At 66.7% G+C, this 42,792-nt stretch carries 41 protein-coding genes and 1 tRNA gene (1 of these 42 cut by a window edge); 32 read left to right on the plus strand and 10 right to left on the minus strand.

Features of this window, described 5'->3' with window-relative positions; translation table 11 throughout:
- Both AAFP35_RS22925 and AAFP35_RS22930 read left to right on the plus strand, forming a co-directional pair.
- A protein-coding gene (locus AAFP35_RS22925) for a fatty acid synthase subunit beta domain-containing protein (protein WP_419223970.1) crosses the window boundary here: on the plus strand, window positions 1–4,643 show its 3' portion. It extends 4,630 nt beyond the left edge of the window; 4,643 of the gene's 9,273 nt are visible here — the last part of the coding sequence; its start codon lies beyond the left edge, outside the window; the stop codon is at window positions 4,641–4,643.
- Between the two features lie 20 nt (window positions 4,644–4,663).
- On the plus strand, window positions 4,664–5,056 hold the full coding sequence (locus tag AAFP35_RS22930) for a holo-ACP synthase (RefSeq protein ID WP_419223971.1): 393 nt from the start codon (window positions 4,664–4,666) through the stop codon (window positions 5,054–5,056).
- Window positions 5,057–5,215: 159 nt separating this feature from the next.
- Here the strand turns inward: AAFP35_RS22930 and AAFP35_RS22935 are convergent, their stop codons facing one another.
- The gene (locus AAFP35_RS22935) at window positions 5,216–5,869 is read right to left on the minus strand and encodes a TetR/AcrR family transcriptional regulator (protein ID WP_419223972.1); all 654 of its coding nucleotides are present in this window, start codon (window positions 5,867–5,869) and stop codon (window positions 5,216–5,218) included.
- Between the two features lie 77 nt (window positions 5,870–5,946).
- On the opposite strand from AAFP35_RS22935, the gene AAFP35_RS22940 reads away from it, so the two are divergent.
- On the plus strand, window positions 5,947–6,843 hold the full coding sequence (locus AAFP35_RS22940; protein WP_419223973.1) for an alpha/beta hydrolase family esterase: 897 nt from the start codon (window positions 5,947–5,949) through the stop codon (window positions 6,841–6,843).
- Window positions 6,844–6,853: 10 nt separating this feature from the next.
- Here AAFP35_RS22940 and AAFP35_RS22945 read toward each other — a convergent pair whose 3' ends face one another.
- Both AAFP35_RS22945 and bcp read right to left on the minus strand, forming a co-directional pair.
- Window positions 6,854–7,483: a TetR family transcriptional regulator gene (locus AAFP35_RS22945; protein ID WP_419223974.1), complete on the minus strand. Its 630-nt coding sequence runs from the start codon at window positions 7,481–7,483 to the stop codon at window positions 6,854–6,856.
- 25 nt (window positions 7,484–7,508) lie between these two features.
- A complete protein-coding gene (bcp, locus tag AAFP35_RS22950; RefSeq protein ID WP_419223975.1) occupies window positions 7,509–7,982 on the minus strand; it encodes a thioredoxin-dependent thiol peroxidase in 474 nt (157 codons plus the stop codon).
- A gap of 230 nt (window positions 7,983–8,212) precedes the next feature.
- On the opposite strand from bcp, the gene AAFP35_RS22955 reads away from it, so the two are divergent.
- The 5 genes from AAFP35_RS22955 to AAFP35_RS22975 all read left to right on the plus strand — a co-directional run bounded on the left by AAFP35_RS22955 (window position 8,213) and on the right by AAFP35_RS22975 (window position 12,637).
- Complete coding sequence (locus AAFP35_RS22955; protein WP_419223976.1) at window positions 8,213–8,434, plus strand: DUF3618 domain-containing protein; 222 nt, start codon at window positions 8,213–8,215, stop codon at window positions 8,432–8,434.
- Between the two features lie 89 nt (window positions 8,435–8,523).
- A complete protein-coding gene (locus AAFP35_RS22960) occupies window positions 8,524–9,663 on the plus strand; it encodes a L,D-transpeptidase (RefSeq protein ID WP_419224012.1) in 1,140 nt (379 codons plus the stop codon).
- An 83-nt stretch (window positions 9,664–9,746) separates the two neighbouring features.
- Window positions 9,747–9,822 (plus strand) — tRNA-Lys (locus AAFP35_RS22965).
- Between the two features lie 174 nt (window positions 9,823–9,996).
- Window positions 9,997–11,211: a L,D-transpeptidase gene (locus AAFP35_RS22970; RefSeq protein ID WP_419223977.1), complete on the plus strand. Its 1,215-nt coding sequence runs from the start codon at window positions 9,997–9,999 to the stop codon at window positions 11,209–11,211.
- A 283-nt stretch (window positions 11,212–11,494) separates the two neighbouring features.
- The gene (locus tag AAFP35_RS22975; RefSeq protein WP_419223978.1) at window positions 11,495–12,637 is read left to right on the plus strand and encodes an acyl-CoA dehydrogenase family protein; all 1,143 of its coding nucleotides are present in this window, start codon (window positions 11,495–11,497) and stop codon (window positions 12,635–12,637) included.
- Between the two features lie 57 nt (window positions 12,638–12,694).
- On the opposite strand, the gene AAFP35_RS22980 is transcribed toward AAFP35_RS22975, so the two are convergent.
- From AAFP35_RS22980 to AAFP35_RS22990, 3 genes are read right to left on the minus strand one after another with little or no spacing between them, the layout of a single operon-like run.
- Complete coding sequence (locus AAFP35_RS22980) at window positions 12,695–14,740, minus strand: neutral/alkaline ceramidase (RefSeq protein WP_419223979.1); 2,046 nt, start codon at window positions 14,738–14,740, stop codon at window positions 12,695–12,697.
- A gap of 47 nt (window positions 14,741–14,787) precedes the next feature.
- A complete protein-coding gene (locus AAFP35_RS22985; RefSeq protein ID WP_419223980.1) occupies window positions 14,788–15,411 on the minus strand; it encodes a TetR/AcrR family transcriptional regulator in 624 nt (207 codons plus the stop codon).
- 43 nt (window positions 15,412–15,454) lie between these two features.
- Window positions 15,455–16,933, minus strand: a complete 1,479-nt coding sequence (locus AAFP35_RS22990; protein ID WP_419223981.1) for a flavin monoamine oxidase family protein — start codon at window positions 16,931–16,933, stop codon at window positions 15,455–15,457.
- Window positions 16,934–17,325: 392 nt separating this feature from the next.
- Between AAFP35_RS22990 and AAFP35_RS22995 the strand changes: the two genes are divergently transcribed.
- Window positions 17,326–18,474, plus strand: coding sequence for an FAD-dependent monooxygenase (locus AAFP35_RS22995; RefSeq protein WP_419223982.1), 1,149 nt, complete (start codon window positions 17,326–17,328; stop codon window positions 18,472–18,474).
- Window positions 18,475–18,646: 172 nt separating this feature from the next.
- Here the strand turns inward: AAFP35_RS22995 and AAFP35_RS23000 are convergent, their stop codons facing one another.
- Complete coding sequence (locus AAFP35_RS23000; RefSeq protein WP_419223983.1) at window positions 18,647–19,639, minus strand: XdhC family protein; 993 nt, start codon at window positions 19,637–19,639, stop codon at window positions 18,647–18,649.
- A gap of 192 nt (window positions 19,640–19,831) precedes the next feature.
- Between AAFP35_RS23000 and AAFP35_RS23005 the strand changes: the two genes are divergently transcribed.
- From AAFP35_RS23005 to AAFP35_RS23115, 23 genes are all read left to right on the plus strand, one after another.
- Window positions 19,832–20,380, plus strand: coding sequence for a MarR family winged helix-turn-helix transcriptional regulator (locus AAFP35_RS23005; RefSeq protein ID WP_419223984.1), 549 nt, complete (start codon window positions 19,832–19,834; stop codon window positions 20,378–20,380).
- A 294-nt stretch (window positions 20,381–20,674) separates the two neighbouring features.
- On the plus strand, window positions 20,675–21,652 hold the full coding sequence (locus AAFP35_RS23010) for an ABC transporter substrate-binding protein (RefSeq protein ID WP_419223985.1): 978 nt from the start codon (window positions 20,675–20,677) through the stop codon (window positions 21,650–21,652).
- A gap of 6 nt (window positions 21,653–21,658) precedes the next feature.
- Window positions 21,659–22,450, plus strand: coding sequence for an ABC transporter permease (locus tag AAFP35_RS23015; RefSeq protein ID WP_419223986.1), 792 nt, complete (start codon window positions 21,659–21,661; stop codon window positions 22,448–22,450).
- Window positions 22,451–22,461: 11 nt separating this feature from the next.
- Entirely contained in the window at window positions 22,462–23,331 is an 870-nt protein-coding gene (locus tag AAFP35_RS23020; RefSeq protein ID WP_419223987.1) for an ABC transporter permease, read from the plus strand.
- Window positions 23,324–24,127, plus strand: coding sequence for an ABC transporter ATP-binding protein (locus tag AAFP35_RS23025; RefSeq protein ID WP_419223988.1), 804 nt, complete (start codon window positions 23,324–23,326; stop codon window positions 24,125–24,127). Before AAFP35_RS23020 ends, AAFP35_RS23025 begins: the two co-directional genes overlap by 8 nt.
- Window positions 24,127–24,942 carry an FAD binding domain-containing protein gene (locus AAFP35_RS23030; RefSeq protein WP_419223989.1) on the plus strand — a complete coding sequence of 272 codons (816 nt, stop codon included), beginning with the start codon at window positions 24,127–24,129 and terminating at the stop codon, window positions 24,940–24,942. Before AAFP35_RS23025 ends, AAFP35_RS23030 begins: the two co-directional genes overlap by 1 nt.
- A complete protein-coding gene (locus AAFP35_RS23035; RefSeq protein ID WP_419223990.1) occupies window positions 24,939–25,535 on the plus strand; it encodes a (2Fe-2S)-binding protein in 597 nt (198 codons plus the stop codon). The genes AAFP35_RS23030 and AAFP35_RS23035 overlap by 4 nt, the downstream gene beginning before the upstream one ends.
- On the plus strand, window positions 25,532–27,916 hold the full coding sequence (locus AAFP35_RS23040) for a xanthine dehydrogenase family protein molybdopterin-binding subunit (RefSeq protein WP_419223991.1): 2,385 nt from the start codon (window positions 25,532–25,534) through the stop codon (window positions 27,914–27,916). The genes AAFP35_RS23035 and AAFP35_RS23040 overlap by 4 nt, the downstream gene beginning before the upstream one ends.
- On the plus strand, window positions 27,916–28,737 hold the full coding sequence (locus tag AAFP35_RS23045) for an aspartate dehydrogenase domain-containing protein (RefSeq protein WP_419223992.1): 822 nt from the start codon (window positions 27,916–27,918) through the stop codon (window positions 28,735–28,737). The genes AAFP35_RS23040 and AAFP35_RS23045 overlap by 1 nt, the downstream gene beginning before the upstream one ends.
- A gap of 121 nt (window positions 28,738–28,858) precedes the next feature.
- The gene (locus AAFP35_RS23050) at window positions 28,859–30,403 is read left to right on the plus strand and encodes an aldehyde dehydrogenase (protein WP_419223993.1); all 1,545 of its coding nucleotides are present in this window, start codon (window positions 28,859–28,861) and stop codon (window positions 30,401–30,403) included.
- A gap of 26 nt (window positions 30,404–30,429) precedes the next feature.
- Entirely contained in the window at window positions 30,430–30,780 is a 351-nt protein-coding gene (locus tag AAFP35_RS23055; RefSeq protein WP_419223994.1) for a RidA family protein, read from the plus strand.
- 41 nt (window positions 30,781–30,821) lie between these two features.
- The gene (locus AAFP35_RS23060; protein ID WP_419223995.1) at window positions 30,822–31,337 is read left to right on the plus strand and encodes a cupin domain-containing protein; all 516 of its coding nucleotides are present in this window, start codon (window positions 30,822–30,824) and stop codon (window positions 31,335–31,337) included.
- 32 nt (window positions 31,338–31,369) lie between these two features.
- Window positions 31,370–32,323, plus strand: coding sequence for a PDR/VanB family oxidoreductase (locus AAFP35_RS23065; RefSeq protein WP_419223996.1), 954 nt, complete (start codon window positions 31,370–31,372; stop codon window positions 32,321–32,323).
- A 15-nt stretch (window positions 32,324–32,338) separates the two neighbouring features.
- Complete coding sequence (locus AAFP35_RS23070) at window positions 32,339–33,340, plus strand: VOC family protein (protein WP_419223997.1); 1,002 nt, start codon at window positions 32,339–32,341, stop codon at window positions 33,338–33,340.
- A 6-nt stretch (window positions 33,341–33,346) separates the two neighbouring features.
- Entirely contained in the window at window positions 33,347–34,150 is an 804-nt protein-coding gene (locus AAFP35_RS23075; RefSeq protein WP_419223998.1) for an alpha/beta fold hydrolase, read from the plus strand.
- Window positions 34,147–34,887 (plus strand): SDR family oxidoreductase, encoded by a 741-nt coding sequence (locus AAFP35_RS23080; protein WP_419223999.1) that lies wholly within the window; start codon window positions 34,147–34,149, stop codon window positions 34,885–34,887. The genes AAFP35_RS23075 and AAFP35_RS23080 overlap by 4 nt, the downstream gene beginning before the upstream one ends.
- Before the next feature lie 21 nt (window positions 34,888–34,908).
- Entirely contained in the window at window positions 34,909–35,697 is a 789-nt protein-coding gene (locus AAFP35_RS23085; RefSeq protein WP_419224000.1) for an SDR family oxidoreductase, read from the plus strand.
- 29 nt (window positions 35,698–35,726) lie between these two features.
- Window positions 35,727–37,394: a thiamine pyrophosphate-binding protein gene (locus AAFP35_RS23090; protein ID WP_419224001.1), complete on the plus strand. Its 1,668-nt coding sequence runs from the start codon at window positions 35,727–35,729 to the stop codon at window positions 37,392–37,394.
- Between the two features lie 3 nt (window positions 37,395–37,397).
- Complete coding sequence (locus tag AAFP35_RS23095) at window positions 37,398–37,982, plus strand: alpha/beta fold hydrolase (RefSeq protein ID WP_419224002.1); 585 nt, start codon at window positions 37,398–37,400, stop codon at window positions 37,980–37,982.
- Entirely contained in the window at window positions 37,975–38,202 is a 228-nt protein-coding gene (locus tag AAFP35_RS23100; RefSeq protein ID WP_419224003.1) for a recombinase-like helix-turn-helix domain-containing protein, read from the plus strand. The genes AAFP35_RS23095 and AAFP35_RS23100 overlap by 8 nt, the downstream gene beginning before the upstream one ends.
- A 1-nt stretch (window position 38,203) precedes the next feature.
- Window positions 38,204–39,295, plus strand: coding sequence for a Rieske 2Fe-2S domain-containing protein (locus tag AAFP35_RS23105; protein ID WP_419224004.1), 1,092 nt, complete (start codon window positions 38,204–38,206; stop codon window positions 39,293–39,295).
- A gap of 14 nt (window positions 39,296–39,309) precedes the next feature.
- The gene (locus tag AAFP35_RS23110) at window positions 39,310–39,636 is read left to right on the plus strand and encodes a hypothetical protein (protein WP_419224013.1); all 327 of its coding nucleotides are present in this window, start codon (window positions 39,310–39,312) and stop codon (window positions 39,634–39,636) included.
- Window positions 39,633–40,028 (plus strand): RidA family protein, encoded by a 396-nt coding sequence (locus tag AAFP35_RS23115; protein ID WP_419224005.1) that lies wholly within the window; start codon window positions 39,633–39,635, stop codon window positions 40,026–40,028. The genes AAFP35_RS23110 and AAFP35_RS23115 overlap by 4 nt, the downstream gene beginning before the upstream one ends.
- Before the next feature lie 81 nt (window positions 40,029–40,109).
- Here AAFP35_RS23115 and AAFP35_RS23120 read toward each other — a convergent pair whose 3' ends face one another.
- The 3 genes from AAFP35_RS23120 to AAFP35_RS23130 all read right to left on the minus strand — a co-directional run bounded on the left by AAFP35_RS23120 (window position 40,110) and on the right by AAFP35_RS23130 (window position 42,626).
- Complete coding sequence (locus tag AAFP35_RS23120) at window positions 40,110–40,799, minus strand: DUF4352 domain-containing protein (RefSeq protein ID WP_419224006.1); 690 nt, start codon at window positions 40,797–40,799, stop codon at window positions 40,110–40,112.
- A gap of 183 nt (window positions 40,800–40,982) precedes the next feature.
- Window positions 40,983–42,278 (minus strand): RNA polymerase sigma factor, encoded by a 1,296-nt coding sequence (locus AAFP35_RS23125; protein ID WP_419224007.1) that lies wholly within the window; start codon window positions 42,276–42,278, stop codon window positions 40,983–40,985.
- Between the two features lie 3 nt (window positions 42,279–42,281).
- Window positions 42,282–42,626 carry a YciI family protein gene (locus AAFP35_RS23130; protein WP_419224008.1) on the minus strand — a complete coding sequence of 115 codons (345 nt, stop codon included), beginning with the start codon at window positions 42,624–42,626 and terminating at the stop codon, window positions 42,282–42,284.
- Window positions 42,627–42,792: the final 166 nt, after the last annotated feature.

A 42,792-nucleotide genomic window follows, 5' to 3' on the forward strand; every position in this document is an offset into this window, starting at 1 on the left:
GCACCGTCCGCGGCCTCGAACACCTCGAAGCCGAGATCGAGCGGCGCCGCATCGAATTCGGTGGAAAGCGCTCGTTCATCCTGGTGCCGGGCATCGACGTGCCGTTCCACTCGACGGTGCTGCGGGCCGGCGTGCCCGAGTTCCGCGAAAAGCTCGAGGACCTGTTGCCCGAGCACATCGACCCGGAAATCCTTGTCGGGCACTACATCCCGAATCTCGTGCCGAGACTGTTCACGCTGGACCGGTCGTTCGTCGAGGAGATCGCCGAACTCGTCCCCTCCGACCCGCTGAATGCGGTCCTGGCCGATTGGGATTCGTGGGCTGCCACACCGGGCCAGTTGGTGCGGGTGGTTCTGATCGAACTGCTGGCGTGGCAGTTCGCCAGCCCGGTTCGCTGGATCGAGACGCAGGAGCTGCTCTTCGCGGGCGCCGAGCGCAGTGGCCTCGGGGTCCAGCGGTTCGTCGAGATCGGGTTGAAGGGCGCTCCCACGCTGTCCGGACTCGCGTCCAACACGCTGAAGCTCGACGACTACGCCTCGGCGACCACCGAGGTGGCCAACGTGGAGCGCGACTCGGAGCTGATCCTGGCCAAGGACTCCGGCCCCGAACCCGAAGACGAGATCGACGAGCCCACCGACACCCCGGCAGCCGAATCGCCTGCCGCAGCCGCGCCGTCGGCGCCTGCCGCAGCGGCACCGGCGCCCGCGGCCGCTGCCGGTCCCCGGCCCGACGACATCGCCTTCGGCCCGGCCGACGCGGTGAAGTCCGTGATCGCGTTGTGGACCAAGATGCGTACCGATCAGATCGGTTCGGCCGACACCATCGAGGCGCTGTGCGACGGTGTCTCGTCGCGGCGTAACCAACTTCTGCTCGACATCGGTGGTGAGCTGGGGCTCGGTGCCATCGACGGTGCCGCCGAGGCGGACATGGTGGCGTTGTCGTCGACGGTGGACACCCTTGCTCGCGGCTACAAGCCGCTGGGGCCGGTCCTCACCGATGCCGTCGGTGACCAGATCCGCAAGGTGCTCGGCCCGCTCGGCAAGCGTCAGTCCTACATCACCGACCGCGTGTCGAACGTCTGGCAGCTCGGACCCGGCTGGGGCGTGCACACCACGGTTGCCGTGGCGTTGGGCTCACGCGACGGTGCGAGTGTGCGTGGTGAGGACCTCGGCAATCTCCTCGACGGTCCGCTGGCCGGTGCCGATGCGCTCGACGCGCTGATCGACCGCGCCGTCACCTCGGTGGGTGCGGCTCGCGGAGTCACGGTCACGTTGCCCGCAGCCGAAGGCGGTGGCGGCGCAACGGTCGACGCGGCCGCTCTGGGTGAGTTCACCGAGCAGATCACGGGGCGTTCCGGGGCCTTGGCCTCGGCCGCCTACACCGTGCTGGCCAAGCTCGGCCTCGCCGACGAGGCGCACACGGCCGAGGCCGTCGACGATCCCAATGCGGCTGTCGCCGAACGGGTCAGCGCAGAACTCGGCTCCGACTGGGCGCGCACGGTGGCACCTGCGTTCGACTCGGCCAAGGTCGTCCTCGTCGACGATCGCTGGGCCACCAGCCGCGAAGACCTGGTACACGTCTGGCTCGCCGACGAGCATGCGCTCGACATCGACCACGAACAGGTCGTGAGCAGGTTCGAGGGCGCGGGTCACACGGTGGCACAGCACGCCACGTGGTGGCAGGGCAAGGCACTCGCCGCCGGCAACTCCGTCCACGCACGGATCTTCGAGGCGATCGCGCACGCCGCCGAGGTCCCCGGTACCGGCCAGTGGTCGCAGGACATCGCCGTGGTGACCGGCGCGGGCAAGGGGTCGATCGCCTCGGGTGTGGTGGCCGGTCTGCTCGCCGGTGGCGCCACGGTGATCGCCACGACCTCGCGACTCGATTCCGACAAGCTGGCCTTCTACAAGAAGCTCTATCGCGAGAACGCGCGATTCGGCGCGGCTCTGTGGGTGGCGCCGGCGAACATGGCGTCCTACACCGACGTCGATGATCTGGCCGAGTGGATCGGTGCCGAGCAGACCGAGAATCTCGGTGGCACCACCGCGGTGGTCAAGCCGGCCATGAAGCCGACGCTGCTGTTCCCGTTCGCGGCACCCCGTGTCGCCGGTGACCTCACCGAAGCCGGTGGGCGCGCCGAACTGGAGATGAAGGTGCTGCTGTGGTCGGTCGAGCGGCTCATCGCCGGGCTCGCCGAGATCCACGCCGACCATGACATCGCCGCACGTGTGCACGTGGTGTTGCCGGGTTCACCGAACCGCGGGATGTTCGGCGGTGACGGTGCGTACGGCGAGAGCAAGGCCGCACTCGATGCGCTGGTCACCCGCTGGTCTGCCGAGGAGTCGTGGAATCACAAGACGACCCTTGCGCACGCCCTGATCGGATGGGTGCGCGGTACCGGGCTGATGGGCCACAACGACGGCATGGTCGACGCCGTGGAGGCCGCCGGGGTCCGGACCTGGAGTACGGCCGAGATGGCCGCGAACCTCCTCGGGCTGTGCACCGCCGCGCACCGGGAACACGCGCGATCCGAGCCGATCGTGGCCGACTTCACCGGTGGGCTCGACCCGTCGGTCGACCTGAAAGCACTCGCGGCCTCGGCTGCCGAGGCCGCGGCGCAGGAGGATGCGCAAGCGCAGGAGGCCGTCTCGACGGTGGCCGCACTGCCCCCGCCGGCGCGTGCTCCCAAGGGCGACAACGTTCCCGAGTGGCCTGCGATCGACACGCGTCCGGAGGATCTGGTCGTCATCGTGGGTGCCGGCGAGCTCGGGCCATACGGATCTGCCCGCACCCGGTTCGAGATGGAGGTCGACGAGAAGCTCTCGGCGGCAGGCGTCGTGGAGCTGGCCTGGAACACCGGCCTCATCCAGTGGGACACCGCACCCAAGCCGGGGTGGTACGACACCGAATCCGGTGATCCGGTGGCGGAGAGCGAGATCGCCGAGCGCTACCACGACGAGGTCGTGGCCCGCTGCGGTATCCGCCGCTACCAGGACGAGGGCGCGATGGTGGACAACACCTCGCCGCTGCTCACCTCGGTCTTCCTCGACGAGGACCTCACCTTCACGGTGAGTTCCGAGGCCGAGGCACGGGCGTTCGCCGCGGCGAACCCGGACAAGACCCGGGTCGTGGAGAACGGTGAGACGGGTGACTGGCAGGTCACCCGACTGGCCGGGACCGAAATCCGTGTACCGCGGCAGTTCTCGCTGTCCCGGACGGTCGGGGGCCAGATCCCGACGGGATTCGATCCCACCCGCTGGGGTGTGTCACCGGACATGGCCGAATCGGTCGACCGGGTGGCGCTGTGGAACCTGGTGGCCACCGTCGACGCGTTCTTGTCGTCGGGTTTCACGCCCGCCGAACTGATGCGCTGGGTGCACCCGGGTCTGGTGGCCAACACGCAGGGCACGGGTATGGGCGGCATGACCTCGATGCGCGAGCTCTACATCAACACGCTGCTCGGGGAGTCCAAGGCCAACGACATCCTGCAGGAGGCCCTGCCCAACATCGTTGCCGCCCATGTGGTCCAGAGCTACGTGGGTAGCTATGGCGCGATGATCCACCCGGTTGCGGCGTGCGCCACGGCGGCGGTGTCGGTCGAAGAGGGTGCCGACAAGATCCGTCTGGGCAAGGCGTTGTTCGCGGTCGCCGGTGGTTTCGACGATCTCGGCATCGAGGGCATCGTCGGTTTCGGTGACATGTCCGCGACCGCGGAGTCGGCGAAGATGTCCGCACGGGGGATCGACGAGCGTCGCTTCTCGCGGGCCAACGATCGCCGTCGCGGCGGATTCGTCGAATCCGCAGGCGGTGGAACGATTCTCCTGGCTCGTGGCGACGTCGCGGCCGACATGGGGCTGCCGGTCCTCGGTGTGGTCGCCTGGGCGCAGAGCTTCGGCGACGGCGTGCACACCTCCATCCCTGCCCCCGGGCTCGGTGCACTGGGTGCCGCGCGTGGTACCGAGACGTCGCCGCTGGCGAACGCGCTCAACGCGCTCGGCGTCAGTGCCGACGACGTGGCGGTGATCTCCAAGCACGACACATCGACCAAGGCGAACGACCCGAACGAGTCCGAACTCCACGAGCGGCTGGCCGCCGCGATCGGTCGAGGCGATGGTGCCCCGCTGTTCGTGGTGTCGCAGAAATCGTTGACCGGCCACGCCAAGGGCGGTGCAGCGGCCTTCCAGCTGATCGGCCTGTGCCAACTTCTTCGCGACGGTGTGATCCCACCGAACCGCAGCCTGGACTGCGTCGACGAGAAGATGAAGGAGTACCCGCATCTGGTCTGGCCGCGCGAGACCCTGCGGCTGGGGGAGCGGTTCCCGCTCAAGGCAGGTCTGCTGACCAGCCTCGGCTTCGGCCACGTATCCGGACTCATCGCAGTCGTGCACCCGGAAGCGTTTGTGGCAACACTGGATTCGGATCAGGCGAAGGAGTACCGCCGCCGGTCGGCGGAGCGGGCCCGCAACGGCAACCAGCGTTTGCTGGAGGCGATGTGCGGCGTCGAACCCGCCTACCAGCGACCGCCGAACCGTCGTCTGGACGCATCCGTCGACGAGCACGACGCCGAGGCCGCACTGTTGCTCGATCCATCGGTGCGGTTGTCCTCCGGCGATCGCTATGCCCGTCCCGTCGGGGCGGAGTGACCGCCGCAGCGGATCCGCCCATGACTGTGCTCGGAGTGGGGATCGACCTCGTGTCGATTCCCGAGTTCGGCGAACAGCTCAAGCAGCCCGGCACGACGTTCGCGGACCGGTTCACGGTTCGCGAACGTCGTGACGCCGCGGCGGGCACCGGCGACGAGGCCCGCCATCTGGCCGCGCGGTGGGCTGCGAAAGAGGCGGTGGTGAAAGCGTGGTCGGTGAGCCGATTCTCGCGATCGCCCCTGCTGCCGCTGATCCGGCACAGCGACATCGAGGTCGTCACCGACACCTGGGGTCGCCCGGCGATCCGTCTGGCCGGTGAGATCGGTGAACTGCTCGAGGGCACCCGGCTGCACATCTCGCTGACCCACGACGGTGACATGGCAGCCGCGGTCGCCGTCCTGGAGGGAACCTAGTGTCCCGCGCCCGAAGTTCGCTACATATTTCGGCGGCCCAGGCGGCACCTCGCTGCGTTGGCGTCGTCGCAGGTACATCGAGTACCGGCCTCCTCCGCCGCCTTGCGATGCATCCACCTGACCCGGCGAACTACAGAAACGAACTTCGGGCGCGGGACACTAGGCCGACCCGCGATCGGTCGCCTCACCCGTGGGGACCGGTGTCGCCAACGCCGAGATGATGTCGACGAAATGTTGTCGGACCGTGTCGAGGTCCATGTCCAGCAGCAGCTGGTAGATGACGCCGTCGTAGATGGTGACCACGGCGCGCGCGAGATCCGCGGGTGTGGTGAACGGCGCGGGCAGATCCATCCCGTCGTCGGCGATCAGCGCGGCGATCCGCTTCTGGGCCGCGTCCCGCAGGGCGGCCCGCGAACCACGCAGTCCCTCGGCGGCTTGCGGTCGTCGCGCGGCATACAGGACGAAATCGATGTTCACGAGCAGCCATTCCCGTGAGACGTCGAGAGCGTGGATCCAATCGGAGGCCAACGTGACGAGGTCGCGTTCTGCGCCGTGTAGCGCCACCTCGACGAGGCGATCGGTGGCGTCGGCCGACTGCTGACGATAGAGGTCGAAGAACAGCTCCTCGAGCGAGGAGAAGTTCGAGTAGAACGCGCCCTTGGTGTAACCGGACGCCCGGCAGACGTCGTCGATGCGCGTGGCCCCGAACCCCTTCTCCGCGAACACCCGGAACGAGGCGTCGATCAGGCGTTGCCGGGTGTGTTCTCGTCGCCGCGTGGGTGTCGATCCCGGACGTGATGCTGGCCCTGCCATGGCAGTCAGTGTGGCATGCCCGTTGACATCCGATACCGTTTGGTATTCGATACCTTTTAGTATCGGAGGAGGGCGATGTGGGTATTCGCATGACCGTGGGGGTCGTGGCGCTGGTGGTCGGCGTGATGGTCGGGCAGTCTGCACCGGCGATCGCGGATCCGGCGGCGGGTGCATCGATGGTCACCAGAACGTATGTCTCCGAACATGGTTCGCGTGACTACCAGGTGTTCACCCCGCATCGGGACATGCGCGGGCGGCCGCTGATCGTCTGGCTCCACGGCGCAACCGAAGTCGCACATGGTGATTCGCGAACGCTTCGCGCGGACAACTCGCTCGTGCGACTGGCGGATCGATACGGATACGCCGTCGTGGCGCCGAATCAATCGCTTCGTGCGAATCCACAGGGTGCCTGGAACATCTTCGACCCGGCCGGCATGGTGCGAGGCGGTGGTGAGGCGGCCATCATCGCCGGGATCATCCGTCGGGCCACCCGGGAACTCGGGACGGATCGGGCGCGAACCTATGTCGTCGGGCATTCCGCGGGCGCAGGCATGACCCAGTACATCGGGGCCCTGTACCCGGAGCTCGTCACCGCGGTGGCGCCGGTCGCGGGATGGCCGTATCTGTTCGACCCGACCGGTACGGCGGTCACCGTCGCCATGGGCGAACACCGGAAACGTATGCCCGCGTTCATCGTCCAGGGGGATCGCGACGACCTCTCGGTCCCCGCGTTCGGCGCCATGCAGCTCGCGGCGGCCAAGTCGGTGAACGGGATCGATCCGCTCGCCCCTCCGCGCAGAGCCGTGGTGCGGGGCACCGACCCGTATCGCACCGTGCTGGAGTCCTTCGGCGGGGGACGGGTCGTCTATGCGAACGTGCTCGGTGCCGGACATCCGACGGGGCGCGGAGGTGTGACGCTCTCGGGTCCCGCGCTCGATCAAATCCTCGTGAGTTTCCTGCTCGCCCAACGGTGACCGGGGAATCTCAGGCCTCGGCCGTGGTCTCCTCGAGCAGGAGATAGCCGGCCAGCATGCGCTTGAGCTCGGCGACGGTCTCGTCGTGGTCGTGGCCGTCTTGTACCGAGAAGCTGAGGACCGAATACGCCGTGTGCACCAGCACCTGCGACATCATCTCGCGGCGCGTGCGCTGCGTGGGCGTCAGTGGCGCGAGGATGCGGGCCACCTGATCGGCGAGGACCTTCTCGTTCTGCGACGCGGTGACGCGGGTCGCCGGGGTGGACTGGACTGCGAGCCAGACGGCGCGGCGCGACGGGTCGTCGCGCCACAGGGCGGCCAGGTGGTCGAGGAACTTCTCGAGCAGGTGCGGCCACTCCAGCGACGGGATCTCGGAGGAAAAGGCCGCCAACTCCTCGCGGACGTCGACGGTGTCCTGCCGATCGAGTTCGCAGACGATCACGTACTTGTTGGCGAAGTACTGATAGAGCGTGCCGATCGGCACTTCGGCCCGCGATGCAATCTCCTCGCAGGTGAGCGATTCGAAGCCGACCTCGATCAGCAGATCTCGAGCGGCTCCGAGCATCGCGGAGAACTTCTTCTTGCTCCGCTCCTGCGTGGGTCGCTTGCGAGGAACCAGCGGCTCGGCCGGTGCGGACATCGGTGTCGTCACCTCGGGGGAGCGCTCACACCGACAGATCGCGACGAAGTTTGGCGACGTGGCCGGTGGCGCGGACGTTGTACTGCGCCACTTCGATGTTCCCTTCCTCGTCCACGAGGAACGTCGAGCGGATCACGCCCGTGACAACCTTGCCGTACATCGTCTTCTCGCCGAACGCGCCCCACGCGGTCAGGACATCCTTGTCGGGATCGGACAGGAGGGGGAAGGTGAGCTCCTGTGCCTCGACGAACTTCGCGAGCTTGGCGGGCTTGTCCGGGGAGATACCGACGACCTCGAGCCCGGCGTCGTTGAGCTCGGCGAGATTGTCGCGGAAATCACACGCCTGCTTGGTGCAGCCCGGCGTGGAGGCCGCCGGGTAGAAGTACACGATGACCTTCCGGCCGGCGTAGTCCGACAGCGATACCGGTTTCCCGTTCGCGTCGGGGAGGGTGAAGGCGGGCGCTCGGTCGCCGGGAGACAACCGCTTGGTTGCTGACATACCCGTCAGGTTAGCCGATGGCGGCGTCCCAGCGTTTCGACATACACGGGTGGTATGTCGAGATGGTTCGATTCGGCGATAACAGCTCGACGTCGGGGTGTGCTGCGTGACCGCTCGGCGTCACGCCCATGACGTAGTCTCGACTGGTCATCTTCTAGGCGTCATCACGGGTCAGACGGTTCTGCCGGGACCGTTGACCTGACGCCCGTCGAACTCACTGGGAGGAAGCCGTGGCCGGGGATACCGAACGTATCGAACAGGACATCGCGCAGGCGCGCGAGGACCTGGCCAAAACCCTCGACGTCCTGGCCGAGCGCGCCAATCCGCAGCGCCTCGCCGACGATCTCAAGCACAAGGTGATCGCCACGTTGAACACGCCCGCGGTGAAGATCGGGCTCGCCGGTGTCGGCGTCGTGGTCACCGTCCTCGTGGTGCGGAAGATCATCCGGTGACAGTTCGTCCTGTGGCACCACGCCGCACGGACGGTGACAGACGGATCGGACTCGGCGGCGCGCTCCTGGTCGCGGCGTCCGTGGCTGTCATGGCACTGTCCGGATGCTCGTCGTCGCCGTCGTATCCCGACACCGTCACCGATGCCCAGAGCCTCGATGCATTCGCCCAACCGACCATCTCGGTGACCGGATGGCGCGATCAGCCGATGCGTGACAAGGCCGTCGGGGTCATGCCGGGTGCGCCGATCACCGTGACCGCTCACGACGGCAACCTGTCGTCGGTGGTGGTCTCCGGGCCGGACGGGAAGGTCTCCGGCAAGACATCGGCCGACGGGACCCGGTGGGTGTCCGACCAGGCCCTGGACTTCGGCGCCGACTACACGCTGACGGCCGCGGCGCGCGGCGTCGACGGAAACGGCGCCCGCAAGATCGGATTCACCACCGCGTCGGCGGATTCGCTGGCCGATGCCTCGACCGTGACCGCGGACGGGGAGACGGTGGGTGTCGGGCAACCGGTCGCCATCAACTTCGACACGCCGGTCGTCAACAAGCGCAACGCGCAGAACGCGATCAAGGTCACCACCGACCCGCCGGTCGACGGCGCGTTCTACTGGATCAACGACAGCATGGTGCGCTGGCGTCCGGAGCACTTCTGGAAGCCGGGCACCAAGGTGCACATGTCGGCGAAGATGACGGGCATCGACCTCGGTGACGGCGTCTTCGGTGACAACAACGTCGATTCGGACTTCACCGTCGGTCGCAGCCTGGTGGCCGTCGCCGACGACAACACGCATCAGATCAAGGTCTCGATCGACGGCAAGGTCGTGCGCACCATGCCGACTTCGATGGGCAAGGATTCGTCGCCGACCAACAACGGGACCTACATCGTGGCCGAACGTGACCCCAGCGTGGTGATGGACTCGTCCACCTACGGGGTGCCCGTCAATTCCCCGGAGGGCTACAAGGAGGTCGTCTACGACGCGACCCGGATGTCGTTCAGCGGCATCTATCTCCACTCGGCGCCGTGGTCGCTGGGTGATCAGGGTTACGACGATGTCAGCAACGGCTGCCTGAACGTGAGTCCCGAGAACGCCGAGTGGTTTTTGAAGACGGCGTTGCGTGGGGACATCGTGATCGCGAAAAACACTGTCGGGCCACCACTTCCGGGTGATGACGGACTGGGTGACTGGAACGTGCCGTGGGCGGTCTGGAAGAAGGGCAACGCCTGATCGACGCGGGTGCGAACAGGGCCACACGCAGGCGATTTCACTTCTGCCGCTTGGACATGTAAGGTTTCGTCTCGCACCGGCAAGCGCCATTAGCTCAATTGGCAGAGCAGCTGACTCTTAATCAGCGGGTTCGGGGTTCGAGTCCCTGATGGCGCACCACGCAAACGCCCCGTGAAAGCGGGGCGTTTCGTCGTCGGAGGGGTCGAGGTATCGACAGCCAACGGCGCCGATGATCCGGCATTCCGGGCATCATCTCGTACACTGGTCGCGGGTCGTGCGCCACATTCGGTGGCCGCACGATCCGTTCGTAGGTGGCTGGAAGGTTGGAGGATCATGCGGATCGGTCTGGGACGCTCTGGGCGGCGTTCACCCCTGGTTCTGATCGGCATCGTCGTCGCGGTTGTCGCGATGCTCTCGGCGTGTTCCGAGGAGCCGACGTACTCGTCGAACGTGGGTAGCTCCAACCTGCTCGACGACATGCTCAAGCCGGGCATGGAGGTCACCGAGTGGGGCAATCGTCCGCTCGCCGATCAGGCCGTCGGTATCCAGCCGGGTGCACCGATCACCGTGTCGGCGCGCGAGGGCGCGATCACCGGTGTGCGCATCGAGAAGGCCGACGGGTCCCCGCTCAAGGGTGAGCTGTCCGCCGACGGCACGAGCTGGACCAGTGCCGAGCCGCTGGGCTACAACCGCACCTACAAGCTGCAGGCCGACGCCGTCGGCATCGGTGGCAAGAGCACCAAGCAGGTCTCGTTCACCACGCGGGCGCCGAACAATCTGACACAGGCGTACCTGACCCCGTCGCCGGGTGAGACCGTCGGTGTCGGTCAGCCGGTGGCGATCAAGTTCGACGAGGCCATCCCGAACCGCAAGGCAGCGCAGCAAGCCATTCGGATCACCACCGATCCGCCGGTGCAGGGCGCGTTCTACTGGATCAGCGATTCCGAGGTCCGGTGGCGTCCGGAGCATTACTGGAAGACCGGGACCAAGGTGAACGTGGCGGTCAACACCTACGGGATCGACCTCGGCGACGGACTGTTCGGCCAAGAGAACGTGCGCACCAACTTCCGGGTCGGTCGTTCGATGATGATCACCGCCGACGACAACACCAAGCAGGTCGTGTTCAACCGTGACGGCAAGGTCATCCGCACCATGCCGACGTCGATGGGCAAGCCGGGCGCCGAGACCGACAACGGCATCTATCTGGTGTCCGACAAGCACGATCACATCATCATGGACTCGTCCACCTACGGTGTCCCGATCAATTCGGCCGACGGCTACCGGACCCCGGTGGATTACGCGACGCGGATGTCCTACAGCGGCATCTTCTTCCACTCGGCCCCGTGGTCGGTGTGGGCACAGGGCAACACCAACACCAGCCACGGCTGCCTCAACCTGAGTCCCGACAACGCGTTGTGGGTCATGCAGAACACCCTGCGAGGAGATCCGGTCGTCGTGAAGAACACCGGCGGCGCGACGCTGTCGGGCGTCGACGGTCTCGGCGACTGGAACATCCCGTGGAGCGAGTGGTCGAAGGGTAACGCCTGACCCGAATCGTCGGCGGCTCGGCGCACTGCCGCGGTCTGCCGCGATCGATGACAACCTGCGGAACCCGGGGACACGATCCTCGTGGGATCGGCCCGAGGACCGCTCGGTCGGCCTGATCCGGATGTGGCAGGGCCCTGACCACGAAGTAGACGACGTCACCGGGTGGATCGGTCCGGTCGGTGATCTCCATACGTCGCGGAGATGACACGGGCGCGATATTGCCACTGTGCACTGTTACGATCTCGGATGTCATTGATGTCCGACGACCGAAGGTATGCACGACATGGCCGAACGTTCCCCCTGGGAAACCGATGAACTGACCGCACTGCGTGACCTCGCCCGCAGCTTCTGTGAGAAGGAGATCGCGCCGAACTCGGACAAGTTCCGCGAGCAGCACCATGTCGATCGCGACCTGTGGAACAAGGCAGGTGAACTCGGGCTGCTGTGCATGTCGATCCCCGAGGAGTACGGCGGTGGTGGCGGCACATTCGCCCACGAGGCGGTGCTCATCGAGGAGCAGGCCCGCATTGCCGACTCGTCCTGGGGCGTGAGCCTGCACAACGGCATCGTCGCGCATTACCTGCTCGCCTACGGGTCGGAGGAGCAGAAGAAGACCTGGCTGCCGCGCATGGCCAGCGGTGAAGCGGTCGGCGCGATCGCGATGACCGAACCGGGGACGGGTTCGGACCTGCAGAACGTGAAGACCAAGGCCATCCAGGAGGGTGACGAGTACGTCATCGACGGTTCGAAGACCTTCATCACCAACGGTGGGCAGGCAGACCTGATCATCGTGGTGGCCAAGACCGACGTCAGCGAGGGTGCCAAGGGCATCTCGCTGATCCTGGTGGAAGCCGACCGCGAGGGTTTCCGGCGTGGGCGCGTGCTCGACAAGGTCGGGCAGCGCGGTCAGGACACCTCGGAGCTGTTCTTCGACGGCGTCCGCGTGCCGACCTCGAACCTGCTCGGTGCCGAGGAGGGGCAGGGCTTCGTACAGCTGATGATGCAGTTGCCGCAGGAGCGCCTGATCATCGCGGTGGCCTCGGTCGCCGGCATGGAATCCGCGGTGGCGCAGACGATCGAGTACACCAAGGACCGGACGGCCTTCGGCAGGCCGATCTTCGGATTCCAGAACACCAAGTTCAAACTCGCCGAGGCAGCTACAGAGGCGCGCATCGCCCGCGTGTTCGTCGACGACTGCATCAACAAGCACCTGGTGGGGGAGCTGGACATCCCGACGGTCGCGATGGCCAAGTGGTGGACCAGCGATCGCGCCATGGTGGTGGCCGACGAGTGCCTGCAGCTGTTCGGTGGCTACGGCTACATGAACGAGTACCCGATCGCGCGGATGTGGGCCGACAACCGCGTGCAGAAGATCTACGCCGGCACGAACGAGATCATGAAGGAGATCATCGCCCGGTCGCTGTGATGGGATCGCCGGCGCAGCAAGGGGACTGCGCCGGCGTCGCGGTGACCTGTCGCGTGTCTATCCGACCACGAACGTGCGTGACGTCCCGGTGAAGGAGCGTAGCGCGCCGTCGGCGCCGCGGCTGTCCCCGTGGTAGCGAATCCGGAAATGACCCGAGGTCTGCGGCGGAATGGTCCACTCGATACGGACCACCGAGGCGGCGGCGTCCGTCGGTGGCCTGCGCCAGTGCAGCTCGGTGGCCCAGTCGTTGTCGTCGGCGACCTTCACCCATCCGTCCTGATCGCGGCGCTGGACCTCGAGATAGGTTCCGCCGGTGTGGAAGTCGTTGTTGGGGTGGGCGCCGACGAACTCCGCGACCACCGTCTGACCGACTCTCGAGCGGCCTGCGGGCTGAGTCAGGATGTCGCCGAACCGGTGACCGGACAACGGGCGGTCGGGGGGTACCGGCGGTAGCAGATCGGGTTGGAACGCGGATTTGTCCAGCGGTGCTGGGCCGCGGCCCAGACGTCTGCCGGCTGTCATCGCCGCGGCCAGCGCCTGGAATTCCTGAAGATATGCCGAGAGCGTCCACCGACCGAACTGTGTCTCGCCGCCCTCGTACTGTTGGGCATCGTATTCCTCCGGTGTGGTGACGTACTGGGTATAGGCGTTCGAATAGCCTTGGACCAGAACGTTGTCCATACTCACCTTCATCGCATCGGCGACGACGGTGCGTAGCCGTAGCCCCGCCACGATCGTCACCTCGGCCGGGACGGCCACCAGGACGATCTCGCCGATGCGCAGGATCTGCAGCGGCACGACCTGCGGAATCCACGGGGCCGGCGGCATCAGCCCGAGCGGGAACATGATGAGTTTGGGTGCCTGCATGTCTCGAAACCGCTGCGGCACAGCGGGTCTGCGATCGCCTCCGAAGGAGGAGACCAAGGGGTTGGTCATGCCTTCCTTGAGAAAGGAGAGCTGCGAGTAGTAGTTGTCCTCGGTGCTCGTCGCCACGGCTCCGGCGCCCATCATCGCCGGTGTCGTGGAGGCAGGCCTGCCCTCTGGGGTGAAATCCGCCGCGATCTGCACCGACGACATGTCCACATACCGCGTGATCGCGTCGACGCCACCTCGCGTCATGGGTCGAGCCGAGTCGAAAGCCTCACGGCCGGCGAGATACTGGCGCTCGCCGATCAGCGCGCAGTTGCGTTTGTTGTCGTGGGTCGGTCCGCTCGGGTGCATCTTGACGAGATCGAGATTCGGCGTCATGTCGCCGCTGTTCGTCTGCGGGAACGCGGCGACGAATCCGGGTTGTGTCGACTCCCAGCGGTAGCTCGCGTACCCCTTGTTGTCGCCTGCGATCAGACGATTCTTGTCGGTGAGCGACGTGCCGTGGGTGGGAAACCAGGTGATCGCACCGACGTCTTCGCCGCCCTGGGCGAACCGCAGCACCGTGACCATGGGATCGATGGCGTCAGGAAAATGTCTGCGGTCCGACGCCGGGTTGAGGTCGAATGCCGACCTCGACCGGTTACGGCTCGCGTCGTGCAACTCGCCGCGGCCGATGGTGATCGTTCCCGGTGCCAGACTGTCATGCGCTCGCACGATCGCCGCGTAGATCCCGTTCAGTTCCGCCTCGTAGGAGTTCTTCTTGAAGCCGTACGCCGCAAGCGAATACGCGAAGTCCCACGCGGTCCCACCACATGACGCGTGGGTGTGGGTGGCATTGAGGTTCACGTTCTGCTCGGTGTAGAGCGAGCCGAACTTCTTGCGCAGCTTGGCCATCAATCCCATGTGATGGGACTGGAACAGGCAGGCCACGTCGCTGGTCACGAAGACCACGCGCGAGCCGGTCGAGGCGTCGACGACGATGTACGCGCGTGCCCAGCACCGTTGCAGCAGCCCCTCCGCCACCTGGTCGGCCTCGGAGTAGCCCATCATGCCCTGGCCTGCGATGGCACCGGTCATGTCAGCGATTCCGCACCCGACGAGGTAGTCGCCGCCCACCGCATCGCCGTGACTCGGCGCGGCGCTCGCCGACGGTGCTCCGATGGCGAGCGCGATCCCGCCGCCGACCGCGGCGGTGGTCGTCGTGGTCAGCAGTTGTCGGCGTGTCACGTCCATGGTGGTTCCCCCTGTGAGTGCGCGGCGGGTGTGGTCTGCCGCGGTGATCAGTGCGGTGAAGTGATGTGGTCGGCCAGTACGGTGACGGTGGCCTCCGCGATGCGTTCACAGATGCGGCGATCGCGGGTGTTCAGGTAGGCCAACGTGATCCCGTCGGTGGCGGCGACCACCAGCGGTGCGAGGTCGGCGGTCGCCTGATCCCAGGTGACGTCGGACTGGGCCGCGGCCGACTCGAGACCGCGGGCGATGGTGGCGTAGTACCGGCGGTACATCTCGGCGCCCAATGTGGCGAGTCCCGTGGTCTGGCGCGCATATTGGTTGAGCGAGATCATCGCCTGCTCACGCTCGGGGTCGGCGACGAGAGCGTCGATGTAGCCGAACAATGCTGTCCGCAACGTCGTCACGACCCCCGTTGCACCCCTGGTGGGTGCGGCCGTCCCCGCTCGGAGGGCGGCTTCGATGACGCCGAGCTCCGAGTCGATTCCGCGCTGGACCAACGCGGTGAGCAGTTCCTCTCGCGAGTCGAAGACGTAATGGAACGTCGACAAGGTGACGTCGGCTTCGGCGCTGATGGCGCGGGTCGTCGCACCGTCCACCCCGGCGTTCGCGATCACACGGAAAGCAGCGTCCAGCAGCAGTTCTCGCCGCTTCTCGACAGGCATTCGGGCCATGATGGTTCCTCGGTTCGCGTCTGACGCCGCTGACGATGGTGTGTCAGCGGAGCTCGGTGAGGACCTCTCGCGCCGCACGTTTGCCCGATCGCACCGCACCGTCCATGTATCCCGTCCAGTAGTCGGCCGTCTCGGTGCCTGCCCAGTGGATCGGTCCGACGGGTTCACGCAGTGCCGGACCGTATTTCGTGAGCGTTCCGGGCCGGCTCACGGCGACCGGGCCACCGCGCGACCACGGTTCCAGATCCCATTTGAAGATGCCGTGGTCGATGTGGTCGCGAGCCTCCGGCCCGAAGTAGTCGACGAAGTTCTCGATGCACTCGTGCACGATCTGACTCTCCGGTGCGTGATCGAGCCTGCGCATCGCGTCCGCGGAGATGAACCCCATGAGGATGTGGTCTCCCCCGGCGTAGCTCTCGAAGGTGACGTCGATCGGGCGGCCGTTGCCGTAGACCTGACCGGACAGCCCCTTGTCGCGCCAGAACGGCCTTCGATACAGCGCCGAGAACTTGCTGATCGCCCCCATGTGGTAGCCGCGCGTCAAGCCCAGACGTGCGGCGGACAGCCCGGGTTCGTAGCGGATCTGGCCACTGATCGCCGGCGACATCGCGACGATGACCTTGCGCGCGGTGAACGTGCCTGCGTCGCTGGTCACCCGAGCCACGCCGCCGGACCAGCCGATCGAGCGGACCGGGGCGTTGTAGACGATGCGACTGCCGAGTGAGCGTGCCATCCGCAGCGGGATGAGCGCGGCGCCGCCGTCGAAGAGCTTCTCCTGTGCGCCGCCGTCTGTGCTGAGCAGTCGGATCAGTGTGCCGGGGTTGTTCTCGTCGCCGGCAGCTGCGATGTAGTTCAGGTAGTACAGCGCCGACAATTCGTCCGGCCGTACCGACACCGCCGCCGACATCGCAACCGCAGCCAAGGATCTGGCGGTGGGGGAGGACACGATCTGGTCGGTGTACTGCTTCCAGGTGATCGAATCGAGGTAACGGGCGTTGGGGTGTTTCCACGGCTCGCCGACAGGGAAGCCCGCGAGTGCGTCGGCCTGCGCACGTGCGAGTGCCGGTCCTGCCTCGGCCGTCGCCGGGACCAGCGGCAGCGGGACGTCGGCCGTCATCCGGTGCGCGGTGCCGCTGTTCCAGAAGATGCTGTCGCCCTTGTTGTAGGTGTTCAGCGTCGGCACGCCGTACTCGCGGGCGAGCGCGGCGATGTGGTTCTGGGTGGGGCCGATGAACTCGGCGCCCGCGTCGAGGACGGCCCCCTTCTTCGGGGATCGGATGTTGTGGACGCGTCCACCCGCTCTGTTGCGGGCCTCGAGGACGAGAACCGAAGCTCCCGATGCGGTCAAGGTCTTGGCCGCGGCGAGGCCCGACAACCCACCACCGACGACGATCGCATCCACGGTCGTGCCACGCGGCGCGGCTGACACGGGACCGGCGCCGATCAGGCCGGCGCCGGCGACCGCACCGGCCGCGGCGACGGTTCCACCGAGGAACGTGCGACGTGAGAAGTCTTGGCTCATGGAGGCTTTCCGATCCTGGCAAGGGACTGCGAGAGTCCGCGGGTGGGTAGAACGAAACGCTAGTCACCGCATGTTTAGGTCATCTGACCTGAAGTAACGGCATGGTAACAGGTGATGTGTTCTGTGTCTCCATTCAGGGCTCGTGTCGTGCCGGGTCACGTTTGGCAGTGGGTGACGCCGAGCCTGCCGCGCCGGTTGAGCCGCGGGGTTGGGGGAGCGTTGCGAGTGTGTGAACAACCCGGACGAAGTCATTGACCGCACCGAGGGTGCCGATTAGCTTAGCGGTAAGAAACTGAGTGATCAGGGACCTAGGACCCGATCTCGACCACGCAAGGGAGTGTCATGACAACAACACGCTGGGTGACCGCGGACACGCACAAGTGTGCCGCGCGATGATCTCGGGAGATGTCGCAATCGTCGGTGCCGGTATCGGAGGCCTTGCGACTGCCATCGCGCTGCGGTCGGTCGGCATCGAGCCGGTGTTGTTCGAGCAGACGGCACAGTTCTCGCGAGTCGGTGCGGACATCAACCTGACACCGAACGCGGTGCGGGCGCTCGACGCTGTGGGTGGACGACGGCTCGGTGATTCGCTGCGGTCGAGCGGTGCGAAGCCCCGGTTCCGGATCAGCCGGACGTGGGACACCGGTGCGGAGACCTCCCGTATCGCGATGGGAGCAGAAGCGGAGATTCGTTACGGCGCACCGCAGCTCACCTTGCATCGAGGCGACCTGATGTCGGCGCTGCGCGCCGAGGTGTCCGACACCTGGATGCGCATGGGTCGTCGGGTCGATTCGGTCGGGTTCGGTGAGCGGACCACATTGGTGTTCGATGACGGTTCCCGTCACGAATGCGATGTACTGATCGGCGCCGACGGCATCCACTCTCGCGTACGGACGGCCATGTTCGGTGCCGAACACCCGACCTTCACAGGGGTTGTCGCGTTCCGGGCGGTGGTGGATGCACAGAAGGTCGCCCACCTCCCGAACATGGACAGCTTCACGAAATGGTGGGGGCCCGACGCCGACACCCAGATCGTCACCTTTCCGCTGAACCGGGGCAAGGAGATCTTCGTCTTCGCAACCGTCGCTCAGTCGAATTGGACCGAGGAGTCGTGGACGACGCCGGGGCGGATCGAGGAACTCCGGGAGATCTATCGTGACTTCCATCCGGAGGCCCGCGAACTGCTCGGTGCGTGCGACGACGTCATGAAGTCGGCACTGTACGTGCGCAATCCGTTGTCGGAGTGGACGAACGGATCCGCCGTCCTGATCGGCGACGCCTGCCACCCGATGATGCCGTTCATGGCACAGGGCGCCGGTCAGGCGATCGAGGATGGCGTCGTGCTGGCTCGGTGCCTTGGGTCCGGGTCCGATGTCGAGGCCGCCGTGCGCACCTATCAGGACACCCGGTTGGGTCGAACCTCCGAGATCCAACGTGGCTCACGCGGCAACGAGTGGCTGAAGACCGCGGGTAATGGCGACTGGGTGTACGGCTACGACGCGATGACCGTACCGCTCGGCGAGCCGATCGGTTTGCCCTGATCCAGGCTGACCGTCCACTTGCTGGTCGAGCAGGTCAGAGGCGCCGGCAGAGCGGCTGATGGCGGGATCACTTCTGTTGCGGGGAAAGTGATCCCGACGGTCGTTCGACTAATGGCCGCCCGATCGGCGGTCCGGCATCTGTTGTCTGCTCGATCGGCGACCTGCGTCTGCGTCAGGCGCGTCGCTGAGCCTCGTGCGTGACCAGTTCGGCGGCGATCGAGACGGCGGTCTCGACGGGTCCGCTGTTGCCGATCGGTAGGCCGATGGGACTCGAAAGTCGTATCAACTGTTCGTTGGTCAGGCCGGCGGAGAGCAACTCTCGACGGCGGCGGGTGTCGGCGCGCTTCGACCCCATCGCGCCGACATAGAACGGTCCGACATCCCATCGTGCGTCGTCGAGACATTCGATCAGGACGGGCACGTCGATCTTGGGGTCGTGGGTCAGCACCACGAACACCGATCGCGCATCGAATCGTCCTGAGTCACGTTCCCGGGCAACGTAGTCCGAGGGCCACTCGCAGACGACCTGATGTGCGCCGGGCAGGCGTGCGGCGGTGGTGAACACCGGACGGGCGTCGCATGCGGTCACGTGATAACCCATCCGAGCGCCGAGTGCCGAGACCTCGGCGGCGAAGTCGGTGGATCCGACGACCACCATTCGTGGTGCCGGTGTGAACACACGCAGGACATCGCCATTGTTCAGTAGGCCGGTCGGGGTGCCGTCGGGATCGACCACAGTGTGCCGACAGGCGTCGTCGGAGAGCGTAGTGCGGAACGCGGAACCCTCACCGTCGACAAGTCTTTGGCAGATCTCCCCGAGGATCGGGAACGATGCGCGGTCGAGTCGTTCGACGAGGACCGACATTGAGCCGCCGCAGGTCAAACCGGGCGCCAACAGGTCACCGTCGGGTCCGTAGTTCTCGATTCGCGCGACGCCGGTGGACAATACCTCCAACGCGCTCTCGTACAGGGCGCCCTCGACGCAACCTCCGGAGATGCTGCCGACGACGCTGCCGTCTTCGCGCACGATCAGCATCGCGCCCGGTCGGCGCGGCGTGGAACCGTGGGTCGCGACGACTGTGGCCAGCGCGCATGCATCGCCGGCGAGCCATATCTCCAGTGCTTCGGCGAGCACGGGCTCGGCGGTTCGGAGAAGACTGTCCATCTCGGGTCACTTTCGCACGTTGCCGGTGGTCTCCGATGTCGGTGGCAGTCCTGGGCTGAGGTCGACACACTGGCGGGATACCGTGATCCTACATAAGTTTTGCGCTAAGGTATCTCCGAGTGGCGCGCCCGATGCGTGCCTGCACGGCACCTGGGCCACCCGCGGGGAGTGGCCGATCGATGGGAGTGGCCAATGGCGAAGTCCTCGACCCGATTCGACGACGGGGTTGCAGACATCATCGGCGGCTGGGCGGTGTCGCGCCCGGAACTCGATGTCGCGGCCATGGAGGTCTTCGGTCGCCTGCATCGCAGCTATCTGCTCTATCGGGCGGAGATCAACGCCGGCTTCGAGAGCTTCGGTATCAACGAGGCCGGTTTCGATGTTCTCGCCTGCCTGCGCCGCGCGGAGCCGGATTATCGCCGCACCGCCGGTGAACTGGCCAAGCAGACCCTGGTCACCACCGGTGGGCTGACCTTGCGCGTCAATCGGTTGGAGGCAGCCGGGCTCGTGTTGCGCGAGCGAGACGAACATGACGCGCGGGTGGTGTACGTATCGCTCACCGGGGACGGGAAGGAACTGGTCGACGAGGTTGCCGACGCGCATTTCGCGATCCTCGATCGACTTCTGCAGGGAGTGTCGGCTCGCGATCGCAAGCAACTCGCCGAGCTGCTCTACCGACTGGAGGGCTCGCTGCGGGCCAGCGGCGATCCCGAACTGGTCGACGGCGTGGAGAGCGCCTGACGTCGACGCTCAACCGCCGGCGTATCGATGCCGGACTGGCCGGGGACTCGCACATCGAGATCGCCCCGGCCTTTGTCGTTTCTGGTGCTGACCACGAGCCGATCGAATCACGCCGGCCTCGAAGGTGTTTCCTTCTGTGCCACTTGCGTAACCCGTATGTAAATCATCTCGGCAAAGTTCTCGAAAACGTTGACCTCTTTGCGCAAAGACAGGCACACTCTCTTACACCAAAGATGCTTGGTGCTCAGATGTGTTGGGCACCCGCTGTCGAGAACGAACGGAAGAAACCAGCCCATGAAACGAATCCGCGTCGCATTGGCGGCGGTCGCCGCCGGCAGTGCCCTGGTCCTGTCCGCGTGTGGTGGGAGTCCCAGCGAGCCCGCTGCCGCGAAGACCGACGGTGCACTCGAGGCCACCGACATCACCGTCGGCGTGCTGCCGCTGGCCGACTACGGCGCCGTGTACTGGGCCGATGAGCACAAGCTGTTCGAGAAGGAAGGGCTCAAGGTCACCCTCGAACCCATCCAGGGCGGGCCGATCGGCATCCAGAAAGTGGCGTCGGGCGAGCTCGACTACGCCATCGCCAACACCATCTCGGCGTCGATCTCGCAGGCCCAGGGTGCCCCCATCACCGATGTCGCCTTCACCGCATCGCTCGGCGAGGGCAGCGGCGCGGTGTTCGTCAAGGACGATTCGCCGATCAAGACGATCGACGACCTGAACGGAAAGACGGTGGGCACCAACACCACCCGAAACATCGGCGACGTGACGTTCGCGAACCTTGCCAAGTCGCAGAACAAGGACGTCAAACCCAACTGGGTGGAGGTGCCGTTCAACGAGATGGTGTCCGGCGTGCAGGCGGGCTCGATCGAGGCGGGCTACACCCCGGAGCCGTTCTGGTCGGCGGCCGAGAAAGCGGGAATGCGACGAGTCGTCGACCTGACAAACGGGCCCAACGAAAACCTGGCGGCATCGATCTTCGTGGCGGGCAATCAGTTCGTAGCCAAGAATCCCGATACCACTGCGGCATTCGCGAGGGCGATCTACGCCGCCGGCCGCGAGATGAGCGCAAACGAGCAGCAGGTTCGCGGTTGGATTCCGAACGTGGCCAAGGTGCCTGCGGACGTTGCCCAGACGATGGTGATGCCGACCTATTCTTCGGCCATGGATGTCGAGGCATTGCAGAAGGTCGCCACGATGCTCAAGGACCAGGGGCTGGTTCCCGGCGACTTGGACATCAGCAAGTACCTCTACCAGTTGCCCAGGGACTGATCTGTCGTGCAGTTCAACACTGAGCCCCTCAGTCGTGCGGCGGTGATCGGCTATGGCGTCATCGGTACCGTCGGTACGGCGGTCGTGGCCGAGGTTGTGCTCCGCTCAGGGCTGATCGACAAGCCGGGACTGCCGATCCCGTCCACGGTCCTCGGCAGTGTCGGTGACCTCTTGGGAGACAGCACCTTCTGGGATGCCGTGGGGTTCACACTGCGTGAGTGGCTGTTGGGCGTTCTGATCGCCGCAGTCGCGGGTGTGCTCCTGGGTGGGCTCATGGGTGCGTTCTCGAAGGTCTTCGTGGCCTTCGAGTTGCCCGTCGAGGTGTTCCGTGTCCTCCCATCGGTGGCCGTCGGACCGATTCTGGTGTTGCTGTTCGGGTCCGGGATGCTCCCGTTGTCGTTGACGGTTGCGCTGTCGTGCGTGTGGCCGATCCTGCTGAACACGCTGTACGGCGTGCGCGGCACCGACGCGACCGCCGTGCAGACCGCCCGCACCTTCGGCATCAGCGGCCTCGGGGTCCTCGCCCGGGTGAAGATCCCGAGCGCACTCCCGTTCGCCTTCACCGGTATCCGGGTGTCGGCGTCGATCGGTCTGATCGTGGCCGTGAGCGCCGAACTGCTCATCGGCAACGGTCAGGGCATCGGCGGCTACATCCTGGTGAACAGCGCCAACGCCACCGATCTCGACATGGTGTACGCGGCCACTCTGGCCGCCGGAGTGCTCGGAGTGGCCGTGAGCGCCTTGTTCGCCGTCGTCGACAAGAAGGCCTTCGGATGGAAGAAGGGACTGGCGCAGTGACTCTCGCGCAAATGGATCAAGTGGCGGTCGCGACCGGTCGGCCGACGTCCACCCCCGCTGCACCGCGGCGCGTCCGGGCCTATCAGCGTTTCGCCGGCCGGGCCGGGCTACGGATCATCGTCCCGGCGTTGCTGATCATCGGCTGGTATGCCCTGTCGCAGTCGCCGACATCGGGACTGTTCGTGGCACCGCCCGGCGACGCGCTTGCGCGTGTCTTCACCGACTTCTTCAGCTCGGATCCGGCGAAACTCTTTCTCGGGGAAGCATTCTACGACGACCTGCTGCCGAGTTTGGGACGTGCGATGGCGGGTCTGACGCTGGCCATCGTGGCGGGTATGGGCTTGGGCATCCTGCTCGGGATGAGCCGCGTGCTGACGGCCTTGTTCGCACCCCTCATCCACCTCGGCCGGTCGCTGCCGAGCCCGGCCCTGCTGGGGGTGTTCTTCCTTCTGTTCGGTACCGGCGACAGCCCGAAGATCTTCCTGATCGCATTCAGCGTGGTGTGGCCGATCCTGCTCAACACGATCGACGGTGTACAGAGCATCGGGACCGGCCGTATGCAGGCCGCAGCCATCTTCAAGATCAACCGTGTAGATGCGTTGGCGCACATCATCCTTCCAGGGTCCGCGCCGAAGGTGTTCGCCGGCATCCGCACCGCGATGTCGTTGTCACTGATCATCATGATCATCTCCGAGTTGCAGAAATCCGAGAACGGTCTCGGCTACCTGCTCGTGCAGACCCAACGGAACTTCGACTACACGGGGTTCTGGGCGGTCCTGATCGTGCTCGCCGTTCTCGGCGTGCTACTCAACATCGTTTTCAAGGCGGTCGAGCGGCGTGCGCTCGCCTGGCATCGAGGAGCTACAGCCCAGCATGACTAGCATCGCAGAACAGCCCACCACCACCTCCGCCCAACTGACACTGGACGCGGTCTCGCGGCGCTACGGGGACAACCTCGCCGTTCGGGAGGTGAGCGCACAGGTACCCGCAGGCAAGGTGAGTGTGATCGTCGGTCCGTCCGGTTGTGGCAAATCCACTCTGTTGCGCATGATCAGCGGCCTGGACGCCCCGACGTCCGGGACGGTCGAGTTCAACGGCGAGCCGGTGACCGGTGTCCCCGACGGGCTGTCCATGGTGTTCCAGGACTACTCGCGTTCTCTGTTCCCATGGATGCGGGTCGACAAGAACGTGGCATTCCCGTTGCGGCACCTCAAGTCCGACGAACGGTCCGCACGCGTGCACGAGGCCATCGATGCCGTGGGCCTGGCCGGCAAGGAGAAGCTGTACCCGTGGCAGATGTCCGGCGGCATGCAGCAGCGCGTGGCGATTGCTCGCGCACTGGCATGTCACCCGAAGCTGCTGCTGATGGACGAGCCGTACGCGTCGGTCGATGCCCAGACCCGTGCCGACCTGGAAGACCTTCTGCTGACCATCCAGCAGCGCCTGGGTATCACCGTGCTGGTGGTCACCCACGACATCGACGAGAGCGTCTATCTCGCGGACCACATCATCGTGCTGTCCAAGCCGCCGAGTGTGGTCGCCGAGGTCATCGAGGTCGATCTGCCGCATCCGCGTGATCAGGTGGAGACCAAGGAGGATCCGGCGTTCGTGGAGATCCGGGCGCACGTAACCAAGCTGCTCCGTTCGGCGGAGTCCTCGGCGGCCGGGAACACCTGATGCGTACGCAGGCACTGGGGGCGGGCCTGCTCGCCCAACATCAGTCGGCCGCGGCGCCGTTTCGGCTGCACCGACCCACCGGGGTGACCGAGACATGTGCGTTGGTCGCGGAGCATCCGGACGCGACGGTCGCGGCCGGATGTTCGGATCTCATCGCGCGGATGCGTGAGGGGGAGCAGGTCCAGCGGTTGATATCGCTGCGCCAGGTCGCCGAACTCGGCGAGATCAGCCGTCAAGGTGCTCTGCTACGGATCGGCGCGACGGTCACCCACCATCGCGGATCCTGTCATCCGCTGGTCGAAGCGACGCTCCCGGGATTCGCCGCCGCATGGAATTCCATTGCCACGGTGCGTATCCGCTACACCGGAACTCTCGGCGGCAACCTACGGGCCGGCCGGCATCGATACGAGATGCCACTGATGCTCGGGGCGCTCGAGGCTGGCCACGACACCGATCAGACAGGTCGGCTGCTCCTCGGCGTCCACATCGACACCAGCACCCTGGTCTGGTTCGGCTACGAACGGTCCCTGAGGCCGATCACCACCCTGGCAATGGCCATCCGACGAGCCGACACCGGCGAACTCGTCATCTGTGCAGTCAGCGGTTCGGAGTACCGGCGTGGATTCACCCTCCGAACCGAGACCGGCGTCGACGATCTCGCAGATCTCGACATCGCTTCGGTCAGTGGGCGGCTCGCCGCGCAACTGCCCGATGACTGCGCCGACTACAACGGATCGGCCGAATACCGACGCCACCTGGCGCAGGTGTTGGCGAGCCGGCTACTGCGTCGGGCCGGAGAGGAGAAGCAACGATGAGTGAATGTGACCTCGACAACGGAATGGTCGACGGCGGTCCGGACATCGACGGCGAACTCGAACCAACGGTCGAGTTCGTCCTCAACGGGACACGTCAGGCCACCCGGGTGGCCTCCAACGCCACCCTTCTCGGCGTGCTCCGCGACGAGTTCGGCTGCCGCGGCGTTCGCGCCTCCTGCGAACGCGGCGTGTGCGGCGCCTGCACCGTGCTGATCGACGGCGAGCCGGTGGCCGCCTGCTCGACGTTCGCCTTTGCCGTCGAAGGCGCCGAGGTGGAGACGGTGGAAGGTCTCACCGGTCGCGACGGTACTCCCTCTCCCGCCCAGAAGGGCTTCACCGAGTGCGGCGGATTCCAGTGCGGCTATTGCACTTCGGGCATGCTGATGCTCACCACCGGCCTGCTGCGCCGCAATCCCGACCCCGACCGCGACACGATCCGGGACTGGATCTCGTCGAACACCTGTCGATGCACCGGGTACGAGATGATCTTCGAATCGGTCGAGCGTGCTGCCGACATCGCGCGTGTGACATCACCGTGTGGTGTCGACTGCGCGTGTGGTGATGAGGCCACCGTGCAAGGCGCCGTCCGATGACCGTCGTGGAATCCTTCGAACACACCGTTACGCCGGATCGTCGCGGCGGATACGTGGTTCACGAGCTGCCCACCGTGGACCCGGACCACCGCATCCACGGACGTGACCTGCCGCGCGCCGATTCGCACGTCAAGGTCTCCGGCAAAGCGGTGTACGGCACCGACGTGGCGCGTGCCGGCATGTTGCACGCCAAGGTACTGCGCAGCCCGCACGCGCACGCGCGGATCGTCTCCATCGACACCTCCGCAGCGCGTGTACTGCCGGGCGTGCATGCGGTCCTGACACGTGACGAGGCGCAAGGCTTGCAGCCGTACGGCACCATGGTCAAGGACCAGCCCACGGTCGCGATGGACACGGTCCGCTACGTGGGGGACATCGTCGCCGCGGTGGCCGCCGTCGACGAGCGCACCGCCCTCGAGGCGCTTGATCTGCTCGACGTGCGGTACGAGTTGCTGCCCGCGGTGTTCGACGTCGATGCAGCGCTGGCCGATGGGGCACCGGAGATCCACCCGGAACCGCCGTTCGGTGTGGTGCCGGGATACGGCGACGGCGCGTCGGCGGTGTTGCGACCGCGTCCCAACGTGCCCTACGAGTTCCGCTACCGGACAGGCGATCCCGCGGTGTGGGATGAGTGTGACCATGTCTTCGTGGACACCTTCCGGTACTCGCGGATGAACCACATGCATCTCGAGCCGTTCGTCACCGTGGCGGAGGCGACCGACGACGAGATCGAGGTCTGGACCTCGACGCAGAGCCCGTTCAATCTGCGCAAGGAACTGTCGCGCATCTTCACGGTGCCGGAGAACAGGATTCGCGTCCAGGTGCCTCTGCTCGGCGGTGGTTTCGGCGGCAAGAACGGGCCCAAGGCCGATCCGGTCGCGATCCGGCTGTCGCAGTTGTGCGGGGGACGCCCGGTTCGGTTCGCGATGACCACCGAAGAGGTCTTCCTGACCGTCTCCCAGCACGCAGCCAAGCTGGTGGTGAAAGCGGGGGTCAAGGCGGACGGGACGTTCGTCGCCCGCGAATCGCTGGTGTTGCTCGACGGTGGCGCCTACGCCGAACACAGTCCGGCGGTCGCCGAGAAGGCCGGCTACCGGATGCCCGGTGCCTATCGGTGGAGCCACATCGAGTCGGCATGTCAGGTCGTCACCACCAACACCGTGCCGGCCGGCGCGATGCGCGGATTCGGTGGCACCCAGGCCACCTGGGCGAGTGAACGGCAGGTCGACCTCATCGCCGAACGCCTCGGTATGGACCCGTATGAGCTGCGGCTGAAGAACCTCAAGGCGCTCGGCGAGGAGTTCGTGCCGGGCGAATCGGGCATCGATTCCGACCTCGCCGAGGGGATGCGGGTGGTCGCGGACGCGATCGGCTACCACCAGCGTCCGCGCCGCGCCGAATCGGGACCGGTGCGCCGCGGGATGGGCGTTGCCGTCGGGGTGAAGGACGGCGGCGGCATCAACAAGCCGGCCATGGCCCGGGTCAAGGCGACCTCCAAGGGCGACGTGATCGTCAACTGTGCGCTCACCGAGATGGGGCAGGGTGGCCATTCGGCGATGTGTCAGATCGTCGCCGAGGTCCTTCACACCTCCCGTGAGCGGGTCACCTACGCCCGTATCGACACCGAAAACACCCCCTTCGATCAGGGCACCAACGCCAGCTCCGGGGTCGCGGTGATGGGGCACGCGGTACGCAGCGCGGCCGAGAACCTACGGCGCCAGGTACTGGAATGGGCGGCTGGACAATTCGGTTTCGACCCGGCCACCGCAGTGCTGGCGGACTGGGCGGTGCACACCGCCGACGGTGACGTGTACCCGTTGTTCGGCCGCATCATGGAGGTGTTCGGCAACACCGGATTCGAGTTCTCCGCGGACGGCTTCTACAAGGCCCGCAATGACCACCGGGCTCCGCTGGAGGCGCCGTGTGTGTTCTGGGAGATCGGCTGGGCCGCCGCCGAGGTCGAGGTCGACGTCGAGACCGGGCGGGTACAGGTGTGCCAACTCGTGGTCAGCGGCGACGCCGGCAAGGTCATCAACAAGATCGGTTGTCGCGGTCAGGACGAGGGCGCCGCGATCTTCGGTCTCGCCCAGGCGCTGTTCGAGGAGATGCGCTACGAGAACGGCGAATTGCTCAATGCCGAGGCGCTGCTCTATCGCGTGCCGCTCGCCGAGGACATCCCGCAACGCTTCGGCTCCATCACCCAGGAGCAGGGCCATGGTGCGGGACCGTTCGGTGCCAAGGGTATGGGGGAGGGTGGCATGCTGCCGGTCGCGCCGGCCATCGCGCAGGCGGTCGCCGACGCCGTGGGAGCACAGCTGACCGAACTCCCGATGAGTCCGCAGCGGGTGTACCAGGCGCTGTCGACGGTAGGAGCCAGGTGATGGCGGACCAGACATCCGGAGGCCGTCTGGGCGGGAACACGCGGGTGGCCGTCCTCGGACACGGCAGTATCGGCGCGGTGGTCGCGGCGCGGCTGGCCGCGGGAGCGGTGGATCGAGCCACACTCGGCGCGGTGATCGGTCGCGGACCGCGCGACGGCACACCCGTACCGTGTGTGCCGCTCGAGGACGCATTGGCCCTCACCGAGGTCGTCGTCGAATGTGCCGGACAGGACGCGGTGCGTGAGCACGCGGTCGCGATCGTGGAGGCGGGCTGCGACCTGGTGCTGACCTCGATCGGTGCACTCGCCGACGTCGACCTGCGTAAGCGGTTGTGTGATGCCGGGCCGGGCCGCGTCGTCTGCACCAACGGTGCCGTCGGAGGTCTGGACATGCTCGCTGCCGCCTTCGCGTCCGGGGGACTGGACACGGTGTCGATCACCTCGACGAAGAAGCCGGCCAGTCTGCTGCGCCCCTGGATGTCCGACGCACAGCGGACCGAGATCGCGTCCACCACCGTGTCGTTGCAGGTCTTCACCGGCTCGCCGGACGAAGCCGCCCGGCTCTTCCCGGAATCGCTGAATGTCGCCGTGGCCGTCGATCTCGCGGTCGGGGGCCTGGGCACCACCGTCGTCGAGCTCATCGCCGATCCGGCCGCTCCGATGACCAGACACGCGGTCCGTGCCGACGGGCCGATCGGCAGCTACACGTTTGTGTCAGAGAACCGCCCCGGCGTCGACAACCCTCGCAGCAGTGCGGTGGTGCCGTTCGCGGTCCTGAAAACCGTGGCAGACCTGGTGCGACAGCGCCAACCACGGCGCTGACCGGCCACCTGGTAACCAGATATTCACATATTTATCTTGACACTAAATATCTTTGCGCTCAGACTTACCTACACGGCAGGTGAACACCCCGGCCGCCCACACGAGAGGGAATGCACGAGAGATGAACTCCTCCAACGGAATCGCCGACGGCATCGTCATCGATCAGGCGTCGCGTGGTCTGGTCGACGCCGTCGATCTGCTGGACGAGATCTTCGTTGCCGGTCACTGGCGACAGGGCAGCGGTGCAGTCATCTCCTCGGTGGACCCGGCCACGGGTGAGGTGTTCGCGCAGCTGCACGGGGCAATCCCCGACGACGTCGACGAAGCCGTCGCCGGGGGATTGCGCGCCGTTGCCGACAGCGGCTGGGACCGTTGGCTGCCCCACGAGCGGGCCGCGGTGCTGCGCCGCATCGCCGACGGCATCGAGGCGAACAACGAACGCATCGCGGTCCTGCAGACCACCGACACCGGCAAGACCCTCACCGAGACCCGTGCACTCGCGGCGAGCGCAGCAGGCACCTTCCGCTACATGGCGGCCGCCCTAGAGACGATGGAGGGAGCCATCACTCCGTCGCGCGGCCCGTACGTCACGTTCGCCACCCACGAACCGATGGGAGTGGTCGGTGCGATCACCCCGTGGAACTCGCCGATCGCCTCCGATGCGCAGAAGATCGCGCCGGCACTGGCCGCGGGTAACGCGGTGGTCGCCAAGCCGCCGGTGTGGGCGCCGTGGGTGACCCTCCTGCTGGCCCGCATCTGCACCGACGCCGGGCTGCCCGCCGGCCTGCTCTCGGTGCTGCCCGGCCCGGGACGCACCGTCGGCGAGGCACTTGCCGAGCACCCCGACGTGGCGAAGCTGACCTTCACCGGCGGGACCGATACGGGTCGGCATCTGGCCCACATCGCCGCGGACAAGCTCATGCCGGTCACCCTCGAACTGGGTGGCAAGTCACCGACGATCGTCTTCGACGACGCGGACATCGAGCAGGCGGTGGCGGGCATCCTCTACGGGGTCTTCTCGTCGTCAGGGCAGAGCTGCATCGCCGGATCTCGGGTGTTCGTCCAGCGTTCGATCCACGACAGATTCCTGGCGCGGCTGGTCGCGGCAACCGAGGATCTGCGCGTGGGCCCGGGCACCGATCCGCGGACCCAGGTGGCACCGATGATCACCCGGTCGCACCGCGACGGGGTCGCGGCGATGGTCGAGGCCGCACGAACGCAGGGGGCAACAGTGTTGTGCGGCGGCGAGATTCCGTCGAACCCGGAACTGGCCGACGGGGCATACTATCGGCCGACGATCATCGCCGGCGTCGACAACTCCGCCGACATCTGCCGTGAGGAGATCTTCGGACCCGTTGCCGTGGTGCTGCCGTTCGACGACGAGGACGACCTCGTGGAGCAGGCCAACGACACCGTTTTCGGGCTCGCCTGTGGCATCTGGACCTCCGATTACCGCCGGGCCTGGCGGATCGCCGGTGCGGTGCGTGCCGGGACTGTCTGGATCAACACCTACAAGCAGTTCTCCATCTCCACCCCCTTCAGCGGTGTGAAGGATTCCGGCCTCGGCACCGAGAAGGGGCGCGAGGGCATCAAGTCCTACATGAACCAGAAGAGCATCTACGTCGACATGGCCGGGACACCGTTGCCCTGGGCCGGCGGCGCGTGAGCAGTCAGCGATCAGGAAAGGCAGACATGAACGCCCACCCCTACAGCCCGGCATTCGGCATCGCCGGATTCGGATTCGTCTCCGGCGCACTGTCGGTCGACGAGCACGGCGTCGCCGTCCCCGGACGACGCGATGCCCTCGAGGCCGCGATGGCGCGGCTGTCCGAACGACTCGGAACCGTCGACATGACGCTTGAGGACGTCGTGAAGACAACGTATTTCGTCACCGACATCTCGTTGCGTGACGAGGCGAACCGGCACTACGAAACCGTCTTCGCCGAGCCACGACCGGCCCGGTCGTTCGTCGCGGTCGCCGATCTCCCGTACGGCGCCACCGTCGAGATCGAGGCCATCGCCCACAAGACCCCGCAACCGTGACCGCGGCTGCCACCACCCACCACCCGGAGAAAGGCGACACCATGACCACCACCGAACAGCACACCGACCTCGAGACCTTGATCGACTCCTGCATCGCGAGCGCAGACACCCGCCACGAGGACTGGGACACACTGAAGTTCCAGGCCGAGAAAGGCGGCGATCGGTTCGCCCGCGCCCAGATCCGCTACATCGGTTCCGGCGCCACCGGCAACCACGACGGTGACGGCCGCACCATCGCCGCCGACCACTTCACCTTCTCCAACATGAAACTGCCGGTCGGTGCGGTCGGACCCGAGCACACCCACCACGACGTCGAAGAGGTCTTCTATGTCCTCGAGGGGCAGCTCGAGGTCGCCGTGCACGACGTCGAGGACGGTACCAAGAAGGCCACCCGCGTGCTCGGCTACCGCGACCTGATCCGCGTGCCCGCCGGCGTGCCGCGCAGCCTCGCCAACGTCGGCGACACCGACGCGCTGTTCTGCGTCATCATCGGCACCCCGAAGCCGCAGCTGCCGACCTACCCGCCGAGCTCGGAGATGCACGGCGTCACCCGCTGACCCCGACCGACCCCGACCACTGGAGCGATCCCATGGACGACACCCGCACCTTGCGCGTGCAGCAGAAGCGCTGGGAGGCAGACGGAATCACCAGCGTGACCCTTGTCGACCCGACCGGGGCTGCGCTGCCCGCGTGGGAGCCCGGCGCACACGTCGCGCTGCACCTGCCGAACGGACTGGTCCGCGAGTACTCGCTGTGCTCCGATCCCGCCGACAGCACACAGTGGACCGTCGCGGTCCTGCGGACGGTGGACTCGCGCGGTGGGAGTACCCACGTCCATGACGCACTACCGGTCGGCGCACTCATCGGGGTCGACGGCCCCCGCAACAACTTCCCGCTCGACGAGGACGCCACCGACCACGTCCTCGTCGCCGGGGGAATCGGGATCACCCCGATGATCTCGATGGTGCGTCGACTGGAGTCGGCGGGGAAACCCTGGCAGCTCATCTATCTCGGACGCAGCACCACGACGATGGCCTTCGTGGACGAGGTCGCCGCCCTGCCGGCCGAGCGCGTCACGATGCATGTCCTCGACGAGAACGCCGGCGCCCAACTCGATCTCGGGCAGGCGCTCGGCGGGCTGGGGCCCGACACCCTCGTCTACGCCTGCGGGCCGGAATCGTTGATGACCGCATGCGGCGACGCGCTCGCCCACCCGGACAGGCTGCGCATCGAACGCTTCCGGGCGCCCGAGGTGGTCACCGCACCCGGCGACGACATGACCTTCGACGTGGTCGTCTCGTCGACCGGCGAACGGATCACGGTCGACGAGAACACCTCGGTGCTCGACGCCCTCACCGGAGCGGGCCTGCCCGTGGAGTCCTCGTGCACCGAAGGCATCTGCGGCACCTGCGAGGTGGGGGTGATCAAGGGTGACGTCGACCATCGCGACTTCGTCCTCAGCGACGACGAACACGACGCTGGACTCACCATGTTGCCGTGTGTCTCCCGGTGCCGGTCGGCAGAACTCGTGCTGGACCTCTAGACAGAGAAGGAAATCATGACCAGCCCACAGCCCATGCGTTACGCAGATGAACCCGTCGTCGCCGTGCGCGCCCTGCGCTCGGTATCCCTGGCGGTGCCCGACCCGGCGGCCTCCCGTGACTTCTACCACGAGGTCTGGGGACTCTCCACCGTCGAGGCCGACGACGACCGATTCTGGTTGCGGGCGACCGGGACCGAACATCACGTGCTACGCCTGGTGCGCAACGAACAGAATGCCTTGGACCGCATCGCATTCGCTGTGAGCACGCCCCGTGAGGTCGACGACGCCGCACGGCGCCTGGATCGGCTGGGTATCCCCATGCTGCGCACGCCGGGACCGCTCGACGACGCCGGCGGCGGCTATGGTCTGCAACTCGTCGACCCGGAAGGCCGCTGCATCGAGTTGTCCGCGGACACCTTCGCGGTGACCGCGGAAGAGCCCGCCGGGCGTCGCGCCATCCCACGCAAGATCGCCCACGTGGTGCTCAACACCACCGACATCGAGTCGATGACCCGATTCTTCGTCGAGGTGCTCGGTATGCGCATCTCCGACTGGTCGGAACGACAGATGTCGTTCCTGCGCTGCAACTCCGACCATCACGTCATCGCGCTGAACCAGGCGCAGTGGCCGTCGATCAACCACGTCGCCTACGAGATGAACAGCCTCGATCACTTCATGCGCGGGATCGGCAGCCTGCACCGCCACGGCATCGCCCCCAAGTGGGGGCCGGGACGCCACGGTCCCGGCGACAACACCTTCTCCTACTTCACCGATCCGGCGAACCTGGTGTGCGAGTACACCTCCGAGGTTGCCCAGATCGACGAGGATGCCTGGCTGTGCCGCACCTGGCGTCGGACGCCGGAACTGTCCGACCAGTGGGGCTTCGCCGGGCCGCCCACCACCACCGTGCGCTCGGCGATGGCCGGAGTCGCCGACCGCGGACATCGCGACCTCGTGATCGCCGGTCGCGACGACTACTTCCTCGGCATCGACATCGACGCCCCGGTCGGGGTGTGACCCGTGATGCCCTCGACCGTCGAGCGTGCCGTCACCCGGTGGACATCGCGGGCCGGCATCAGTGTGGAGATCCGCGGCACGGGTGACCCGGTGCTGCTGATGCACGGTATCGGCGGCAGTGCACGCACCTGCGTCCGGTTGGCGGAGATCCTCGCCGACAACGGTTATCAGAGCCTGTGCTGGGATGCACCCGGGTACGGACGATCGGCTGATCCGGTCGGCCGGGTGGAACTCGATGCCGCCGTCGACGAGCTGCTCGACGAACTCGGGCTGCCGTCGGCACACCTGTTCGGTACGTCCTGGGGCGGTGTGATCGCCACCGCGGTGGCGCTGCGATTCCCGCACCGGGTGCGTTCGATCACGCTCGCCGACAGTACCCGCGGATCGGCGACATCACCGCAGAAGGCCGACGGGATGCGGGAACGCGTCGTCGAACTGCGCACGCTCGGAGCCGACGCGTTCGCGGACCGTCGTGCGCCGCGCCTGGTGTCGCAGCGGTGCGATCCGGCGATCGCCACGGCCGTGCGTACCGACATGGCGCGGGTGCGCACCCCCGGGTACACGGTTGCCGCCGACCACATGGCATCCACCGATCACGGCCCTCGGCTGCACCTCATCGCCCGTCCGACGCTGATCGTCGTCGGCGCCGACGACGTGGTCACCGGAGTGGACGAATCGCGGTTGCTCGCCGATGCGATCCCCGGTGCCCGGCTCGGACTGGTCGTCGACGCCGGTCACGCGGCCGTCCAGGAACGGCCCGATGCCGTTGCCGCACATGTCCTGCCCTTCTTGAGAGAGGTCGTCCGATGAGCCGACTCGTGGTGGTCACCGGGGCTGGTCGCGGCCTCGGATATGCGATCGCCGAAACCCTTGCTGCCGACGGTGACCGGGTGGTGATCGCCGAGAAGCGCATCGAGCTCGCCGAGCAGGCCGAGAAGACCCTGCGCGGCCGAGGACTCGACGTCACCTCGATCGTCACCGACATCACCGATAGGGACTCGGTGGTCGCTCTGACCGAACAGGTTGCCGCCATGGGCGGGGCACACGCGTTGGTCAACAACGCCGCACTCGCCGACGGCGTCGGCGGCGATACGTTCTGGGAACTCGACGAGGAGTTCTTCGCCCGGGTGCTGAACGTGAACGCCTACGGCACCTGGCTGGTCAGCAAGCACTTCTTCGGTCAGCTTGCCGGACATGGCAGTTCGTCGATCGTCAACGTGGCCTCCGATGCCGCCTTCTACGGCTCACCGCGGCTGGTGCACTATGTCGGCTCCAAAGGAGCGGTGATGGCGATGACCCGCACCATGGCCCGCGACGGCGGTCCCCACGGCGTCCGGGTCAATGCGGTCGCCCCGGGACTGACGCGGGTGGAGGCCACCGAGACGGTACCCGCCGACCGGTACGCGCTGTACGCGGACAACCGCGTCCTCGACCGTGAACAGACCCCGGACGACGTCGCGGGCGTGGTGCGCTTCCTGATCTCCGACGACGCCGCCTACATGACCGGCCAGACCCTGGTGGTCGACGGCGGATTCGTCCTGAACTGACGTGAACTGAAAGGTACGACAATGGATCTCGGACTCGCCGGACGCACGGTGTTGATCACCGGAGCCAGCTCGGGTGTGGGCCTGGCCACCGCGACCATGCTGTTCGCCGAGGGCGCGAACCTCGCGGTCTGCTCCCGCGATCGTGCGCGCCTGATCGACGTTCTGCGCGGGTACGGGATCGACGACGCACACCGGGTCTTCGCCGCCGACTGCGACGTCACCGACGCGTCGGCGGTGACGACCTTCGTCGAGGGTGCCGCCGCGCACTTCGGTGGCATCGACGGAGTCGTGTGCAATGCCGGCCGGTCCTTGATGGCGCCGCTCGACGAGACCACCGACGACCAGATCCGTGAAGAGTTCGAACTCAAGGTCTTCGGTTCCTGGAACGTGGTCCGGGCGGCCCGCAAGTGGCTCGCCGCCTCGGGGGTGGGCGCCGTGGTCAACGTCAACGCCATCTTGTCGCGCCAGCCCGAACCGCGCCTGGCGGTCACCTCCGCCGCCCGGGCGGCGCTGCTCAACCTGACCTACTCGATGTCGGAACTGCTCGCCGCCGACGGTGTGCGGGTCAACTCGGTCCTGCTCGGACTCGTGGACACCGGCCAGTGGCGGCGCCGATTCGAGAACTCCGGCACCGCAGACGATTACCAGACCTGGAGCGGTGAGATCGCCGCCGACCGTGGCATCGCGCTGGGGCGGCTCGGCACCGCCGACGAGGTCGCCTTCCCGATCGTCGGTCTGCTCTCGCCGCTCAGCGGATACACCACCGGCGCGTCGATCGACGTGGGTGGCGGCGTCGCCCGCTACATCTGACCGCACCGACAGCCCACACGGAGGAACCCATGAACAGCCCCGAGTCCACCGCAGCCAAAGAGCCCACCGGCGGCGACGTCCTCGTCGACGTCATGCGCCGCCACGGCATCGACACCGCCTTCGGCGTGATCAGCATCCACAATCTGCCGCTGGTGGAAGCCGTTGCACGCGAGCTGAACTTCGTGGAGATGCGCCACGAGGCCGCCGTCGTCAACGCCGCCGACGGCTACGCGAGGGCATCGGGCAAGATCGGCGTCGCCATCACCAGCACCGGCACCGGCGCAGGCAACGCGGCCGGGTCGATGGTCGAGGCGCTCACCGCGGGTAGTCGCGTGCTGCACATCACCGGCCAGATCGACAGCCCGTACCTCGGCGCCGGCCGTGGCGTCATCCACGAGTTCCCCAAGCAGTTGCAGATGCTCGAATCGTTCTCCAAGCACGCCGCGACGATCGGCGACGCAAAGGACGTGGAGGCCGAGCTGGAGACCGCGATCGCGCACATCCTCGCGGCACCGTCGGGCCCGGCCAGCATCGAGTGGCCATCGGACCTGCAGTATCTGGCGCGGCCGGAAGATCAACGGCCCTATGACCTTCCCGCCTTGGCGGTGCCGATGCCGTCGGACCCCGAGGTACTCGAGGCGGCCCGGATGATCATGGCGGCCGAACGTCCGCTGATCTGGGCCGGCGGGGGAGCCGCCGGCGCCGGACCCGAACTCGCCGACCTCGTGCACCGTCTCGGTGCCGGCCTGATCACCAGCAACTCCGGGCGCGCCGTCGTGGCCGAAGACGACGACCTGGTCATCGGCAACTTCGGTGCCACGCCCGAGGTCGGTGCCCTGCTGGCGGAGTCGGATCTGCTGATCGCGATCGGCAGCCACTTCCGATCGAACGAGACCAAGGGCTACAAGCTGCGGCTGCCCGACCGGATCGTCGCCATCGACGTCGATCCCGCCGCGATCGGCCGGGTGTATCCGGCGACCGTCGGGCTGACAGGCGACGCCGCGGCCGTCCTGTCCGCGCTGCTACAAGCCGTGGAGTCGCCCGCGACACTGCCGCATTGGCCGTCGCGGGTCACGAGTGTGCGGGAGACGGTGCGTGCCCAGCTGACCGACTACATCGGCGCCTACGCCGATATCTGTGCCGGTTTGCGTACCGTGCTGCCCCGTGACGCCGTCGTCGCCCGTGACGTGACCATCCCGTCGAGCCAGTGGGGCAACCGGCTGCTGCCGTTCTACGAGCGGCAGACGAACATCTTCCCGCTCGGCGGTGGCATCGGGCAGGGGCTCGCCATGGGAATCGGAGCCGCCCAGGCTCGACCCGACACACCGACTGTCGTGATCGCCGGTGACGGGGGACTGGCTGTGCACCTCGGCGAGTTGTCGTCGCTGGCCGGGACCGGCGCACCCGTGGTGGTGTTGGTGTTCAACGACGGCGGCTACGGCGTCCTGCGGAACATGCAGGAGGCCAACGGTTTCGATCGAGCAGGCGTCGACCTGCACACCCCACGCTTCGATCTGCTGGCCACGTCGATGGGCATGCCGTACGCGCTGATCCGTGACGCGTCGACCTTCGAGAAAGAACTGGCCGAAGCCGTGGCCCTGCGCGGTCCGGCACTCATCGAGATCGACGTGACCTCGCTGGAACCGGCACCGGGACCGTTCACGCCGCCGGTGCATGTGCCCACCCGGGAGGGCTGACCGATGAGAACCCCCGATCATCCCCGTGACCGTTTCGTGTGCCTGCACGACGGCCCCTCCGGTGCCGAATGGTTCGCCGAACAGATCCTGGCGTTGGGTGCATCCGTCGTCGAGGCCCAGCACACCTTGGATCTCGCGGACGCCGAGTCGGTCGACGCGTGGGTCGATCACGCCGTGAACGCCCTCGAACGCGTGGACGGCGCCGTGCATGTGGTGGCCACAGGTGCGGCCGCCTACGGTGCGCTCACCCTGCAGGTGCGGCGACCGGACCTGGTGCGCAGCCTGCTCCTCGGCGATCCGACCGGTCCGGCCGACTCTCCTGACCACCGCGCACTGCTGGCCGCCGTCACCGCTCCGACCCTGGTGATCGCCTCGGCACCGGACGATCTCGACAATGCGATCTCCGCCGATGCGCAGCAGATCGCCGGTCTGGTCGACAACGGGGTCTTCGTCGTCATCGACGGTTGTGCCGTACCCGCCCATCGCGAACGCGGCAGCTCATTCGACGAATGGGCGCTCTCGTTCGCCGGCATCGCCGAAGGACTTGCCGACCTGCACACAGCCCAACAGGAGGAAGCACATGTCTGACACCGCCGTCCAGTACCTGGATGCCCACCAAACCCATCCGAGCCCCATGACGCCGTACGAGACCAAACTCTCCGGCGCGATCATGGAGGTCTTCGGGACCGGTACTCATGATCTGCCCGGATTGGTCGCCGGACTCAACGGGCTCGGCCTGCACGCGCCCGACGGCACCGAGTGGACCGACGAGAACTTCCGCGCCGAGATGCGCCGACTGGGAGAATGACATGACCACCACCACTTCAGCCACCGACACCACCGCCCGCACCGGCGGGCCGCGCAAGAAGGCAGTCGGGTTCCGTCGCGACCTGACCGCCGAAGACCTTGCCGCCTATGGTCTTCGGGATCGTTGGTACCCGATCCTGCCGTCGCACATGGTCGCCGCCGGCGAGATGAAGAAGGTCACCCGGCTCGGCGTCGACTGGGTGCTGTTCCGCAATGCGCAGGGCAAGGTCCACATGCTCGAGGATCGATGCCCGCATCGCAGTGCGCCGCTGTCGATCGGCCAGCACCTCGGCGACCGCATCGCCTGCAAGTACCACGGGGTGCAGGTCGACACCACCGGTACCGTCGTGTCGGTGCCCGGCATGCCCGGCTGCGCACTCGAGGGCAAGCGGGCCACCGCATCGCTGACCGTTGTGGAGGCCGCCGACACGATCTTCGCGTTCGTGCCGCTCACCGAGGAGTCCGAGCCGACGCCCTTCGTGCTGCCCGACCGACTCAGCGACTCCGAGGTGTCCTGGTTCGGCAACTTTGCCGAGTGGGCCGGACCGTGGCGGTTCTACATGGACAATGTCCTCGACCCGATGCACGGCGCGTTCCTGCACCGCGATTCGCATTCCATGTTCGGCGGCGATGTCTCGGCCCGATTCCGCATCCGCGAAACCGACCGTGGGTTCTTCTTCGAGAAGACCGACCAGCGTGGCGTGAACTTCGACTGGGTCGAATACGTCCGTGGCTCCATGGACTACGTCGACTTGGAGATCCCGTATGCCGAGAATGCCGGTCCGGGTGGCGTTTTCGGTATCGTCGGCATGGCAACCCCGATCGATGCGAACAACTCGGCGATCTTCCACTGGCGTACCCGCCGGGTGCAGGGCTGGGAGCGTGAGGTCTGGCGGTTCCTCTACCGCACTCGCCTCGAGCAGCGGCACTGGGAGGTACTCGAACAGGACCGCGAGGTGCTCGAGGCGATGGCCGCCGACGGCGACGTCGGCGAGCATCTCTACCAGCACGACCTCGGCGTGACGAGGATCCGTCGGGTGTACAGGGCCGACGCCAAGAAGCAGGCGGCGATGCTCGCCGGGGAATTGGTGTGACCGTGGCGGAGACGATGATGCTCACCGTGTTCCTGCGTCATGATCAGTCGCAGAACCTGGAGCAGTTGCAGGGCAAGCTCGACGATGCCGACTGGTGGCACGGGTTTCCGCCGGAGGGCTGCGAGGTGGTCTCGTGGGTCGTCGCGATGGGTGTCGGCCAGATCGTCACGTTGCGGCTACCGGCGTCGAAACTCAACGCCGTCAACGTCGAACTCGAACGCCGTGCGTGGGGGGTGTTCTCCACCGAGTTCTATCCGACCTACGACTTCGTGCCGGTTCGTGAGCGGCTGACCCGGGAATCAGACGAGCGACGCGGGCTGGTCGACGGAACGGTGCGATGACCCGGGTGCTGGCGCCCGGTGTGCCGGAACCGCCGCGCGAGAAGATGTTCAGCAATGCGCGAGTCGTGGGGGACCGGTTCTTTCTGTCCGGCATGCACGCCGGCGGACCGGATGGCCCGGTCGGTGGTGGCGACACTGGTGCCCAGGCCGTGGAGGCATTCCGTCGGGTCTGCGAGTTGACGCGTGCGTGTGGTGCACAGGTCGACGACATCGTCGTGTTGCGGATCTACCTCACCGACATCGCCGACAAGGCGGCGGTCGGGCGGGCGCGCGCCGACGTGTTCACCGGCGATTTCCCGTGTTCCACTCTCGTCGAGGTGTCCGCGTTGGTCGATCCGGGTCTCACGGTCGAGATCGAGGCCGAGGGAATCATCGGGTCGGGCGGCGGATAGCGGTCGGCCCACCACGCGAATGACGCTGCGGCCGAGTCGATCAGACCGGACCGCAGCGTCTGGGGAAGGCGTCGGAGGCGTTCAGTCGAGCGCCACTGTCACCCCGTTCGAGAACATCGAGTCATGCAAGTCGATGCTCGCGGGTGTCGCATTCTGCGGCATGTCATACACGAGTTTCACATCGACTCCGTTGCCCGGATTGATGTCGCTGTAACTCGACTGCAGCGACATGTCCATGCTGAGCTGTGCTCCGGTGTCGGGCTGGAATGTGCGGCCGTCGGTGTCCTGCAGCTTCTGGTCCATGGAGGAGAACGACTGCGGCTGGTCGCCGATGTTGCTGACCTTCATCGAGACGATCACGTAGTGGCCCTGGGGCTGTTCGGTCAGGTACGGATTGTCACCGACCGAGGTCACCCCGGTCTGCACCTGAGTGACGACGAACTCGAACTTGCCATCGCGCACAGGCGTGTTCAGGCCGACGGAGTCGTCTTGCTGCGCGGCTGCGGTGTCGGTGCCCCCGCCGGCGGCGGACGCGGTCGCGGAGCTGTCGGCGTCGTCGCCACCGCTCGACGTCGCGACGACGATGGCGATCAGTGCGGCGAGGACACCCAGAATCCACGGCCACTTGCGGCGTTTGCGGGGCTTCTGCTGTTCCGGAGCCGGCGGTTGCTGGCCGTAACCGATCTGCGGTGCGGGCGCCGGCTGGGTGAATGGTGAATAACCTTGCGGCCCAGGTGCGTACTGCGGGTTCACCGGATTCTGGACGGCCATGTTGACACTCCTTTGTGCGAAAATTCGGCCATCTGAATGTTCGTTACGATGCGCAATTTCGTATCACCCTCCGATGGTGACGTTCGGCACATGCTGCGGCGACGCCCGGGCCGTCGCGACCGTTCCGCCGTGTCGATCGAAAAGTCTTTCACTGCAAGGTGTTCGAGAGTTACTACCGAGCGGTCATCGCGATCCCGCGGCCAGGCCGGCGAGCGCGCATGCGAGGTAGTCGTCTTCGGCGTCGTTGCCGGGTAGCTCCAGCGCTCGGCGGTAGGCGACGGCGGCACCTCGGTCGTCGCCGAGTTCGACGAGCGTCAGAGCGCGGGCCACATGGAACGGTCGGTAGCCGGCGAGTGCTTTCTCGGAGGACAGGCGATCGAGCAGGGCGAGACCGTGGGAGGGGCCGAAGGCCCGTCCGACCGCGACCGCACGACCCACACGGACCACCGGGCCGGGATCGTGCGCTTCGAGAAGTCGGTACAGCACCGCGATCTGTGCCCAATCTGTCTGCTCGGCGGTGTCCGCTTCCGCGTGGACTGCGGCGATCGCGGATTGGATCGTGTAAGGACCGGCATCAGGTTGTGCGGCAGCGTATTCGGCGAGCTCGATGCCCTCGATTGCTGAACCGCGATCCCATCGGGTGCGGTCTTGCTCGGCGAGCGGGACCGGCCTGCCGTCGGCATCGATCCGGGCGGGCCGCCGCGACTGCGTCAGCAGCAGGAGTGCGAGCAACCCCGTGGTCTCGGCGCGGGGGAGTAGACGGTGCAGTACCCGGGCCAGACTGATGGCCTCGCTGGTGATGTCGTCTCGCGTGTGCGAATCACCTGTCGATCTCGCAAAGCCTTCCGAGTACATCAGATACACGACGCGAAGCACCCCGCCGAGCCGTTCCGGGAGGTCGTCGGTTCGAGGTGCGGTGAAGGGCACTCCCAGCGCACGGATGCGTCGCTTCGCTCGCACGATCCGCTGCTGTGCCGTCGGTACCGGGACCAACAGCGCGTGCGCGACCTCGGCGGTGGACAGTCCGGCGACGAACCGCAGGGTGAGTGCGATCCGATCCTCGATGCGCAGTACCGGGTGTGTGCAGGCGAAGAGCATGCCGAGCCGCTCGTCGGGGAGGGTGGAGTGGTCGGCGTCGGCCGGATCGGCGAAGTCGGCGGGGACGGGTGCGCGAGCGGTCTCGATCCGTAGCCGCTGCAGTTTTCCCATCAGGGCGCCGTCCCGTCGGACGGAGTCGAACGCCTTGTTCTTGGCGGTGGTCGTCAGCCAGGCTTCCGGCGATGCGGGGACGCCGGTCCGGGGCCAGGTCGTGAGGGCCTGGGCGAACGCATCTTGCACGGTGTCCTCGGCGAGATCGAGATCACCGAACCTCCTCGTCAGCGATGCGAGGATGCGGGCGCGCCCGTCACGTCCCACGGCGGCGACCGCCCGGGCGGCCTCGTTGTCGGAGGCCGCCCGGTGGCAGGGTCTTTCGCTCACGGCTCAGTACGGCGCGATGGGGCGGATCTCGACGTGGCCCCCGGGTGCCGAGCCAGGGCTGCGCCGCGCCCATTCGATCGCTGCGTCGATGTCGGCGACGTCGATGATGTAGCCGCCACCGACGAACTCTCGCACCTCTGCGAACGGGCCGGACGAGGCGACGACGCGTTCGCCGGCGTCGTCGGAGTGGACGAACACCCGCTCGTCCTCGAGTGCGAACGAGCTGACGACCACGCCTGCACGCGTGATCTCCTCGTCGAATGCGAAGAACTCGTCGGGCGATGCACCACCGTCGTCCCCGCAGGCCGGATCGTCGACGTGTCCCATGAGGAGCAGGGCGTACTTCATGATTCCTCCAGTCATCCGTTGCCGAGCGGAAGTGCCCGACATCATGGTGACGTACGGGAGTCGGCGGGATCGACAGGTGACGGGAACGAATCTCGACGATGGGGGGTTAAAGGCCAAAATGTGTGTATGGAACCCCGGATTTCCGGGGGCTGACCTCGGGTGATGG

Source organism: Gordonia sp. CPCC 206044, from assembly GCF_048537895.1.
In the GTDB taxonomy this organism is placed as follows: Bacteria; Actinomycetota; Actinomycetes; order Mycobacteriales; family Mycobacteriaceae; genus Gordonia.

Excerpts from the sequence above, each read along its gene's own strand:
- AAFP35_RS22930 (WP_419223971.1), top strand. The coding sequence starts at position 4,664 with ATGACTGTGCTCGGAGTGGGGATCGACCTCGTGTCGATTCCCGAGTTC.
- AAFP35_RS22935 (WP_419223972.1), bottom strand. The coding sequence starts at position 5,869 with ATGGCAGGGCCAGCATCACGTCCGGGATCGACACCCACGCGGCGACGA.
- AAFP35_RS22945 (WP_419223974.1), bottom strand. The coding sequence starts at position 7,483 with ATGTCCGCACCGGCCGAGCCGCTGGTTCCTCGCAAGCGACCCACGCAG.
- bcp (WP_419223975.1), bottom strand. The coding sequence starts at position 7,982 with ATGTCAGCAACCAAGCGGTTGTCTCCCGGCGACCGAGCGCCCGCCTTC.
- AAFP35_RS22960 (WP_419224012.1), top strand. The coding sequence starts at position 8,524 with ATGGCACTGTCCGGATGCTCGTCGTCGCCGTCGTATCCCGACACCGTC.
- AAFP35_RS22970 (WP_419223977.1), top strand. The coding sequence starts at position 9,997 with ATGCGGATCGGTCTGGGACGCTCTGGGCGGCGTTCACCCCTGGTTCTG.
- AAFP35_RS22975 (WP_419223978.1), top strand. The coding sequence starts at position 11,495 with ATGGCCGAACGTTCCCCCTGGGAAACCGATGAACTGACCGCACTGCGT.
- AAFP35_RS22980 (WP_419223979.1), bottom strand. The coding sequence starts at position 14,740 with ATGGACGTGACACGCCGACAACTGCTGACCACGACGACCACCGCCGCG.
- AAFP35_RS22985 (WP_419223980.1), bottom strand. The coding sequence starts at position 15,411 with ATGGCCCGAATGCCTGTCGAGAAGCGGCGAGAACTGCTGCTGGACGCT.
- AAFP35_RS22990 (WP_419223981.1), bottom strand. The coding sequence starts at position 16,933 with ATGAGCCAAGACTTCTCACGTCGCACGTTCCTCGGTGGAACCGTCGCC.
- AAFP35_RS22995 (WP_419223982.1), top strand. The coding sequence starts at position 17,326 with ATGATCTCGGGAGATGTCGCAATCGTCGGTGCCGGTATCGGAGGCCTT.
- AAFP35_RS23000 (WP_419223983.1), bottom strand. The coding sequence starts at position 19,639 with ATGGACAGTCTTCTCCGAACCGCCGAGCCCGTGCTCGCCGAAGCACTG.
- AAFP35_RS23005 (WP_419223984.1), top strand. The coding sequence starts at position 19,832 with ATGGCGAAGTCCTCGACCCGATTCGACGACGGGGTTGCAGACATCATC.
- AAFP35_RS23010 (WP_419223985.1), top strand. The coding sequence starts at position 20,675 with ATGAAACGAATCCGCGTCGCATTGGCGGCGGTCGCCGCCGGCAGTGCC.
- AAFP35_RS23020 (WP_419223987.1), top strand. The coding sequence starts at position 22,462 with ATGGATCAAGTGGCGGTCGCGACCGGTCGGCCGACGTCCACCCCCGCT.
- AAFP35_RS23025 (WP_419223988.1), top strand. The coding sequence starts at position 23,324 with ATGACTAGCATCGCAGAACAGCCCACCACCACCTCCGCCCAACTGACA.
- AAFP35_RS23030 (WP_419223989.1), top strand. The coding sequence starts at position 24,127 with ATGCGTACGCAGGCACTGGGGGCGGGCCTGCTCGCCCAACATCAGTCG.
- AAFP35_RS23035 (WP_419223990.1), top strand. The coding sequence starts at position 24,939 with ATGAGTGAATGTGACCTCGACAACGGAATGGTCGACGGCGGTCCGGAC.
- AAFP35_RS23040 (WP_419223991.1), top strand. The coding sequence starts at position 25,532 with ATGACCGTCGTGGAATCCTTCGAACACACCGTTACGCCGGATCGTCGC.
- AAFP35_RS23045 (WP_419223992.1), top strand. The coding sequence starts at position 27,916 with ATGGCGGACCAGACATCCGGAGGCCGTCTGGGCGGGAACACGCGGGTG.
- AAFP35_RS23050 (WP_419223993.1), top strand. The coding sequence starts at position 28,859 with ATGAACTCCTCCAACGGAATCGCCGACGGCATCGTCATCGATCAGGCG.
- AAFP35_RS23055 (WP_419223994.1), top strand. The coding sequence starts at position 30,430 with ATGAACGCCCACCCCTACAGCCCGGCATTCGGCATCGCCGGATTCGGA.
- AAFP35_RS23060 (WP_419223995.1), top strand. The coding sequence starts at position 30,822 with ATGACCACCACCGAACAGCACACCGACCTCGAGACCTTGATCGACTCC.
- AAFP35_RS23065 (WP_419223996.1), top strand. The coding sequence starts at position 31,370 with ATGGACGACACCCGCACCTTGCGCGTGCAGCAGAAGCGCTGGGAGGCA.
- AAFP35_RS23070 (WP_419223997.1), top strand. The coding sequence starts at position 32,339 with ATGACCAGCCCACAGCCCATGCGTTACGCAGATGAACCCGTCGTCGCC.
- AAFP35_RS23075 (WP_419223998.1), top strand. The coding sequence starts at position 33,347 with ATGCCCTCGACCGTCGAGCGTGCCGTCACCCGGTGGACATCGCGGGCC.
- AAFP35_RS23080 (WP_419223999.1), top strand. The coding sequence starts at position 34,147 with ATGAGCCGACTCGTGGTGGTCACCGGGGCTGGTCGCGGCCTCGGATAT.
- AAFP35_RS23085 (WP_419224000.1), top strand. The coding sequence starts at position 34,909 with ATGGATCTCGGACTCGCCGGACGCACGGTGTTGATCACCGGAGCCAGC.
- AAFP35_RS23090 (WP_419224001.1), top strand. The coding sequence starts at position 35,727 with ATGAACAGCCCCGAGTCCACCGCAGCCAAAGAGCCCACCGGCGGCGAC.
- AAFP35_RS23095 (WP_419224002.1), top strand. The coding sequence starts at position 37,398 with ATGAGAACCCCCGATCATCCCCGTGACCGTTTCGTGTGCCTGCACGAC.
- AAFP35_RS23100 (WP_419224003.1), top strand. The coding sequence starts at position 37,975 with ATGTCTGACACCGCCGTCCAGTACCTGGATGCCCACCAAACCCATCCG.
- AAFP35_RS23105 (WP_419224004.1), top strand. The coding sequence starts at position 38,204 with ATGACCACCACCACTTCAGCCACCGACACCACCGCCCGCACCGGCGGG.
- AAFP35_RS23110 (WP_419224013.1), top strand. The coding sequence starts at position 39,310 with ATGATGCTCACCGTGTTCCTGCGTCATGATCAGTCGCAGAACCTGGAG.
- AAFP35_RS23115 (WP_419224005.1), top strand. The coding sequence starts at position 39,633 with ATGACCCGGGTGCTGGCGCCCGGTGTGCCGGAACCGCCGCGCGAGAAG.
- AAFP35_RS23120 (WP_419224006.1), bottom strand. The coding sequence starts at position 40,799 with ATGGCCGTCCAGAATCCGGTGAACCCGCAGTACGCACCTGGGCCGCAA.
- AAFP35_RS23130 (WP_419224008.1), bottom strand. The coding sequence starts at position 42,626 with ATGAAGTACGCCCTGCTCCTCATGGGACACGTCGACGATCCGGCCTGC.